52 protein-coding genes, 2 tRNA genes and 3 pseudogenes (1 of these 57 running past the window's edge) are annotated in these 56,627 nt (G+C 63.0%); 29 read left to right on the top strand and 28 right to left on the bottom strand.

Going from position 1 to position 56,627, the window contains the following annotated elements; genetic code table 11:
* Positions 1-174, bottom strand: the beginning of a protein-coding gene (locus VGC77_RS21775; protein WP_331173663.1) for a hypothetical protein. The gene continues 258 nt to the left of window position 1, outside the view; only the first 174 of its 432 coding nucleotides appear in the window; it begins with the start codon at positions 172-174; its stop codon lies beyond the left edge, outside the window.
* A 375-nt stretch (positions 175-549) separates the two neighbouring features.
* Here VGC77_RS21775 and VGC77_RS21770 point away from each other — a divergent pair, with 375 nt between their 5' ends.
* Both VGC77_RS21770 and VGC77_RS21765 read left to right on the top strand, forming a co-directional pair.
* Positions 550-1,290: a metallophosphoesterase family protein gene (locus tag VGC77_RS21770; protein ID WP_331173636.1), complete on the top strand. Its 741-nt coding sequence runs from the start codon at positions 550-552 to the stop codon at positions 1,288-1,290.
* Positions 1,291-1,292: 2 nt separating this feature from the next.
* On the top strand, positions 1,293-2,732 hold the full coding sequence (locus tag VGC77_RS21765; RefSeq protein ID WP_331173635.1) for a bifunctional serine/threonine-protein kinase/universal stress protein: 1,440 nt from the start codon (positions 1,293-1,295) through the stop codon (positions 2,730-2,732).
* 79 nt (positions 2,733-2,811) lie between these two features.
* Here VGC77_RS21765 and VGC77_RS21760 read toward each other — a convergent pair whose 3' ends face one another.
* Complete coding sequence (locus VGC77_RS21760) at positions 2,812-3,462, bottom strand: BON domain-containing protein (RefSeq protein ID WP_331173662.1); 651 nt, start codon at positions 3,460-3,462, stop codon at positions 2,812-2,814.
* Positions 3,463-3,905: 443 nt separating this feature from the next.
* Between VGC77_RS21760 and VGC77_RS21755 the strand changes: the two genes are divergently transcribed.
* The 6 genes from VGC77_RS21755 to VGC77_RS21730 all read left to right on the top strand — a co-directional run bounded on the left by VGC77_RS21755 (position 3,906) and on the right by VGC77_RS21730 (position 14,199).
* On the top strand, positions 3,906-6,260 hold the full coding sequence (locus tag VGC77_RS21755) for a phosphoketolase family protein (protein WP_331173634.1): 2,355 nt from the start codon (positions 3,906-3,908) through the stop codon (positions 6,258-6,260).
* A gap of 25 nt (positions 6,261-6,285) precedes the next feature.
* The gene (locus tag VGC77_RS21750) at positions 6,286-7,470 is read left to right on the top strand and encodes an acetate/propionate family kinase (RefSeq protein WP_331173633.1); all 1,185 of its coding nucleotides are present in this window, start codon (positions 6,286-6,288) and stop codon (positions 7,468-7,470) included.
* 173 nt (positions 7,471-7,643) lie between these two features.
* Positions 7,644-8,147, top strand: coding sequence for a response regulator (locus tag VGC77_RS21745; protein ID WP_331173632.1), 504 nt, complete (start codon positions 7,644-7,646; stop codon positions 8,145-8,147).
* A 250-nt stretch (positions 8,148-8,397) separates the two neighbouring features.
* A complete protein-coding gene (locus VGC77_RS21740; RefSeq protein ID WP_331173631.1) occupies positions 8,398-10,365 on the top strand; it encodes a methyl-accepting chemotaxis protein in 1,968 nt (655 codons plus the stop codon).
* Between the two features lie 187 nt (positions 10,366-10,552).
* Complete coding sequence (locus VGC77_RS21735) at positions 10,553-12,244, top strand: methyl-accepting chemotaxis protein (protein WP_331173630.1); 1,692 nt, start codon at positions 10,553-10,555, stop codon at positions 12,242-12,244.
* A gap of 263 nt (positions 12,245-12,507) precedes the next feature.
* Entirely contained in the window at positions 12,508-14,199 is a 1,692-nt protein-coding gene (locus VGC77_RS21730; protein ID WP_331173629.1) for a methyl-accepting chemotaxis protein, read from the top strand.
* A gap of 122 nt (positions 14,200-14,321) precedes the next feature.
* On the opposite strand, the gene VGC77_RS21725 is transcribed toward VGC77_RS21730, so the two are convergent.
* The 3 genes from VGC77_RS21725 to VGC77_RS21715 form a co-directional block, all read right to left on the bottom strand.
* Complete coding sequence (locus VGC77_RS21725; protein ID WP_331173628.1) at positions 14,322-14,672, bottom strand: GrlR family regulatory protein; 351 nt, start codon at positions 14,670-14,672, stop codon at positions 14,322-14,324.
* Between the two features lie 150 nt (positions 14,673-14,822).
* Positions 14,823-15,524, bottom strand: coding sequence for a Crp/Fnr family transcriptional regulator (locus VGC77_RS21720; protein WP_331173627.1), 702 nt, complete (start codon positions 15,522-15,524; stop codon positions 14,823-14,825).
* Between the two features lie 225 nt (positions 15,525-15,749).
* Positions 15,750-15,826 (bottom strand) — tRNA-Arg (locus VGC77_RS21715).
* Positions 15,827-16,040: 214 nt separating this feature from the next.
* On the opposite strand from VGC77_RS21715, the gene VGC77_RS21710 reads away from it, so the two are divergent.
* Entirely contained in the window at positions 16,041-16,484 is a 444-nt protein-coding gene (locus VGC77_RS21710; RefSeq protein ID WP_331173626.1) for a hypothetical protein, read from the top strand.
* Between the two features lie 4 nt (positions 16,485-16,488).
* Here VGC77_RS21710 and VGC77_RS21705 read toward each other — a convergent pair whose 3' ends face one another.
* Both VGC77_RS21705 and VGC77_RS21700 read right to left on the bottom strand, forming a co-directional pair.
* Entirely contained in the window at positions 16,489-17,667 is a 1,179-nt protein-coding gene (locus VGC77_RS21705) for a diguanylate cyclase (protein WP_331173625.1), read from the bottom strand.
* 119 nt (positions 17,668-17,786) lie between these two features.
* Positions 17,787-18,695, bottom strand: a complete 909-nt coding sequence (locus tag VGC77_RS21700; RefSeq protein WP_331173624.1) for a PhzF family phenazine biosynthesis protein — start codon at positions 18,693-18,695, stop codon at positions 17,787-17,789.
* Positions 18,696-18,793: 98 nt separating this feature from the next.
* On the opposite strand from VGC77_RS21700, the gene VGC77_RS21695 reads away from it, so the two are divergent.
* On the top strand, positions 18,794-19,669 hold the full coding sequence (locus tag VGC77_RS21695) for a DMT family transporter (RefSeq protein WP_331173623.1): 876 nt from the start codon (positions 18,794-18,796) through the stop codon (positions 19,667-19,669).
* A gap of 116 nt (positions 19,670-19,785) precedes the next feature.
* On the opposite strand, the gene VGC77_RS21690 is transcribed toward VGC77_RS21695, so the two are convergent.
* The 3 genes from VGC77_RS21690 to VGC77_RS21680 all read right to left on the bottom strand — a co-directional run bounded on the left by VGC77_RS21690 (position 19,786) and on the right by VGC77_RS21680 (position 22,128).
* A complete protein-coding gene (locus VGC77_RS21690; RefSeq protein WP_331173622.1) occupies positions 19,786-19,944 on the bottom strand; it encodes a hypothetical protein in 159 nt (52 codons plus the stop codon).
* A 246-nt stretch (positions 19,945-20,190) separates the two neighbouring features.
* Positions 20,191-20,619: a hypothetical protein gene (locus VGC77_RS21685; protein ID WP_331173621.1), complete on the bottom strand. Its 429-nt coding sequence runs from the start codon at positions 20,617-20,619 to the stop codon at positions 20,191-20,193.
* 75 nt (positions 20,620-20,694) lie between these two features.
* Positions 20,695-22,128 (bottom strand): deoxyribodipyrimidine photo-lyase, encoded by a 1,434-nt coding sequence (locus VGC77_RS21680; RefSeq protein ID WP_331173620.1) that lies wholly within the window; start codon positions 22,126-22,128, stop codon positions 20,695-20,697.
* A gap of 116 nt (positions 22,129-22,244) precedes the next feature.
* Here VGC77_RS21680 and VGC77_RS21675 point away from each other — a divergent pair, with 116 nt between their 5' ends.
* From VGC77_RS21675 to VGC77_RS21665, 3 genes and pseudogenes are all read left to right on the top strand, one after another.
* Positions 22,245-22,646, top strand: coding sequence for a DUF2177 family protein (locus VGC77_RS21675; protein WP_331173619.1), 402 nt, complete (start codon positions 22,245-22,247; stop codon positions 22,644-22,646).
* A gap of 381 nt (positions 22,647-23,027) precedes the next feature.
* Positions 23,028-23,603: a hypothetical protein gene (locus VGC77_RS21670; RefSeq protein ID WP_331173618.1), complete on the top strand. Its 576-nt coding sequence runs from the start codon at positions 23,028-23,030 to the stop codon at positions 23,601-23,603.
* Between the two features lie 1,203 nt (positions 23,604-24,806).
* A pseudogene (locus tag VGC77_RS21665) lies at positions 24,807-25,063 on the top strand (IS66 family transposase); the annotation flags it as partial.
* Positions 25,064-25,120: 57 nt separating this feature from the next.
* On the opposite strand, the gene VGC77_RS21660 reads toward VGC77_RS21665, so the two are convergent.
* Positions 25,121-26,974, bottom strand: a complete 1,854-nt coding sequence (locus tag VGC77_RS21660; RefSeq protein WP_331173617.1) for an alkaline phosphatase family protein — start codon at positions 26,972-26,974, stop codon at positions 25,121-25,123.
* 158 nt (positions 26,975-27,132) lie between these two features.
* On the opposite strand from VGC77_RS21660, the gene VGC77_RS21655 reads away from it, so the two are divergent.
* The 3 genes from VGC77_RS21655 to VGC77_RS21645 are packed head-to-tail and all read left to right on the top strand — an operon-like array spanning position 27,133 to position 30,318.
* On the top strand, positions 27,133-29,148 hold the full coding sequence (locus VGC77_RS21655; protein WP_331173616.1) for an acetyl/propionyl/methylcrotonyl-CoA carboxylase subunit alpha: 2,016 nt from the start codon (positions 27,133-27,135) through the stop codon (positions 29,146-29,148).
* A 4-nt stretch (positions 29,149-29,152) separates the two neighbouring features.
* On the top strand, positions 29,153-30,019 hold the full coding sequence (locus VGC77_RS21650; RefSeq protein WP_331173615.1) for an isocitrate lyase/PEP mutase family protein: 867 nt from the start codon (positions 29,153-29,155) through the stop codon (positions 30,017-30,019).
* On the top strand, positions 30,019-30,318 hold the full coding sequence (locus tag VGC77_RS21645) for an acylphosphatase (protein ID WP_331173614.1): 300 nt from the start codon (positions 30,019-30,021) through the stop codon (positions 30,316-30,318). The genes VGC77_RS21650 and VGC77_RS21645 overlap by 1 nt, the downstream gene beginning before the upstream one ends.
* Positions 30,319-30,352: 34 nt before the next feature.
* Here the strand turns inward: VGC77_RS21645 and lipB are convergent, their stop codons facing one another.
* A complete protein-coding gene (gene lipB / locus VGC77_RS21640; RefSeq protein WP_331173613.1) occupies positions 30,353-31,054 on the bottom strand; it encodes a lipoyl(octanoyl) transferase LipB in 702 nt (233 codons plus the stop codon).
* 59 nt (positions 31,055-31,113) lie between these two features.
* On the opposite strand from lipB, the gene VGC77_RS21635 reads away from it, so the two are divergent.
* A complete protein-coding gene (locus VGC77_RS21635; RefSeq protein ID WP_011473777.1) occupies positions 31,114-31,356 on the top strand; it encodes a FliM/FliN family flagellar motor switch protein in 243 nt (80 codons plus the stop codon).
* Between the two features lie 87 nt (positions 31,357-31,443).
* Positions 31,444-31,528, top strand: a tRNA-Leu gene (locus VGC77_RS21630).
* A 26-nt stretch (positions 31,529-31,554) separates the two neighbouring features.
* Here the strand turns inward: VGC77_RS21630 and VGC77_RS21625 are convergent.
* The 4 genes from VGC77_RS21625 to VGC77_RS21610 form a co-directional block, all read right to left on the bottom strand.
* Positions 31,555-32,241 carry a hypothetical protein gene (locus VGC77_RS21625; RefSeq protein ID WP_331173612.1) on the bottom strand — a complete coding sequence of 229 codons (687 nt, stop codon included), beginning with the start codon at positions 32,239-32,241 and terminating at the stop codon, positions 31,555-31,557.
* Positions 32,242-32,407: 166 nt separating this feature from the next.
* The gene (locus VGC77_RS21620) at positions 32,408-32,650 is read right to left on the bottom strand and encodes a rhodanese-like domain-containing protein (protein WP_331173661.1); all 243 of its coding nucleotides are present in this window, start codon (positions 32,648-32,650) and stop codon (positions 32,408-32,410) included.
* Positions 32,651-32,805: 155 nt separating this feature from the next.
* The gene (locus VGC77_RS21615) at positions 32,806-33,183 is read right to left on the bottom strand and encodes a rhodanese-like domain-containing protein (RefSeq protein WP_331173611.1); all 378 of its coding nucleotides are present in this window, start codon (positions 33,181-33,183) and stop codon (positions 32,806-32,808) included.
* 40 nt (positions 33,184-33,223) lie between these two features.
* Positions 33,224-33,427, bottom strand: a complete 204-nt coding sequence (locus VGC77_RS21610) for a DUF2892 domain-containing protein (protein WP_331173610.1) — start codon at positions 33,425-33,427, stop codon at positions 33,224-33,226.
* Between the two features lie 111 nt (positions 33,428-33,538).
* On the opposite strand from VGC77_RS21610, the gene VGC77_RS21605 reads away from it, so the two are divergent.
* From VGC77_RS21605 to VGC77_RS21585, 5 genes and pseudogenes are all read left to right on the top strand, one after another.
* On the top strand, positions 33,539-33,859 hold the full coding sequence (locus VGC77_RS21605; RefSeq protein ID WP_331173660.1) for a metalloregulator ArsR/SmtB family transcription factor: 321 nt from the start codon (positions 33,539-33,541) through the stop codon (positions 33,857-33,859).
* A 74-nt stretch (positions 33,860-33,933) separates the two neighbouring features.
* Complete coding sequence (locus tag VGC77_RS21600; RefSeq protein ID WP_331173609.1) at positions 33,934-34,923, top strand: efflux RND transporter periplasmic adaptor subunit; 990 nt, start codon at positions 33,934-33,936, stop codon at positions 34,921-34,923.
* A complete protein-coding gene (locus tag VGC77_RS21595) occupies positions 34,920-38,162 on the top strand; it encodes an efflux RND transporter permease subunit (protein WP_331173608.1) in 3,243 nt (1,080 codons plus the stop codon). The genes VGC77_RS21600 and VGC77_RS21595 overlap by 4 nt, the downstream gene beginning before the upstream one ends.
* A 134-nt stretch (positions 38,163-38,296) precedes the next feature.
* A pseudogene (locus tag VGC77_RS21590) lies at positions 38,297-38,667 on the top strand (rhodanese-like domain-containing protein).
* A 402-nt stretch (positions 38,668-39,069) separates the two neighbouring features.
* A complete protein-coding gene (locus tag VGC77_RS21585) occupies positions 39,070-39,417 on the top strand; it encodes a hypothetical protein (protein ID WP_331173607.1) in 348 nt (115 codons plus the stop codon).
* A 42-nt stretch (positions 39,418-39,459) separates the two neighbouring features.
* On the opposite strand, the gene VGC77_RS21580 is transcribed toward VGC77_RS21585, so the two are convergent.
* Positions 39,460-39,819 (bottom strand): aldo/keto reductase, encoded by a 360-nt coding sequence (locus VGC77_RS21580; RefSeq protein ID WP_331173659.1) that lies wholly within the window; start codon positions 39,817-39,819, stop codon positions 39,460-39,462.
* Positions 39,820-39,851: 32 nt separating this feature from the next.
* On the opposite strand from VGC77_RS21580, the gene VGC77_RS21575 reads away from it, so the two are divergent.
* A complete protein-coding gene (locus VGC77_RS21575; protein WP_331173606.1) occupies positions 39,852-40,367 on the top strand; it encodes a hypothetical protein in 516 nt (171 codons plus the stop codon).
* A gap of 171 nt (positions 40,368-40,538) precedes the next feature.
* A complete protein-coding gene (locus tag VGC77_RS21570; RefSeq protein WP_331173605.1) occupies positions 40,539-40,721 on the top strand; it encodes a hypothetical protein in 183 nt (60 codons plus the stop codon).
* Positions 40,722-40,989: 268 nt separating this feature from the next.
* Here the strand turns inward: VGC77_RS21570 and VGC77_RS21565 are convergent, their stop codons facing one another.
* Both VGC77_RS21565 and VGC77_RS21560 read right to left on the bottom strand, forming a co-directional pair.
* On the bottom strand, positions 40,990-41,280 hold the full coding sequence (locus VGC77_RS21565) for a hypothetical protein (protein WP_331173604.1): 291 nt from the start codon (positions 41,278-41,280) through the stop codon (positions 40,990-40,992).
* Positions 41,281-41,690: 410 nt separating this feature from the next.
* The gene (locus tag VGC77_RS21560) at positions 41,691-41,921 is read right to left on the bottom strand and encodes a DUF2442 domain-containing protein (protein WP_331173603.1); all 231 of its coding nucleotides are present in this window, start codon (positions 41,919-41,921) and stop codon (positions 41,691-41,693) included.
* A 374-nt stretch (positions 41,922-42,295) separates the two neighbouring features.
* Between VGC77_RS21560 and VGC77_RS21555 the strand changes: the two genes are divergently transcribed.
* The gene (locus VGC77_RS21555; protein WP_331173602.1) at positions 42,296-44,206 is read left to right on the top strand and encodes an NACHT domain-containing protein; all 1,911 of its coding nucleotides are present in this window, start codon (positions 42,296-42,298) and stop codon (positions 44,204-44,206) included.
* Between the two features lie 362 nt (positions 44,207-44,568).
* Here VGC77_RS21555 and VGC77_RS21550 read toward each other — a convergent pair whose 3' ends face one another.
* The 5 genes from VGC77_RS21550 to VGC77_RS21535 form a co-directional block, all read right to left on the bottom strand.
* On the bottom strand, positions 44,569-45,876 hold the full coding sequence (locus VGC77_RS21550; RefSeq protein ID WP_331173601.1) for a hypothetical protein: 1,308 nt from the start codon (positions 45,874-45,876) through the stop codon (positions 44,569-44,571).
* Between the two features lie 114 nt (positions 45,877-45,990).
* Positions 45,991-46,401 (bottom strand): TniQ family protein, encoded by a 411-nt coding sequence (locus VGC77_RS23710; protein WP_414709707.1) that lies wholly within the window; start codon positions 46,399-46,401, stop codon positions 45,991-45,993.
* A gap of 33 nt (positions 46,402-46,434) precedes the next feature.
* Complete coding sequence (locus tag VGC77_RS21545) at positions 46,435-47,529, bottom strand: ATP-binding protein (protein WP_331173600.1); 1,095 nt, start codon at positions 47,527-47,529, stop codon at positions 46,435-46,437.
* 2 nt (positions 47,530-47,531) lie between these two features.
* Complete coding sequence (locus tag VGC77_RS21540; protein ID WP_331173599.1) at positions 47,532-49,700, bottom strand: Mu transposase C-terminal domain-containing protein; 2,169 nt, start codon at positions 49,698-49,700, stop codon at positions 47,532-47,534.
* An 11-nt stretch (positions 49,701-49,711) separates the two neighbouring features.
* Positions 49,712-50,278, bottom strand: coding sequence for a hypothetical protein (locus VGC77_RS21535; protein ID WP_331173598.1), 567 nt, complete (start codon positions 50,276-50,278; stop codon positions 49,712-49,714).
* 1,363 nt (positions 50,279-51,641) lie between these two features.
* Between VGC77_RS21535 and VGC77_RS21530 the strand changes: the two genes are divergently transcribed.
* Positions 51,642-52,178 carry a transposase gene (locus VGC77_RS21530; protein ID WP_331173597.1) on the top strand — a complete coding sequence of 179 codons (537 nt, stop codon included), beginning with the start codon at positions 51,642-51,644 and terminating at the stop codon, positions 52,176-52,178.
* A 365-nt stretch (positions 52,179-52,543) separates the two neighbouring features.
* Here the strand turns inward: VGC77_RS21530 and VGC77_RS21525 are convergent, their stop codons facing one another.
* The 4 genes from VGC77_RS21525 to VGC77_RS21510 form a co-directional block, all read right to left on the bottom strand.
* Positions 52,544-53,176 carry a class I SAM-dependent methyltransferase gene (locus VGC77_RS21525; RefSeq protein ID WP_331173596.1) on the bottom strand — a complete coding sequence of 211 codons (633 nt, stop codon included), beginning with the start codon at positions 53,174-53,176 and terminating at the stop codon, positions 52,544-52,546.
* Positions 53,177-53,294: 118 nt separating this feature from the next.
* On the bottom strand, positions 53,295-53,633 hold the full coding sequence (locus VGC77_RS21520; protein WP_331173595.1) for a hypothetical protein: 339 nt from the start codon (positions 53,631-53,633) through the stop codon (positions 53,295-53,297).
* Positions 53,634-53,800: 167 nt separating this feature from the next.
* Positions 53,801-54,211, bottom strand: coding sequence for a nuclear transport factor 2 family protein (locus VGC77_RS21515; protein ID WP_331173594.1), 411 nt, complete (start codon positions 54,209-54,211; stop codon positions 53,801-53,803).
* 30 nt (positions 54,212-54,241) lie between these two features.
* Positions 54,242-54,976 carry an SDR family NAD(P)-dependent oxidoreductase gene (locus VGC77_RS21510; protein WP_331173593.1) on the bottom strand — a complete coding sequence of 245 codons (735 nt, stop codon included), beginning with the start codon at positions 54,974-54,976 and terminating at the stop codon, positions 54,242-54,244.
* Positions 54,977-55,253: 277 nt separating this feature from the next.
* Here VGC77_RS21510 and VGC77_RS21505 point away from each other — a divergent pair, with 277 nt between their 5' ends.
* Positions 55,254-56,150 carry a LysR family transcriptional regulator gene (locus VGC77_RS21505; protein WP_331173592.1) on the top strand — a complete coding sequence of 299 codons (897 nt, stop codon included), beginning with the start codon at positions 55,254-55,256 and terminating at the stop codon, positions 56,148-56,150.
* A 360-nt stretch (positions 56,151-56,510) separates the two neighbouring features.
* Positions 56,511-56,627 (top strand): annotated as a pseudogene (locus VGC77_RS21500) (P-type conjugative transfer ATPase TrbB); the annotation flags it as partial.

Here is a 56,627-nt window from a genome sequence, read left to right as displayed (position 1 = left end):
CGCGCGTAGCTCCTTCGGGGAGAGGCCGAGATCCTTAACCATGTTGGCCATGGCGCGGCCGAACGCTTCCAGCTCTTTCGGGCTCGCTGCGATTTCTTCCCATTCCCGGACTACATCGGCAACGTCGCTGGGAACGGGTGTGGCCCTCAGTCTTCTGTTGCTTGACGAAGTCATGGACGCCTCCAACTCAACTTTTCTTGATGCTGTCATATCTCCAACCCTGGCCGCTTGCGCCAGATCAAGAATCCTATTGCGTTGCACTGTCGAAGCTCCGAGCGGAGGTGGCCTGCGCGTGCCGGCGGGCGGCCCGCCGACCGCGGCCCCGGGGTGCGGGCGGGCTTCGATCGCCGGCCTTGCCACGCGCAAAACTTGGCCTGGCGCGCGGGCGCCATGGTAAGGAGCGGGTGGGGTCGGTCGCGGGCGAATGACGCGCTTGGGGACGGCGCGCGCTTCATCGCGGCTTGACCGTCGGGCGCGGGCCTTGCTCTTTGACAAGAATCAACGCCAGCTTTTCGCGGCCAATCACTCTGACCCGGGGGGAGATGTTCTGTGCTGATCGCGCTGTTCGCTGACATTCACGCCAATCGGCAGGCCTTCGAGGTGTGTCTTGCGCAAGCGCGCGAGGCCGGCGCCGAGCAGATCGTGCTGCTGGGCGATTTTGTCGGCTATGGCGCCGATCCGGATTGGGTGGTGCGCACCGTGACCGATCTGGTCGGCGAGGGCGCCGTGGCGGTGATGGGCAATCACGATTGCGCGGTGGGAAATCCGAAGGTGCAACTCAACGCCCAGGCCCAGGCGGCGATGGAATGGACCCGCGGCGAGCTCGGGCTGCCGCAGCGGCAGTTTCTCGCAGCACTGCCGATGAAGCAGGAGCAGCATAGCCGGCTCTATGTGCATGCCGATGCCAGCCGGCCGGAAAACTGGATCTACGTCACCGATTCCAGCGGCGCCTCGCGCAGCATGCAGTCGACTTTCGCCCACGTCACCTTTTGCGGCCATGTCCACAGGCCGGCGCTGTATTCGCTGTCGGTCACCGGCAAGATGACCTCGTTCGTGCCGACCAGCGGCGCGCCGATCCAGCTGTTGCCGGGCCGGCAATGGCTGGTGGTGCTGGGCTCGGTCGGCCAGCCGCGCGACGGCAACCCCGCCGCCGCCTATGCGATGTTCAACACCGAGACCCGCGAGATCACCTATTGCCGCGCGCCCTATGACGTCGAGCAGGCCGCGGCAAGGATCCGCCACAACGGGTTGCCGCCCTCGCTCGCCGAACGGCTGTTGGTGGGGAAATAACCATGACCGGCGTCCCGCTCGAACCCGGCTCGACGATCGACGGATTTCGGATTGAGGAGCGCATCCATCAGGGCGGCATGGCGACGCTGCTCACCGTCAGCCGTCCCGGCGCGACCATGCCGATGGTGATGAAACTGCCGAAGATCGGCGAGGGCGAGGACCCGGCCGCGATCGTCAGCTTCGAGATGGAGCAGATGATCATGCCGCGGCTGTCCGGGGTCCACGTCCCGGCCTTCGTCGCCGCAGGCGACTTTTCGGTGCAGCCCTACATCGTGATGGAGCGGATCGCCGGCAAGGCGCTGCTGTCGCGGCTGCCCGATTTGCCGCTGCCCTATGCCGACGCCGCCGAAATCGCCGCGCGGATCGCAGCCGCGCTGGCCGATCTGCATCGCCAGCACGTCATCCACCACGACATCAAGCCCAGCAACATCATGTTCCGGCCGTCCGGCGAGGCGGTGGTGCTGGACTATGGTCTGGCCTGCAGCGATCTCTTGCCCGACCTGATGCAGGAGGAATTCCGGCTGCCGTTCGGCACCGCGCCCTATATGGCGCCGGAGCGGCTGCTCGGGGTGCGCGACGATCCGCGCAGCGACCTGTTCGCGCTCGGCGTGCTGTTGTATTTCTTCACCACGGGGGTGCGGCCGTTCGGCGAAACCGAGACCATGTACGGCATGCGCCGCCGGCTGTGGCGCGATCCGGTGCCGCCGCGCCAGCTGAAGCCGGACTATCCGTTGTGGCTGCAGGAGATCGTGTTGCGCTGCCTGGAGATCGAGCCGGCGTGGCGGCATCCGACCGCGGCGCAGCTGGTGTTCGATCTGACCCATCCTGCCGAGGTCAAGCTCACCGCGCGCTCGGAAAAGCTGAAGCGCGACCCCTGGAGCACGGCGTTGCGCCGCCGCTTCAACCCGGACCTCAAGCAGCCGCGGCCCAAGGCCTCGCTGGCCGACGAACTGGCCGCGGCGCCGATCGTCGCGGTGGCGATCGATCTCGCCGAAGGCTCCACCGCGCTCAACGACGAACTGCGCAGCACCGCCGAACGCATCCTGGCGACGCTGCCGTCGGCTCGGCTGGCCTGTCTCAACGTGCTGAAGCTCGGCCGCATCACCATCGACAAGACGCTCGACGAGCACGGCCACAACAAGCACGTCGACCGTCTGGTGGCGTTGCGAAACTGGGCGGAGCCGCTGAAACTCGCCGACAACCGCTTGACCGCGCATGTGCTCGAAGCCATCGATCCGGCCGCGGCGATTCTCGACTTCGTGCAGGCCAGCCACGTCAACCACGTGCTGATCGGCGCAAGGCGCAATTCGGCGTTGCGCAAATTGCTCGGCAGCGTCTCGGCCAAGGTTGCGGCGGAAGCGCCGTGTACGGTCACGGTGGTGCGGCGGGCGTCCGGCGAGAAGCCGGTCCGCGCAGCGGTCGAGAACGAGGAGGTGTCGTGAGCGTTGCGGGTGAGGTGGCGTTGCGGATGAGGTGAGGCGTTGCGCTGACGTGAAACGTTGCGGGCAGCGCGGTGGGATCTCAGCAGATCATCAAACGGTCATCGACCGATGCTACGCCGGGTGTCGACCACGCGGCGTTCTGCACCGCGCGCCGTTCGTCCCAGGTGTCGACGCTGCCCTCCAACACTACCGTGTTGCCGTCCTGCACGGTCACGCGAATCGCCTTCGCCCCGATCTCCGCATGACGTTTGAGCGCCGACTCGATCTTGTCTCTGATGCTGGAGGTATCGACGTTGGGATTGTTGATGGCGATCAGATTGGTGACGCCCTGCACGCCGGACAATTTGCGCACGTCGTCTTCCGCGGCAGTGCGCTCGTAATGCCAGTCGACATTGCCGGTCAGCGTGATCCATCCGTCCTTGACCTGGACCTCGACCGCATTGGCGGGAACCAGAACGTCCCAGTCGAGAATGTCGGAGGCGCGTTGCGCGATCTGATCGTCGGCGGTGCGATCGAACGGATAGCGCACCTCGATGCTCTCGCTGAGCGAGCGCACGCCCTTGACCCGGCGGGTTGCCGCAATAGCGGCCAATTTCTCTGCGTAGCTGTTGACGTAGCCGCTGAGGGTGACCACGTTGTTGTCCACCACAATGCCAATATGTCCGCTGTTGAAGCTCGGGTCGAAATCAAACTCGTCAAGAATATGCTGACGCAGCTCGGAATCGGTCATGATTGGCCTCTGGAGTGGGCAGGTCTCAACCGGCCGCATCTTCTGCGCCCGCCTAACAAACACATTGATCCGAATCAAGAAGGACGAGGGTCTAGAGTTGATCCAGATCAACCATGGTGTCCGCCAGCACGACGGCAGAATAGTTAACAACATGCGGCGTCGGATCGCACTTGTTCTGTTGTGGCGCGTGATCCCGTGAAGATGAGCGATCACGACAATACTCATTGCACGCTGGCCCAGCAGGATTACCTTTGCCGGCGTTATCCGCGTCGCTGTGATCCCCGCACGGCGCGACGCGCGAGGCCAAGATCAACCCCACTACCGGAATGCCGCAACGTTGAGCACCATCCGCTATCGGCTTCAGTTGCAAGTTTCGCGCAACATCGCCGCGCCGGCTCCCCGGACCCATCACGCTGAATCTGTCCGCACAGTTGGAGCCCAAAATGCCTGACCCGTTATCGCCGGATCTGCTGGAGAAAATGCACGCTTATTGGCGCGCAGCGAACTACCTCTCGGTCGGCCAGATCTATCTCCAGGACAATCCGCTGCTGGAGACGCCGCTCAAGCTGGAGCACATCAAGCCGCGGCTGCTCGGCCATTGGGGCACCACGCCGGGGCTCAACCTGCTCTATGTCCACCTCAATCGGCTGATCAAGCAGCACGATCTAAACATGATGTATATCATCGGCCCCGGCCATGGCGGACCGGGGCTGGTGGCGCAGAGCTATCTGGAGGGCTCCTATACCGAGCGCTACCCGGCGATCGAGCGCAGCCGTAACGGCATGCAGCGCTTGTTCCGGCAATTCTCCTGGCCGCACGGCATTCCCAGCCACGTCTCTCCCGAAACCCCGGGCTCGATCCATGAGGGCGGCGAACTCGGCTATTCGCTGGCGCATGCCTATGGCGCGGCGTTCGACAATCCCGACCTGATCGTCGCCTGCATCGTCGGCGACGGCGAGGCGGAGACCGGCGCGCTGGCCACCAGCTGGCACTCCAACAAGTTTCTCAACCCGCTGCGCGACGGTGCGGTGCTGCCGATCCTGCATCTCAACGGCTTCAAGATCGCCAATCCGACGGTGCTGGCCCGCATCGGCCGGCCCGAACTCACCGAATTGTTACGCGGCTACGGCTACGAGCCGTATTTCGTCGAAGGCGACGATCCCGCCATCGTGCACCAGCATTTGGCCGGGACGTTGGACCGCATCCTGGCGCAGATTCGCCACATCCAGGACGAGGCGCGCCACCACGGCGCCACCGAGCGGCCGCGCTGGCCGATGATCGTGCTGCGCACCCCGAAGGGATGGACCGGGCCGAAATTCGTCGACAACCTGCCGGTCGAGGGCACCTGGCGCGCGCATCAGGTGCCGATCGCCGACTTCAAGGCGCCCGAGCATCTCAAGCTGCTCGAAGACTGGATGCGCAGCTACCAGCCGCAGGAATTGTTCGACGGCAACGGCAAGCTGCGCGACGATCTGGTGGCGCTGGCGCCGACCGGGCATCGCCGGATGAGCGCCAATCCGCACGCCAATGGCGGCGAATTGCTGCAACCTTTGTCGCTGCCGGATTTCCACGACTACGCGGTGACGCAGAGCGGCCCGGGCACGGTGAAAGCGGAATCGACCCGGGTGCTCGGCAAATATCTGCGCGACGTGATGAAGGCCAATCTGGAGACGCAAAATTTCCGGCTGTTCGGCCCCGACGAGACCGCGTCGAACCGCCTGGAAGCGGTGTTCGAGGTGTCAGGCAAGGAATGGATGGCCGAGCTCGAGGACGTCGACGTCAATCTGTCGGCCGAAGGCCGGGTGATGGAGGTTTTGAGCGAACATCTGTGCCAGGGCTGGCTCGAGGGCTATCTGTTGACCGGCCGCCACGGGCTGTTCTCCTGCTACGAAGCCTTCATCCACATCATCGATTCGATGTTCAACCAGCACGCCAAATGGCTGAAAGTGTGCGCGACGATTCCGTGGCGCCGGCCGATCGGCTCGCTGAACTATTTGTTGACCTCGCACGTCTGGCGGCAGGATCACAACGGCTTCTCGCACCAGGATCCCGGCTTCATCGATCACGTCGCCAACAAGAAATCCGACATCGCGCGGATCTATCTGCCGCCGGATGCCAACTGCCTGCTGTCGGTGACCGATCACTGCCTGCGCAGCCGCAACTACGTCAATGTGATCGTCGCCGGCAAACAGCCGGAATGGCAGTGGCTGGATATCGACGCCGCGGTGCGCCATTGCACCGCGGGCGCCGGGATCTGGCACTGGGCCAGCAATGACGCAGGCGATCCCGACGTGGTGATGGCCTGCGCCGGCGACGTGCCGACCGTCGAGGCGTTGGCCGCGGTGACCTTGCTGCGGCAATACGTGCCGGACATCCGCATCCGCGTCGTCAATGTGGTCGACCTGATGGTGCTGCAGCCGCGCAGCGAGCATCCGCACGGCCTCGACGACCGCGGCTTCGACGAATTGTTCACCACCGACAAGCCGGTGATCTTCGCGTTCCACGGCTATCCGTCGATGATCCACAAATTGACCTATCGGCGGCACAATCACCACAACATCCATGTCCGCGGCTACAAGGAGGAGGGCACCACCACCACGCCGTTCGACATGGTGGTGTTGAACGACCTCGATCGCTATCGGCTGGCGCTGGATGCGATTTCGCGGATTCCGCGGCTCGCCGGCAAGCTCGAGGCCGCCACTGCGCGCTACTGGGACAGCATCCAGCGCCACAAGCTGTATATCGGCGAGCACGGCGACGACCTGCCGGAGATCGTCGACTGGCGCTGGACGGCGTGATCGCATGGCCGGCGGGAGCGCGGCGATGACCGGCGCCATCCTGGTGGTCAATGCCGGCTCCTCCAGCCTGAAGTTCTCGCTGTATCCGGCCGGCGAGCGGCCGAGCCGCCAGGATCTGTTGTGTAACGGCGAGGTCGCCGCCATCGGTGAGGGCGCGCAATTGCGCGCCACCGCCGCCGACGGCGCGGTGTTGACCGATCATCCGATCGACGCCGCGCACCACGAGGATGCGCTGGCCAATATCCTGCGCTGGCTTGATCGTCACTTCACCGATTACGCAGTGACCGCCGCTGGGCATCGCATCGTGCACGGCGGCGCGCATTATACGGCGCCGGTGCTGATCGACGACGCGGTGATCGCGACGATGCGCGCGCTGGTGCCGTTGGCGCCGCTGCATGAGCCGAACCACCTCGCCGCGATCGAGGCGTTGGCCAGGCTGCATCCGACGTTGCCGCAGGTGGCCTGCTTCGACACCGCGTTCCACCACACCGAACCCGAGGTGGCGACCAGCTACGCGCTGCCGCGCGAACTCGCCGCGGAGGGCGTGCGGCGTTACGGCTTTCACGGCCTGTCCTACGAATATATCGCCGGCACGTTGCCGGAGGTTCTGGGCGAGGCCGCCGACGGCCGGGTGGTGGTCGCCCATCTCGGCGCCGGCGTCAGCATGTGCGGATTGCAGCGCCGGCGCAGCGTCGCGACCACGATGGGCTTCACGCCGCTCGACGGCCTGCCGATGGCGACGCGCTGCGGCAATATCGATCCCGCGGTGGTGCTGTATCTGATCGAGGAAAAGCGCATGACCTCGGCGGCCGCGCGGGATCTAATGTATCGGCAGTCCGGGCTGCTCGGTGTCTCCGGGATCAGCGGCGATATGCGCACGCTGCTCGGCAGCGCCGATCCGCACGCCGCCGCCGCCGTCGACCTGTTCGTCTACCGGATCGGCCGCGAACTGGGTTCGCTCGCCGCGGCGCTCGGCGGGCTCGATGCGATCGTGTTCACCGCCGGGATCGGCGAGCATGCGCCGGAGATCCGGCGCCGCGTGCTGCGGAACGCTGCTTGGCTCGGCGTCGAGATCGACGAGGCGACGCCGAACGGGCCGCGGCTCACCACGCCTGCCAGCCGGGTGTCGGCCTGGATCATCCCGACCGACGAGGACCTGATGGTGGCGCGGCACAGCTTCGCGCTGATCGGCGGCAAGGCCGAGCCGTGACGGCGGCCGGCCGTTAAGATTGACGAGAATTGCCGCTCGCCGCGTAAGCAGACGTCAACTAATCGCGTAGCGCGGCGCCGACTCGGTTGGTGTCCAGGACCGGATTAACGAACCAGTTTGCCGGGTCCGCTAAGCTCACCCTCATGATCGGGGATCACCGAGAGGAGGACGCCATGAGCCGACGCCGACACGCCGTGGTGGCGAACCAGCCGGCACCGGCCGAGACGGTGCTTGGCCTGCTCGGTCTTCTCGTGGTCGATGACGACCGGACCCAGCGCATGCTGATCGCCGCCGCCGCGGAGAAGGCCGGCTACGAAGTGACCCAGGCCGATAGCTGTGCCGAAGGCATCGAATTGCTGCGCAACCACCGCTACGACTGCGTGACGCTCGACCTGATGCTCGAGGACGGCGACGGCAACGCGGTGCTGCAGGCGATGGCGGAGGCCGATTACCACGGTCCGGTGATCTTGATCAGCGGCATGGGTCCGGAGCGGCGCAGCGCCTCGCGGCTGTTCGCGCGCTCGCTCGGCATGGAATTGCTGCACAGCTTCCCGAAGCCGGTCGATCTTGCCGCGCTGCGCATCTCGCTCGCCAATCTGCGTAGCACGCTGGCCGGGCTGCCGATCGTGCATTCGTGGGGCGAAGTACGCGGTCCGCTTTTCGATCGCGACGGCTGAATGCCGAGGCCGCGACGGCGCAGCAGGCGGACAAACCTGGTAGCATTACCAGTGCCAATTGTTCGTAGCGGCGATTTTGCATGACGAAACGTTAAGCGATGGCGTGCAACGATCGGCTGTTGCGCAGTGCGCGGCGCTGATCGGAGATGCTGCGGTGGCCGTCCATCGACACATTCGCGAGGGCTGCCGCGTCGCGGGCAGCAGACGTCCCGACCCCGCGCGCCAGCGTCGTCACCCACGGAAAGCATAGATGTTCAGTTTGCGCCTCACTCACAAGATCAATTCCATTGCCGCGCTCGGCATCGCCGGGTTGTTGCTGTTGGGGGGGCTCTATCTGGTCGGAGACGCCAAGCAGGAGATGTTTCGTAACGCCGACGACAGCGCCAGGTCGCTCGACGCCCTGCAAAACAAAGTGCTGGTGACGATCCTGCGGATGCGGCGCGCGGAAAAGGACTTTCTGCTTCGGAAGGACGAAAAATACGTTCAGGAGCATCAGGAGATGAGCGGATTGGTTGCCACCGATCTCGACGAGATGCGGCGGCAGGCGAGCGCACGCGGCCAGGACGAATTGGTGCAGAAGCTCGCCGCGATCCAGGCCGGGGCCACCGATTACAGCGCTCACTTCGCGGCGCTGACGGCCGCGCGGCTCAAGCTCGGTCTCAAGGAGGACGTCGGCCTTGAAGGCAGCCTGCGGTCGTCGGTCCACGACATCGAAACCGCGCTGAAGGCGTTCGACAGGCCGAACCTCGCCGTCACCATGCTGATGATGCGGCGGCACGAGAAGGATTTCATGCTGCGCCGTGAAGCCAAATCCGGCGACGACATGAAGAATCGCGCGGCGGAGTTCTCGGCCCAGTTGGCGCAATCCGACATTCCCGCGGAGGCGCAGGCCGACCTCGCCCGCAAGCTCGAGGTCTATCAGCGCGACTTCTTTGCCTGGATCGAGACCGCCCAGACCGTCGCCAAGGAACAGAGCGCGATCTCCGCCGGCTTTGCGGCGATCGAACCTGTGATCGTGGCGGTCGAACAGGCGGTCAAGCAGAGCAGCGAGCGCGCGCAAAGCGCGGAATTGAAGGCCCGTCAGGAGACCAAGGGATTGATGCAGGCCGGCATCGCCGGGATTGTGGTGGTGGTTGGTTTGATGGGATTTCTGATCGGCCGTTCGGTGTCGCGGCCGCTGTCGGCGATGACGAGGGCGATGCTCGAACTGGCCAACGGCAATTTCGCCGTGGTGCTGCCCGGGCTCGGCCGCAAGGACGAGATCGGCGAGATCGCCCAGGCGGTCGAGACCTTCAAGGTCAAGGCCGAGCAGAAGGCGCGTGACGAGGCCGAGGCCAAGGCGCATCAGGATCGGCTGATGGCCGAGTTGCGCAAGCAGGACATGTACAAGCTCGCCGATGATTTCGAGGCCGCGGTCGGTGAAATCGTTCACACCGTCTCCTCGGCGTCGACCGAACTCGAGGCATCGGCGAGCACGCTGACCGCGACCGCGGTGCGGTCGCAGGAATTGGCCACGCTGGTCGCCGCGGCGTCGGAAGAGGCCTCGACCAACGTGCAATCGGTGGCCTCGGCGACCGAGCAGATGTCGTCCTCGGTCAACGAGATCAGCCGGCAGGTGCAGAATTCGTCGCGGATCGCCGCCGAAGCGGTGAACCAGGCCCGCAGTACCAACGAGCAGGTCGGCGATTTGTCGCAGGCCGCGAGCCGGATCGGCGACGTGGTCGAACTGATCAACACCATCGCCGGGCAGACCAACCTGCTGGCGTTGAATGCGACCATTGAAGCTGCGCGCGCCGGCGAAGCCGGCCGCGGCTTCGCCGTGGTGGCTTCCGAAGTCAAAGCGCTGGCCGAGCAGACCGCGAAGGCCACCGGCGAGATCGGCCAGCAGATCACCGGGATTCAGGCGGCGACGCAGGAATCCGTCGGCGCGATCAAGGAGATCGGCGACACCATCGGCAAGATGTCGGAGATCGCCTCGACCATCGCCGCGGCGGTGGAACAGCAGGGCGCGGCGACCCAGGAAATCTCCCGCAACGTGCAGCAGGCGGCGCAAGGCACCCACGAGGTCAGTTCGAACATCACCGACGTGCAGCGCGGCGCCTCCGAGACCGGATCGGCGTCGTCGCAGGTGCTGGCGGCGGCGCAATCGCTGTCGCGCGACAGCAACCGGCTCAAGCATGAGGTCAGCAGGTTCCTGCAGACGGTGAGGTCAGCCTGAGGCAAGCCTCGCGGGGTCCGACTGGTATTTTCGCTAAGGCCGGCAGGAGAAACTTAACCACTTGCGGAACAAATGAATCTGCGAACGCCGGTTCCAGATTGTCCGAATGGGGAAGGCGGACGCGTCAGCAGCGCGCCCGCGTTCCCGCGTCGAGCGCAGAGTCCCTTCGAAGTCAGAGGATTTCTCGATGCTCGCTCGTATGTCCATCCGCGCCAAGATCACCATCGTTCTGGCCTTCCTCCTGATCACCATGTCCGGCCTCGGGGTGATTGCCGTGCGCAGCATGCAATCGATCAATGCCGGTGTGATCGCGCTGCGCACGGACTGGCTGCCGAGCGTGCGGCTGCTCGGCGAAATGAAGAACAACATTCTGACCTATCGCAGCATCGTGCGCTCGCACATGCTGGAGCTCGGCGCCGAGGGCAAGGCGGCCGCGGAAAAGCGCATCGCCGCCAATGTCGAGAGCACCAAGAAGATTCGCCTGGCCTATGAAAAGGCCATCAACTCGCCGGAGGAGCGCGCACTCTACAATGAGTGGGTGCAGCAATGGGGACAGTACGAAACTGCGATCCAGCAGGTGCTGGAGCTGTCGCGCCGCAGCCTCGGCAAATATCCGCTCGAGGCCCAGGAGCTGAACGAGAGCAAGGTGCTGGCGGTCGGCCAGAAGGCCGACGCCATTCTGGCCAAGGATATCGAACTCAACAACCAGGGCGCCGAGGTCGCCGGGGCGGCGGCCGACGCCGAATACAATGCGTCGTTCGTGCTGCTGGTGGTGATCATCGCCGCCGCGGGCGTGCTCGGCATCGGCATCGGATTGTATCTGATCCGCGACGTGTCCGCCGGCATCGACTCGATCGTGACGCCGATGCAGGCGTTGGGCCGCGGCGAGCTTGACGCGGTGGTGCCGCATCAGGGCGAAGCCACCGAGATCGGCAAAATGGCCACCGTGCTGCAGCTGTTCAAGGAAGCGCTGATCGCCAAGCGCGCGGCCGATCAGCTGGCCGCGCAGGAGGCCGACGCCAAGATCCAGCGCGGTCAACGTGTCGATGGCATCACCCGCGACTTTGAATCGATGATCGGCGAGATCGTGCAAACCGTGTCGTCGGCTTCCAACCAGCTCGAGGCCTCCGCCGCGACGCTGACCGCGACCGCCGAGCGGTCGCAGCAACTGACCACCTTGGTGGCCGGGGCCTCCGAGGAAGCCTCCACCAATGTGCAGTCGGTGGCCTCCGCGACCGAGGAAATGTCCTCCTCGATCACCGAGATCAGCCGGCAGGTGCAGGAATCGGCGCGGATCGCCGGCGACGCGGTGCAGCAGGCGCGCAACACCAACGACCGCGTCGGAGAACTGGCCAAGGCCGCGAGCCGGATCGGCGACGTCGTCGAACTGATCAACACCATCGCCGGCCAGACCAACCTCTTGGCGCTCAATGCCACCATTGAAGCGGCCCGCGCCGGCGAGGCCGGCCGCGGCTTCGCGGTGGTGGCCTCCGAGGTCAAGGCGCTGGCCGAACAGACCGCGAAAGCCACCGGCGAGATCGGCCAGCAGATCGCCGGCATCCAAACCGCCACCCAGGAATCGGTCGGCGCCATCAAGGAGATCGGCGACACTATCGGCAAGATGTCGGAAATCTCCTCGACCATCGCCTCGGCGGTGGAAGAGCAGGGCGCCGCCACCCAGGAAATCTCCCGCAACGTGCATCTGGCGGCGGAGGGCACCCAGCAGGTCAGCTCCAACATCACCGACGTGCAGCGCGACGCCTCGGAGACCGGGGCGGCGTCCTCCCAGGTGCTGGCGGCGGCGCGTTCGCTGTCGCGCGATAGCAACCGGCTGAAGCTCGAGGTCGACAAATTCCTCAGCACCGTGCGCTCCGCCTGAGCTGCGGCGAGCGGCCCTCCGGTCGTAGTCTCGGTGGTAGTAATCGCCGCGCGCAACGTCCTGTTGCGCGCGGCTGATCATTTGCAGCATCGCTGCGCTGCTGTGACAAATCATACCTGGTACTTTTACGAAGCCTTCATGCCGGCTGGGCGAAGGTAAAATCGAAGGGCGGGTCGGCGATCAGCTTGGCCGCCATTCCTGACCCCCGCGCGCCGACGCGCCGGGGCGGCGCTGCTGTTCACGTACCAGATGAGGAAGTCACGATGCTCGCGAGACTGTCGATCCGCGCCAAAATCACCACCGTCGTCGCCTTCCTGCTGCTGGCGATGACCGGCATCGGCCTGCTGGCGGTCAGCAACATGCGGGCGATCAACGCCACCGCGGTCGAGATCCAGACCAAGTGGATGCCGAGCGTGCGCATTCTCGGCGACCTTCGCGGCGGCCTGTTCACCTACCGCAACATGGTCCGCGAACACATGCTGTCGGAAACCGCGCAGAGCAAGGCCGCCACCGAACAGCGGCTGAGCAAGCTGATGGAGCAGATCGCCGAGATCCGCCGCGACTACGAGAAGCTGCTGACGACGCCCGCGGAGCGCGCGATCTATCAGGAATGGGCGACGATGTGGGCGAATTTCGAGAAGGGCAATGAGGAGGTGATGGCGTTGTCGCGCAAGGCGGTGGGCCAGGTGCCGCACGACGCCCATGAGCTGAGCTACAACGTCGTCAATCCGATCGGGCTCGCCTCCGACGCCGTGCTGAAGAAGAGCATCGACTACAACAACAGCGGCGCCGCTGCCGCGAGCCTCGCCGCCGCCGCGACCTATGACACCGTGTTCCGGCTGCTGGCGATCCTCCTCGGCCTGGCGATGCTGACCGGGGTCGGCATCTCGATCTATCTGGTGCGCGATGTCGACCGCGGCATCGGCTCGATCCTCCGCCCGATGCAGGCGCTCGGCGACGGCGACCTCTCCGCCGAAGTGCCGCATCAAGGCGAACACAACGAGATCGGCGCGATGGCCGACCGGCTGCAGATGTTCAAGCAGGCGCTGATCGCCAAGAAGGAAGCCGACGCCGCGGCCGCGGTGGAAGCCGACGTCAAGATTCAGCGCGGCCAACGGGTCGACGCCATCACCCGCGAATTCGAGACCATCATCGGCGAGATCATCGACACCGTGTCGTCGGCCTCCACCGAGCTGGAAGCCTCGGCCGGCACGCTGACCGCGACGGCGGAGCGCGCCCAGCGGCTGACCAGCAACGTCGCCACGGCGTCGGACGAGGCCGCCACCAACGTGCAGTCGGTGTCGTCGGCGACCGAACAGATGAGTTCGTCGGTCAACGAGATCAACCGCCAGGTGCAGGAATCCGCGCGGATCGCCGGCGACGCGGTGGAGCAGGCCAGGAAGACCAACGACAGCGTCAGTCAATTGTCGCATGCGGCGAGCCGGATCGGCGACGTCGTCGAATTGATCAACACCATCGCCGGGCAGACCAACCTATTGGCGCTGAATGCGACCATCGAAGCGGCCCGCGCGGGCGACGCCGGCCGCGGCTTTGCGGTGGTCGCCGCCGAGGTCAAGGCGCTGGCCGAACAGACCGGCAAGGCCACCGGCGAGATCAGCCTGCAGATCAACGGCATTCAGACCGCGACCCAGCAATCGGTCGGCGCGATCCAGGAGATCGGCCTGACCATCGGGCGGATGTCGCAGATTGCCGCGACCATCGCCTCGGCGGTCGAGCAGCAGGGCGCCGCGACGCAGGAGATCTCCCGCAACGTGCACCGCGCGGCGGAAGGCACCCAGCAGGTCAGCTCGAACATCACCGACGTGCAGCGCGGCGCCAGCGAGACCGGCTCGGCGTCGTCACAGGTGCTGTCGGCGGCGCGGTCGCTGTCGCAGGACAGCAACCGGCTCAAGGTCGAGGTCGACAAATTCCTCAGCACGGTGCGCGCCGCCTAGCGCTGTTCCGGTTCTGATAGATAGGGGTTATGGATTCCGGGCTCACCCGCGGCTTACGCTGCGCGCGCCCCAGAATAACAGCCAGGGACTCGTGACGCGCGTCAACTCAACTCGAAAAGTCTCTAGTCGGTGTCGGCCAGCTTGCGTAGCGTGGCCTTGAAGATCAGGCTGGCCTTGCCGACCAGCGCGGTGCCGTTGACCACCGCTGAGTTTCCCGTCGCGGTGCCGGAGACGCCGATCCCGACCGGGTGTTGCTGGCCACCGAACAGCGGATTGGCGTCAGCGCTGGGCGTATGCTGGCTGACCAGCACCTCGCCCTTGAAACTGTCGCCGGCCACGGTGTAGCTGCCGGTGTAGTACAGGTAGGCGTCACCGCCCAGAATGCTGCCGTTGCGGAAGATCACCACGCCGCTGCCCTTGCCGGATCGCCCATCGAGCAGATCGACATGGATCGAGTACAGGCCGTTCTGCATGTCGTCCCGGCTTTGTCTGAGGTCCCACAACGCACCCGTTATGCCAAAGCCGGCCGGGCGTCGTCAACGCGCCAACTGATCAGTCGGGTTTGGGCGGGGCCGTCCATGGCGGCGCGCCGCGGCCGGCCGACGATCGGCCGCTTGCCGTGCTCAAGCCTGGCGGTTGAAGGCCTCGGCATGCGACTTGTTGGCGGCGTAGCATTCGCAGGCCAGCTCGGTCAGCCCGTCGACCTTGGTGATCTCGACCTGGCCGCGGCTGTAGCGAATGATGCCGGCGTGCTGCAGCGCGCCGGCGACCAGCGAGACGCTGTTGCGCCGCACGCCAAGCATGCGGGCCAGCAGATCCTGGGTCACCGGCAGGGTGTTGCTGAGCGCCAGATCGCGCAGCCGCAACAGCCGCCGGCACACCCGCGCGGTGATGTCGTGCGAGGCGTTGCAGGCCGCCAATTGCTCGGCCTGGACGAAATCGATCCATTGCAGCTTCATCACCGCCTGGCGCAACGCTTCGCTGCGGCCGGCCGCGGCGATGAAGCGGCGGGCGTCGATCAGGCTCGCGGCGCCGGGGAACTGGACGGTGGCGGTGGTCGACGACACCCCGCCATTGAGCACCGCCGCGGCGCCGGAGACGCCGTCGCGGCCGATTAGCGCCACCTCGACCGTGGTGCCGTCGGCGAGGTGCACGACCTTGGAAATGATGCCGCTGTGCGGAAAGTAGACCGCTCGCAGGGTGTCGCCGGCCTCGAACAGCACCTCGTCCTGCACCAGCCGGAACGGTCGCAGATCGGGTTGCAGCAGCGCGAAGTCTTCGGCGGGGAGCGCCGCCAGGAATTGATTGGGGGAACGTAGAGGCATGGGTCCCCTTGCAGCACGCCGCGTCGTCTGCGCGACTGTCCATGCATGCCGGAGGCGGCAAAGATTGGCAATCGCCAACGGACTCGTACGATTCCGAGGCTGTGCGTAAAGCGTGCTGCGCTGAACGTCAGCGACCGGCCAACAGCGGATTGCCGGCGGGTTCGTCGCGTCCGCGGCACGCGGCACCGCGATGGCCAACGCGCGATTTGCGAAGTCTTTGATGTCTGGCGCGCTCGGAGAGATTCGAACTCCCGACCCTCGGAATCGAAATCCGATGCTCTATCCAGCTGAGCTACGAGCGCACGCCGGCACCTTAGCGGGCCTGGCCGCGAAAGGAACCCCCCGCGGGCCGCGGCGGCGGTTTTTTTCACGTCTTTTCAACGGGCTGAGCATTTTTTCGGGGAACGGCCATGCTTAACGAAATGCTAACACAGTAACGCCAGACTCTTGCCGTCTGGTGGGGTGCCGCCAGACCTCGTAACGTCGCGCCGTTCAACCTGGGTTTGCAATCGTTCCATGCGTTTATTCCCGCTTCTGCTGCTGCCCGCGCTGCTGGTCACCGGGTCAGCGCGCGCCGACCTCCGCATCACCCGCGACCACGGCGGCTATGTCACGGAGTACAAGGAAAAATACGAGCGGATCCGCGACCGCCGCGAGCGCGTCATCATCGACGGCATCTGCAATTCGGCCTGCACCATGGTGTTCGGCATCGTGCCGAGCAACAAGATCTGCGTCACGCCGCGCGCCAGCCTCGGCTTTCACCAGGCCTATTACGACAAGGCGTTCACCTTCGGCATCAAGGTCACCAGCTACGAGGGCACCTCGGACCTGATGTCGTATTATCCGCAGCCGGTGAAGGAGTGGATCAGCCGCAATGGCGGGCTGACCACCGAGATGAAGAAGATCAAGAACGGCACCGAGCTGTGGAAGATCGCCGATCCCTGTCCGGAAGACTTCTGATCGCTCAGGTGAACACCCGGTTGCGGCCGTCCTGCTTGGCGACATAGAGCCGCTTGTCGGCGCATTCGATCGCTTCAAGAAAACTCTCGCCTGCCGCCGCGGCATAGCCGCCGATGCTGACGGTGACGATGCGGCCGTCGCACAGGTCGGGGTGCGGGATCGCCAGATCAGCGACCGCGCGGCGCAGCCGTTCGGCGACCGCCATGGTTTCCGCGTCGTCGGCGTCGGGCAGGATCACGGCGAATTCCTCGCCGCCGTAACGCGCCACGATATCCTCGGAGGAGCGCAGCGCGGCCTGCAGCGCGCCGGCGATCAGCCGCAGGCAGCGGTCGCCGCCGGCATGGCCGGCGCGGTCGTTGAAGCGCTTGAAATGGTCGACGTCGATCATCAGCACGCCGCTGCCGCGCGACGGCGCGATCGGAAATGTGCCGCGCCCGATCGCCTCGTCGAGATAGCGCCGGTTGAAGATGCCGGTGAGCGGATCGATGGTGGACAGCGCCGCCAGTCTGGCGTTGGCCTGGTGCAGTTCGATGGTTCGCGCGGCGTCGGTGGCGCGCATCCGCCGCAGCTCGGCAATCCGCTTGTCGCGCTCGCGGCGGATGTTGAGCGACACCAGCGCCAGCACGATGCCGAGCCCGATCAGATCGGTGTTGCCATAGCCCGGCGGCAGCCGCAGCCCGGTGGCGACGATGCCGCCATAGGCCAGCATCGATAGCGCCAGCAGCAGGCGGGTGTGCCACAGCGGCAGCACCGCGAAGATGGTCGCCGAAAAGATGATGAACAGCGCCGCCATCATGTAGCGGCTGGCGGAGGGCTCCGGCGCCCATTGCCCGATCGCGGTCGCCGCGACCACGAAGGCGAAGCTGGCGATCGCATTGCTGAGATTGATCAGTGCCGCGTTGCGCGAGCGCCGATTGAGCGCGATCGCCAGCAGCAACAGCGGCGTCACCACGCCGACCCGCAGCAGCACCGCGACCAGCAAGCCGTCCGGCCCGAGCAGCATCTGATCGGCGGCGAGCGACAACAGATCGATGGTCATGATCGTCACCAGCCAGTGCTGGCGCGGGTGCTGCAGCCGATCGAGCGCCGCCGGCTTGCCGTCGCGGCATCCGGTGGCGGGCGCGGCCTGCAGCGGCCGCCGCGCCTCGCCAGCGATACGCGATCCGATCTCATCGATGTTCATCTGACGCCCCCAATGCGGCATCTGATAGCGCATCTTTGCTAAGCCGCGGTAACCAGCGTTGCTGAACAAAGTGATAAGCCGGTGGTAGTTATCGCGTTCGCGATTGCGCTGACGCCGCGCTAATCGACCACGATCGAGCCGCTCATCACCGCGACACAGTCGCCGCCGATCGTGGTCTTGCTGACGACGCCGCCGCGCTTCTCGGCGGCGGCCCGCAACAGGCTCGGCCGTCCCATCTCGACGCCCTGCGCGATGCGTTTCGATAGCGACAGATCCGGCTCGGCGCGCAACGTCGCCAACAGCCCGATCAGCGCCACGTTGGCGCTGCCGGTCGCCGGGTCCTCATAGATGCCGCGATGCGGCGCGAACATCCGCGCCCTGATGTCGACCTCGTCGTCGTCGACCTGGGTGTAGAGCAGGATGCTGGTCGCCGGCTGGTGCGACACCTGATCGCGAAACACATCGACCCGCGGATTGACGGCGGCCAGCGCGTCGCGATTGGTCAGTTCGGCGAAAATGAATGGCGTGCCGCAGGAGGCGATGCAGGGCTGGTGATTGCCGGTCTCGATGTCGTCGAACGACAACGAACAGGCCGAACCGATCAGTTCGGCGGCGACCTTGGCGCCGATCGCCAGCGGCTGCGGCGAGGCCAGCCGGGCGCCGGCGATGCCGGCGTCGTCGCGCAATAGATCGACCGGCACCAGCCCGGCCTGCTCCTCGAAAATCAGCGTGTCGCCCTGGATCGGGCGGCCGAAGCAGGCGCCGGCGCGCCCCAGCACGAAGGCGGTGCCGACATTGGGATGGCCGGCGAACGGCAGCTCATGCCGCGGCGTGAAAATTCGGACTTCGGCGGTATGCGCCGGATCCTTCGGCGGCAGCACGAAGGTGGTCTCGGAGAGATTGAATTCAGCGGCGATCGCCTGCATCTGATCGCTCGACAGGCCCTCGGCCCCGAGCACCACCGCCAGCGGATTACCGCTGAACTGCGTGGAGGTAAAAACATCCACGGTCTCAAATACCAGACGCATCCATTCCTCCTGGCGGTCGAGCAACGGGATCGATTGCGCGCCGACCGATTATCGTATTTCGTGGCCGGACAACGTACGAGCGGCCGCCCAGGGGGACAATGCAGCGAACTGTTGACGTCTTTGCCGCGCGCGCCGCGCCGGCGATCTTCGTGGTGCTGTGGAGCACGGGTTTCGTCGGCACCAAATACGCGCTGAACGGCGCCGAGCCGCTGACCTATCTGGTGATCCGGATGCTGCTGGTGGTGGCCCTGATGGCGGTCATCGCCGCGATCGGCCGGCCGTGGTGGCCCGACCTCAAGGGGGTCGGCCACAGTATCGTCGCCGGCCTTCTGGTGCACGGCTTCTATCTCGCCGGCACTTCGATCGCGATCGCGCATTCGATTCCCGCGGGGTTGTCGGCGTTGATCCCGGGGCTGCAGCCGATCCTGATTTCGACGCTGGCGAGCCGGTTTCTCGGCGAGCGGGTGACGCCGCTGCAATGGGGAGGGCTGCTGCTCGGGCTCGGCGGCGTGCTGATGATTTTGCACAATCGCACGATGAGCGGCGACGCCGGCTGGGGCTGGTTCGCCTCCGGCGTCTCGCTGGTCAGCATCACCATCGGCACGCTGTACCAGAAGCGGTTCTGCAGCAAGATCGACTGGCGCGCCGGCAATGTGATCCAGTATCTGGCGGCGCTGACGCTGTTCGCGCTCGGCGCCTGGCTGTTCGAGAGCCGCGAGGTGCATTGGACCGCGGAGTTCATCGCCGCGGTGGTGTGGCTCGCGGTGGTGCTGTCGATCGGTTCGATCGGTCTATTGTACTGGCTGATCCGGCGCCACGCCTCGACCTCGGTGGCGAGCCTGTTCTACCTGGTGCCGGCAGTGACCGCGCTGATGGCCTATGTGCTGTTCGGCGAGCGGCTCGACGCGCTGGCGATCGCCGGCATGGTGGCCTGTGCCGCGGCGGTGTTCCTGGTCAACCGGCCGCGGGCTTGAATCCGAGCCTCGGCGTCATAGCGTTTTCGAGCGAAACGGCTCCCGGTTCACGTGAAGAAAACGCGTCAAATAAGAATCCAGAGCTCCGGTTCTGATCTATCAGGACCGGGATAGTTCTAGTGCAGGGGCGGCTGAGATTCCGGCGCCGCGGACGGATTTTGCACCGCGAGACAGCGGATCAGCGCCAGCAGCAGCCGGCGCTGCTCGGCGTCCGGACATGTCGCGAGAAGTTTCTGATAGAGCTTGAAGGTTTGGTCGTGGGCGGATGTGTCCATGGCAGATCTCCCCGATCGATGGGCCAGAGTCCACAGCCCTCAGTCACCGGCCGATGCCCAGTGATCCCGGTGATAAACGGATCTTATCATCCGTCGCCGATGGTGTCGGTCCGGTTTCCGACGCAGGCGGGCGCTTCGGCCCTCTCAGTAGCGGGCCACGCGGCTTGGTGCGCAGGCGCGGCGACGGCCGGTCGGCGGAAGCCTCCAGAGCAGGCCTGGAGGCTTCCGCCGACCGAAGCGCATCGATCAGCGCTTCGACTTCTTGGCCTTCTTCTTCGGCGCGGCCTTCTTGGCGGCTTTCTTCGTGGCCTTCTTGCCGACGGTCTTGGCGGCCTTCTTCACCGCTTTCTTCGCCGACTTGCCGGCCTTCTTCGCTGCCTTGGCGGCCTTCTTGACGGTCTTCTTCGCGGACTTGGCGACCGACTTCGCGGCTTTCTTCACCGCCTTCTTGGCCTTCTTGCCGACCGCAGCGGCCTTCGCCTTGGTGGCTTTCTTGGCCGCAGCCTTCTTGGATTTCTTGGCGGGGGCCTTGGTCGCCTTGGTCACTTTCTTGGCGACGGCCTTGGCCGCCTTGCGCGCACGCTTCACCACTTTCTTGGCGGTCTTTTCGGCGGCCGTTGCGGCCTCGCCGATCGCGTCGGTTACTTGATCGATTATCGGCTTGTCGTCGTTCATCTTCATCCCCCAAGGGTTATCGAAACCGCGACGATAACCGATTCGCGGCAACGGTGTTGATGTGGCGCGCGTCAATCAGTTGTTTCGCACAGTCGCGTATGCTGCAAGCGCACGCTGCCGCGCGACGCGGTGATCGACGATCGGCTGCGGGTAGCTGTCGCCGAGCGTGACGCCGGCGAGTTCGAGCGGCGTCGCGGTCCATGGCTGATGGATCAACTTGGTCGAAAGGCCTGCGATTTCCGGGATAAAACGACGAACATAGTCGCCCTCGGGATCGAACTTTTCGCCCTGCAGGACCGGGTTGAACACCCGGAAATACGGCGCAGCATCGGCGCCGCAGCCCGCCACCCATTGCCAATTCGCCGGGTTGCTGGCGGGATCGGCATCGACCAGCGTGTCCCAGAACCAGGCTTCGCCGCAACGCCAGTCGAGCAACAGATGCTTGACCAGGAACGACGCCGCCACCATGCGCACGCGATTGTGCATCGCCCCGGTCTGCCACAGTTCACGCATCCCGGCGTCGACCAAGGGATAGCCGGTGCGGCCCTGCTGCCAGGCGCGCAGCGCGCCCGGGTCGGTGGTCCATGGAAAGCGATCGAACGCCGGCTGCAGATTGCGCGTGGCAAGATCCGGGTTGTCGAACAGCAGGTGCCGGCAGAATTCCCGCCATCCCAGCTCGCTCAAGAACTTGTCGACGTCGGCGGCGATCGCCGGCCGCTCAGCGGCGGCAAAGCGCGCGGCGTGCCAGAGCTGCCGCGAACTGATCTCGCCGAACCGCAGATGCGGCGACAGCCGCGAGGTGCCCGCGCGGTCCGGGCGGTCGCGGTCGCCGGCGTAGCCCGCGACGGCGCCGTCGAGGAATTGCTGCAGGCTGCGTTGCGCCGCGGCTTCGCCGGCCTGCCAATGCGCGCGCAGGCCGCCGGCCCAATCCGGCCGCGTCGGCTCGAGCCTCCAGTCCGCGAGCGTATCGCTGGCGATGCGCGGGGCCGCGCCAAAAGCCTTCGGCGCCGGCAAGGGGAGCGGCGGGTCGCCGCGCGCCAGCACCCGATTCCAGAACGGCGTGAACACCTTCAGCCCGCGGCCCTCTTTGCCGCGTACCGTCGACGGCGCCGCCAACAGATCGCCTTGGCAGCACTGCGCGGCGATGCCGAGATCGGCAAGCCGCGCGGCAAGCTCGTCGGCGACAGCGCGCCCCGGCGCGGTCGCGACGTCGTTCCAGCTGACGCTGGCCGCGCCGGTGTCGCGCGCGATTTCCGCCACGATGCCGGCGGCGGGGCCGCGGCGCAGCACCAGCGTGGCGCCGCGGCTGGCGAGGTCGGCGGCAAGGCTGCGCAGCGATTGCGCCAGCCACCAGCGGCTGGCGCCGCCGAGCGGACGCGCGCTCTCGTCTTGCACGTAGAGGCACAGCAGCGCCGCGCCGCTTTGCGCCGCCTGGCTGAGCGCGGGGTGATCGGACAGCCGCAGGTCGTCGCGAAACCAGACGATGGCAATCGGGGCAGGGCTGCTCATCGGCGGATGTTAGCCGGATCACGGCCGGGATGGCGATCAATGTCGGACCGCGTTGCAACCTTCGCGGATTTCGGGCGTAGCATTGGAACCGGCATGGCAGCCGCGTGGAGGGCGACGTGAAGCGATATGCAATTCTCTATCTGGCGACGTTCCTGATCCTGATCCCGGTGGATTTCCTGTTTCTCGGCACCATCGCCAAGAGCTTTTTCTTCGAACAGGTCGGCGACATGCTGGGCGAGGTCCGGCTTTCGGCGGCGATCCTGTTCTATCTGCTGTACGTCGTCGGCGTGCTGGTGTTCGTCAGTGGCGGGCGCGACGCCACCTGGTCGTCGACGCTGGTCTACGGCGCGCTGTTCGGATTGTTCTGCTACGCGACCTTCGAGCTGACCGCGATGTCCTTGCTCAAGCACTGGACCTGGCCGGTGGTGATGCTCGACATCTCCTGGGGCGCGGTCATGACCGCGGTGTCGGCGACGCTTGGGCTGCTCGTCACCGACTGGCTGGCGCCGAAGCTGTAGCGCCGCGCTCAACGCTTTGTGACCGCGCATGAAGCAAGGCGCGGCGCCCGGCCCGGGGTTGTCCGATTAGTTAATTTTTGTTAACATAGCACTGGAAACGCTGCGAAATTTTGATTCTCATTTGGCCAATTTGGGAATCGCCCGCAGTTGTCGCGGGGGTCTCGCCCCGCTACCAAAATCCAACGTCGAAACTGCCCCGATAAAGCCGCCGCTGCGCCGCAACGGCGCCGGACCGGCCTGCGACTCGATCGGTCGTGACTGCGGTCACAAAGACAAAATGGCAACGCATCGAATCCCGGATGCGACCAAAGTCGAGGTCTTAACGGAACGTTTACACCGGCATGGAAATGCTGGGCGATAGCAAAAAGAGAAGAGCATCCAATGACTGCCACCGCCACAGCCGAATTGATCGGCGCCATTGAACCCTCCCGGATTGCCAACCGCTTCACCGCGGCGCAAGCGCTCACCATGGTGCGCGACGGAGTGATCACGGGTGAGGGCCCCACGGCCACGGGCCGTATCCATTTTTCGCGCGCGCTGGATGCCGATGACGCGGCGCTGTGCGCACGAATCCTGACCGCCGCCGCGGTCGAGAACCAGCCGGTCAGCCGCGCCGAAGCCGAGGCGCTGTTCGAGATCAACAACGCCGCCGCCGAGCGCAGCGACGACGGGCTGTTCGACGATCTGTTCGCCAAGGCGGTGGTGCATCATGCCGCCTCGGCCTCCGGTCTGCCGGTGCCGTCGCGCAGCGTCGCCTTGGCGCCGGACACCGCGATCGAAAGCTGGGCGCCGACCCAGGCGGTCGGCGTCAATACCGAAGTGCTGGAGTGGATCGCGCAGCAGATGCGCGGCACCCGCCGCAGCAATCTGACGCTGACGCGGCTGGTCGCCACCGTGATCGGCGCCGCCACGCTGCCGCTCTTGCAGTGGCCGGGCGTGTTCGACCTCGGCGCCTGAGCCGCTGGGCGGCGCATTGCGACCCGAGGTCGACGCGCAGCGTCGGCAGATTGCGCGGCGGGCTATTGGCCCCCAGCCAGTAGCTTAAATGTGGAATTTTAGCTCCACCTTGATTCGGCACCCCTTATTCCAGAATGGATGTGGGGTGCCGAATGCCGGAGATTTCTTCGGGAGGGGCCAAGAGGCTTCGTCTCCCTCCCCCTTCGAGGGGGCGACGTCAACTTCTGCAAGAACCCGCTCTGTCCGAACTTCGGCGTTCATCCCGAACTCGAGGACGGTAGAGGTCGCAGTAAGCGTAACACGAACGAACGATCATCCTACGTTCTGACAGGCTCTGCCCACGACGCTCGATCTACTGCTCCGTCTGCAATGCCCACACCGTCATCAAGACCAACAGGGGCAATCTGGGAAGAGTTTGACCAGCACCTAAAGGCGCTTTAGCTTCCCCTTGGACATCACATGGCGGACTTTGACGGAGCAATCGGTCACATTGATTTGCCATGGAAGTCGCGAACGTAAAAATCGCACAGTAATCAATGCATTAGAGCACTTTAGTGGTGCCTGCTACCTAGTCCGAAAATAACCAGATGCTTTCATCTCTCTACTGCATGTTAGTCGTTGTTCTTTTAGGGACTCTCGCAAATCGATTTCATAAAGTAGGCAAACCAACTAACGGGTTAAAGTTTGATTCAGATTATTGTTTCAAGCTTGCCAAGCTTGCAGCATCAATTTGCGTTGGGCTGGTGATTGTTGAAACGCTAATACTTGCGCTTGTTGATCCGAGTGGCAGTCGCTGTCCTGGCTGGACGTTCACTCTCAGGAGCGGTGCCACGGTTTCACCGGGACCTCTCACCATATTCATTTGTGTGCCCGCGGCTATTGGTCTGTGCGTGCAAGTGTTTCGATGGCAGCATCTCGCTCAACGGGTGTACGACAGCATTGAAAGTTCTTCTGATCCTTTAAAGCGCGCTGGCGGTTCATTTTATGGTCGGTTTAACGGGGACCAAAACCGTCTCGTTTTGGCAGTGCTTATCGGCTGGTGTCTTTTCTGTTCAATTCCGCTTTGGATGATGTTTTTTGGGTGCACCAGCCTACTGGGCTAGCGGATAAACGATAGGATCGCGGGCACGGCCTCATCAGGCTCGCTTTCTCACGGGGCAATGGCATGCTCCGTTAACTCATCATTGGTTCGGCCGTGCCCCGAGCCAGGCGCCGGCGCCTTTCCACGTGCTCGACCGCGGCTGGGCCGGTTCCAGCTTCCTGGCGATGGTGCTGTTCGAGAATTTCGGCCACTGCCATCGCTGATCCAGCAGGCCGAACGCTACGCCCGGGAACGCGTGCCGATCAGCCTGTCGACTTTGGCCGGCCAGGTCGGCGGTCGCGCTGATGCCGTTGTTCCAGTGCCTCGAAGCCTTGTGTTCTCCGCCGAGCGACTGCACGGCGACGACACGGTGCCGGTACCATAAAAGCGAATGGAATCGCCATTTTGGCGATTCCACATTTAAGCTACTGGCGGGCTATTGGCCCGCCGTTTTTTGTTTGTCGGGGTCGAGCCCGAGCGTGCGGCCGGGAAAACCGGCGACGTCGAAATAGCGCTGGCTGCCGACCCGCTGGAATTTCAGCACGGTGCGCAACCCGCTGAGATCGCGCTGCGAGCGCAGGCTCTCGCTGGTGGCCTGCGGGGTGGCGCCGTTCGGCATCGCCTCGGTGATCACCCGGCCGATCAGATGGCCGTTGGATTTCGGCGCGAGGTTGAGAAGCTTCGCCGCGGTGATGCCGACATCGGCGTTGCTGACCGGCAGCCGATCGACGTAACCGGCTTTGAAATCCGGGCCGATCGCCGCCATGAAGTTCATGGTGTCGCCGCGGCTGAAGCTGCCATGCATGCCCTGGCCCTGCCGCAGCACGGTGTCGGCGATCTCCACCGAGCACGCCGTCGGCTCGTCGCAGCCGCTGGCATAGGAGCGGAAATTCACCACGATCGCCGGGTGCGGCGTCACCGCCTGGCCCTGCAGGTTGAGCGCCGACATCGGCAGTGCGCCGGGGAAGCGGCCGAGCGCATCGTCGACGAAGATGCCGCTGACGTAGTCCTGCGCCAGCAGCGCCTTGACGGTGCGCGCCGCCAGCTTGCGGTCGGCGTTCGGCAGATAGATCAGGTCGGAGCCGCCATTGGTGGCGACCACCAAGTCGGGCTTGGTGGGGTCGGCGCCGAGCACGCCGTTGCCGGCCTTCGGGCTGACATTGTCGCCGACCGGGGCGTTCTTATTGTTGGGGTCGAACAGCGGCAGCTTGAGCTCTTTGGCAAGGTCGATGGCGAGGAAGCCGAGCGGCAGCAAGCCGGCCGGGGTGTCGGGATAATTGCCCTTCACCGTGGGGCTGGTCTTGCTTTCCTTGGAGATCGTCGAGAAGCCGTGGTCGGCCGAGACGATGATGTTGGTGGACGCACTGAGCCCGAGTTCGTCCAGCGCCTTGCGCAATTGCGCCAGGTTGTTGTCGGCGTTCCGGATCGCGGCGAGCGAGGTCGGGCCGTTGATGCCCGGGGTCACGCTGTTCAGGCTGTCGCCGTTGTTATGCTGGGTGCCGTCGGGATCGCGCGACCAGTACACCAGCACGAACGGCTTGTTGCGGGCCTTGAACAGCGGCAGCACCACCTTGGCGGCGACGTCGGCCATATAGGCCTGCTGCGCGATGTTGGCGGTGACGGTGCCGGGCGTCTTGGCGTCGCCGGCCTTGCCGTTGTCGCCGCGCGAGGGGGCAGCCAGCGGCAGCCCGGCGGCGCCGAGCGCAGCCTTGATCTCGTCCGACAACGGAATGCCGATCAATTGCCCGTCCTTGTCGAGCGCGCCGGTCTGGTCGTCGAGGATGATGGTCTTGGTGCCGCTGCGTTCGGTGTGGTCGAACAGTAAGGTCGGGCCGAGCTTGCCGATCGCCGCGGTGCTGTATCCGGCGTCGCGCGCCGCCTTCAGAATCGTCTCTTCATTGAGGAAGTCGCCGTTGAAGGCCTCGTCGACGTCGCGCAGCACCTGATCGTGTTCGATGAACGGCACCACGCTGCCGTTCTGAGCTGCGGTCGGGTGGCCGGTGTAGATCGAATTGCTGAACGCGCCGGTATCGCCGAGATAGTGCCCGGTGGACATGCCCGAGGCATTGGCCATGGTGAAGGTCGGGAACAGCGAGTGCGGGTTACTGAAATTGACCCCCTTGTCGCGGATCTCGGCCATCGCTGGCGCGGTGTCCGGCTTCACCGTCAATGCCCGCAGCCCGTCGGGCACGAACAGAATCAGGTTCCGAGGCGGGCTGTTCTGCGCGACAGCGGTGAGGGTTGACGCGCCGATCAGCGCGGCGGACAGCATCGCGACGGCGGTGCGCATGCGAATTCTCTCCAAAAGTAGGGTCCCGGAAGCCCGGGCTCGGGCAATATTTAGTTTTTTCGCGCGACAAAATTGTTACAACGTGTCCCGCACGCCCAGATAGGCCTCCCGCTCGGGGAGCGCCGTCCACCTTTCCAAGGTTGCAAGCAAACAAGCACATGTTCAAACGTATTCTGATCGCCAACCGCGGCGAAATCGCCTGCCGGGTCATCAAGACCGCCTGTCGCATGGGTATCGAGACCGTCGCCGTTTATTCGGAGGCCGACCGCGATGCGCTGCACGTCGAGATGGCCGATCATGCCGTCCTGATCGGACCGCCGGCCGCCTCAGAGAGCTATCTGGTGATGGAGAAGATCATCGAGGCCTGCAAAAAGACCGGCGCCGAAGCGGTGCACCCGGGTTACGGCTTCCTGTCCGAGCGCGAGGCGTTTGCAGTGGCGCTGGCGGAAGCCGGCATCGTCTTCATCGGTCCCAATCCCGGCGCGATCGCCGCGATGGGCGACAAGATCGAATCCAAGAAGGCCGCGGCCGCGGCCAACGTCTCGACCGTGCCGGGCTTTCTCGGCGTCATCGAGGACGAAAAGCACGCCGTGAAGATCGCCGATCAGATCGGCTATCCGGTGATGATCAAGGCCTCCGCCGGCGGCGGCGGCAAGGGCATGCGGATCGCGCATTCCACCTCCGAGGTCGCCGAAGGCTTCGGGCTCGCCAAGGCCGAGGCCAAGGCCTCGTTCGGCGACGACCGGGTGTTCATCGAGAAATTCATCGTCGACCCGCGCCACATCGAAATCCAGGTGCTCGGCGACAAGCACGGTAACGTCATCTATCTCGGCGAGCGCGAATGCTCGATCCAGCGCCGCAATCAGAAGGTGATCGAAGAGGCGCCATCGCCGCTGCTCGACGAAACCACGCGGCGCAAGATGGGCGAACAGGCGGTGGCGCTCGCCAAGGCGGTGAACTACGATTCCGCCGGCACCGTTGAGTTCGTCGCCGGCCAGGACAAGAGCTTCTACTTCCTGGAGATGAACACCCGGCTACAGGTCGAACATCCGGTCACCGAAATGGTCACCGGCATCGATCTGGTCGAGCAGATGATCCGGGTCGCGGCCGGCGAAAAGCTGCAACTGGCGCAGAAGGACGTCACGCTGACCGGCTGGGCGGTGGAGTCGCGGGTCTATGCCGAGGACCCGTTCCGCAACTTCCTGCCCTCGATCGGCCGGCTGGTGAAGTATCGCCCGCCGAAGGAGAGCTCGCACAACGGCATCACCGTGCGCAACGACACCGGCGTGCAGGAAGGCGGCGAGATCGCCATCTTCTACGATCCGATGATCGCCAAGCTCGTCACCCACGCGCCGTCGCGCGCCGCCGCGATCGAGGCGCAGGCCCATGCGCTCGACGCCTTCTACATCGACGGCATCCGCCACAACATTCCGTTCCTGTCGGCGCTGATGACGCATCCGCGCTGGCGCGAAAGCAATCTGTCCACCGGCTTCATCGCCGAGGAATTCCCCAAGGGCTTCACCGCGCGGGTGCCGGAGGGCGAAATCGCCCGCCGCATCGCCGCGGTGGGGGCTGCGATCGACCGCGTGATCGGCGAGCGCAAGCGCAAGATCTCCGGCCAGATGATCGGCCGCGCGGTGATCCGCGAACGCCGCCGCTGCGTCTGGCTGGAGCGCAGCGAAGTGCCGCTCGACGTCACCCGCGAAGGCGAGGGCTTCGTGGTGCGCTTCGTCGGTGCCGACGGCACCATGGGGCAGCCGCATCTGTTGCTGTCGCCGTGGATTCCCGGCGATCCGGTGTGGCACGGCACCATCGACGGGCGGCCGGTCGCGGTGCAGGTGCGGCCGATCCCCAACGGGGTGCGGCTGGCGCATCACGGCTTCGAGGTCGCGGTCAACGTGTTCACCGAACGCGAGGCGTCGGCGGCGCGCTGGATGCTGGTCGGCAACAAGGCCGACACCGGCAAGAAGGTGCTGTGCCCGATGCCGGGCCTGGTGGTGTCGATCGCGGTGGCCGAGGGCCAGGAGATCAAGGCCGGCGAAACGCTGGCAATCGTCGAGGCGATGAAGATGCAGAACGTGCTGCGCGCCGAACGCGACGGCGTGGTGAAGAAGATCCACGCTGCTCCCGGCGCGACGCTGGCGGTCGACGCCGTGATCCTCGAATTCGCGTGATGCCATGACCTGGCGCAGCCGCCGCGAAGCGTTACGCGCGATCCTGTCGGGATCGCGTTGCGCGCGGCCGGCGTCGGTGTATGACGCGCTGTCGATGCGGATCGCCGAGGATCTCGGCTTCGAGGTCGGGATGTTCGGCGGCTCGGTGGCCTCATTGGCGATCCTCGGCGATCCGGACATCGCGTTGATCACGCTGTCCGAACTCGCCGAGCAGATGCGGCGGATGGCGCGGGCGGCGGCGCTGCCCGTATTGGTCGATGCCGATCACGGCTACGGCAACGCGCTGAACGTGCGCCGCACCGTGCAGGAGCTGGAGGGCGCCGGCGCCGCCGGCCTCACCATCGAGGATACGCTGTTGCCGCAGCCGTTCGGCGAGGACAGGCCGCAACTGATTTCGCGCGAGGAGGGGCTCGGCAAGATCAAGGCGTCGCTCGACGCCCGCGGCGATCCGACGCTGGTGATCGTCGGCCGCACCGCGGCGCTGTCGATCTCTTCTCTTGGCGACGCGATCGATCGGGCGCGGGCCTATGAGGCCGCCGGCGTCGACGCGCTGTTCTTCACCGGGGTGAAAACCAGGGCGCAGCTCGAGGCCATCAGTGCGGCGACGACGCTGCCGCTGCTGCTCGGCGGGCCGTCCGACGAAGTCTGCGATGCCGACTATCTCACCGCGCGGCGGGTGCGCATCGCGGTGCAAGGTCACGCCCCGATCGCAGCGGCCACCCAGGCGGTGTTCGAGACCTTGAAGGCGGTGGCCGAAGGCACGCCGCCCGCCCAGTTGAAGGGGCTGGCGTCGTCCGATCTGATGGACTGGCTGACCCGTGCGGCGCTGGTGAAGCAGCGCGGCGCGAGCTTTCTCGGGCTGAAGCGCTGATGAGCGTGGTGATCCGCCTGGTTGCGGTGCAGGGCCGGGTGCAGGGCGTCGGCTACCGCGCCTTTGTCGAATGGGAGGCGAGCGGCCGCGATCTCGAAGGCTGGGTGCGCAACCGCCGCGACGGCAGCGTCGAGGCGCTGTTCGCCGGACCCGCGGAGGCCGTGGCCGAGGTGATCGCACGCTGCCGGCGCGGACCTTCATCCGCCCATGTCACCAGGCTCGACGAGCAACCGGCCGCCGCCGCCGCGCTCGATCTGCGGCGGCCGGGCGAACGCTTCTCCACGCTGCCGACGCTGTGAGCCTGCGAGTCGCTTTCTCGGTCAGACTCTCAGGCTATCGCGGGCCGAAAATGTCTTCGAACGCCTGGCGCAGCGCGACGTCGACATCCTGCATCGTCACCGGCAGGCCGAGATCGACCAGGCTGGTGACGCCGTAGTGTGGATCGCTGACGCCGCAGGGCACGATCGCGGAGAAATGCGCGAGCTCCGGCTCGACATTGATGGCGATGCCGTGAAACGACACCCAGCGCCTGAGCCGCACCCCGATCGCCGCGATCTTGTCCTCGCAGCCTGTGCCCTTGTCGGGACGCGCCACCCAGACCCCGACGCGGTCCTCGCGGCGCTCGCCTTTGACGTTGAAATGGGCCAGCGTGCCGATGATCCATTGCTCCAGCCCGGCGACATAGGCGCGCACATCCGGCCGCCGCCGCTTCAGGTCGAGCATCACATAGGCCACGCGCTGGCCGGGGCCGTGATAGGTGATCTGGCCGCCGCGGCCGCTGGCAAAGATCGGGAAGCGCGGATCGAGCAGGTCTTTGGCGTTGCCGCTGGTGCCCGAGGTGTAGAGCGGCGGATGCTCCAACAGCCACACCAGCTCCGGCGCCTTGCCTTCGGCGATCGCCGCCGCCCGGGCCTCCATCGCGGCGACCGCGTCGGGATAGGGCACCCGCGCATCGGACACTTGCCAGGCCACCGCAGGCTGCCCCGGCGGCAGCGCAAGCGGCCGCAGATCAAGGGTTTCGCGCTCGTTAAGCATTGCTTCACCATAACGTGGTGTTGTCGGCCGGCAATCTCGCATGGTGAGTTTGATCCGCAGTGCCGACACTCGATAAAGTTTCCGTCGATCTGATGGTGGTCCTCGGAACCACCTCCATGCCGATTCATCAGGTGCTGCGGCTGAGCCGCGGCGCCATCATCGAGTTGGACGCCACCGAAGCCGACGAGGTCAAGATCCTCGCCAACAACATGCCGATCGCCAGCGGCATGGTGCTGGTGGATCGCAACCGCATTGCGGTCGAAGTCAAGCGAATGTTGCCGCGATCCCCGGATCGAAGGTAAGCCAACGCGGGGCCTTGTCGCCTCATCATTGATTTGTTACATGGGCGCCGTTGCTCCGGTCGGGCGCGAGCCCTGGACCGCGATCACGCGCTCGTGGCGGAATTGGTAGACGCGCTGCCTTGAGGTGGCAGTGAGTAAAATCGTGGGGGTTCGAGTCCCTCCGAGCGCACCACAAACCCACGATCAGCCTTGAAAACCCTACATTTTTTTGCGGAAATTACCCGGGAATGTTACCATTCCGTTCCGGCTTGACGTTCCCGCCCTGTTCGCCTCCGGCGGCGCCAAGAAATCCTCCGGCGAGCCGTCCTCATCGAACGCCACGATCTTGTCCATCCCGGCCATCCCGAGCTTCTCCCGATTCGCCTGAGCGATGTGGTGCGCCGGCATCTTCGGATCGGTCCAGCCGAACATCGCCATCATCTGGCTCTCGGTGCAGTCGGCGTAGGCCGCGACCTCGGCGCGGGCCTTGTGCACGCCATGGCAGCTTTTCTTGCGCTCATTCACCCCCGCCAGCACTGCGTACTTCTTGAATTTTGCCGCCCACGCTTTCTTCTTCATCGGCTGCACGCGGCCGCACACTAACCTGCCGGTGAAGACCTCCGCGCCGATGATCCCCGCGGCACGCGCCGCCTGCAAGCTTTCGGCAAATTCGGGGTGCACCGGCACCGTGACGGTGGTGTTACGCCGGCTTTTCTCGGTCGCAATCTGCACCGCCATCTTGCGCACGATCTGACGCAGATGCGGCGGGCCGAAGCGATAGGCGTCGCCAAGCCGCAAGAAAGTATAGTGCAGAATGTCGAACATCAGCCGCGCCGTGATCGCAGGCAGCGCCGGCGCCGGCTTCGTCAGCCGCGTGGCCACGCGCGGCGTGCGGACGGTTGCCACTGCCGAAACCGATCCGGCGGTCGCCGTCGAGCGCTTTCTCGCCGGTACGCTTGTTCCGCCGGCACCCCATGATCATGGCGGAGCAGGCGGTTGCGACTGCAATTGCTCCGGACCCCTGAGCCAGACGCTGCCGGACGGCGTCTTGGCTGACTGCGCAGATTGCGCCTTACGCGACGCTTCCGTTGCGCGACCGCCATCCAGACATGCCGCCCGGATAGTGTCGAACATCCAGTCGCCCGGCGGCGCGTGCGCGTCGCAATGCGGTCGCTGATCGTCCGCCAGCCTGACAGATCGGGACAATCGGCTTGCTTGTTGGAATCCGCGCGGCATCAAAACATGACAAGGGAAGATTGACCGCACCAGAGATATGCCCACTGGCATATTCGCGAGCCTCGCGCACGTCGACGATGGTGCATGCGCCGTCCTAATGGGACCGTTGCAATTCCGCGAAGTCGACAGAGGGGACACTGACCATCGAACTCAGCTTCTTCAGCAATTTCGAATAGATGACTCTGCCCTTTTTGGCGATGAAAGAAATCGAGCAAACACCGGGACCGAGCTGTCTCAGCCCCTTTCGATTTCACCACCGGCGTCGAGCCAGGCCTTGAAGCCGCCGAGGTTGCGGACGTTGCCGTAACCCATCTCGAGAAGGGTCTTGCCGGCGAGCGCTGCGCGTCCTCCGGAGGCGCAGTAGGTGACCATCGTCTTGGCGCGATCGAACGCCGCATCGTGCAGAGGGGAGGTCGGGTCTGCGCGAAATTCGATCAGACCTCGCGGGACGGCCAGCGCTCCTGGCACCTTGCCTGACGCGGCGATCTCAGCCGGTTCGCGCACGTCGAGAAACAAGACGTCGGCCCAACCGAGCATTCCCCTGGCTTCCTCGGCGGTGATACGCGGCACCGCGGCTTCGGCGTCCGCCAGCATCGTTTGGACGGTCTTCATTGGAATGTCTCCGTTGTTTGGGCACGCGGCACCAGGGGCATCACGAAAAGGCGCAGCCGCTGCGCGCTCTGAGCTTCTTGAATACGATTGCGGCGGGACAGAAGCCGGTGAACGACGCCTGAATCATGTTCACCCCGGCAAAGGCCGGCAGCAGCAGCCAATACGGGCTGACGAACCAGCCGAGACCAAGTCCGATAAGGACGACAGTGCCAGCGAAGCCGAGCACAGCCTGATCGATGTTCATCTGGCATCTCCCTCTCTCAATGATCCGGGGCCGCAGCGCCGGGTTGGAATTAGTCTTGACGTATATTCGTATATCTGTATATATTCAACAATGAATTTTGAAATCGAAGCCATGGAAGCTGCGGCGGATCGGGCCTGCGACCTGCTGAAGGCGCTATCCAACCGCCACCGGCTGATGATCATCTGCCAGTTGGTTGACGGCGAACGCTCCGTAGGAGATCTCGCTGAAGCCCTTGGGTTGCGGGATTCGACGGTGTCTCAGCATCTCGCCTTGCTGCGCAAGGACGGCCTGGTGGCCGCGCGGCGCGACGCCCAGACGATTTATTATTCGATCGTCAGCGCACCGGCGCGCGAGGTGCTGACCACGCTTTATCGGGTGTATTGCCCGCCGGCGACAGGCGCCAAACCCGGCAAGAGATCCTCGAAGAGGTAGCGCGGATTGCGTGCCTGACGGAGCGGTCCGCTCGGCCAATGAACGGTCGGGCTGTGATTTCGATTGAGGTGCATATGCGTAGTGTGACGACAGCCGGTCTTCTGGCCGCAGCGATCCTCGGCGCGTCGGCGGCCCATTGCGAGAACTTCTCGGTCGCCCCGCGGCAGATCGCCGACGAGAAGGCGGTGTTTGCCACCGTGGAAAGCGTCAGCGTGGTGCCGGCCCGCAGCCGGATCGGCGGAACGGTGGTGACGCTCAGCGTTCGCGAAGGCGACAGCGTGAAGCGCGGCCAGTCCATCGCCGCCGTTGGAGACGACAAGCTGGCGCTTCAGATCAAGGCGCTGGACGCGCAGATCGATGCGCTGCAGGCACAATCCAACCAGGCGCAGATCGATTTTACGCGGGTCGAGGGGCTCGTCGAGCGCGGCACGCTGCCGCGCACCAAACTCGACGAGGCCCGCACCGCGCTCAATGTCGCGGAGAACGGCTTGCGGGCGCGGACCGCGGAGCGGGCGGTGGTGCAGCAGCAAACCAGCGAGGGCCAGGTTCTGGCGCCGGCCGATGGTCGCGTGCTGAAGAAATCGGTCGCGGTCGGATCGGTCGTGCTGCCCGGCGATGCCGTGGCGATGATCGCTCAGCAGGATTTCAAGCTGCGGCTGCGGGTGCCGGAACGTCATGCCCGCTTGCTGAAGGCGGGTGACCCGATCCGGGTCGATGGCGCCGAATTCGGCGACCAGGCCTCGAAGGCCGGCGTGATCGATCTGGTCTATCCGCAGATCGAGGACGGCCGCGTGATCGCGGACGCCACCGTGCCAAATCTCGGCGAGTATTTTGTCGGCGACCGGCTCCGGGTGTGGATCTCCGGTGGCGAGCGCAAGGCCTTCGTCATCCCAGCGCGCTATCTGACTACGCGGTTCGGCATCGACTATGTGCAGATCAAGGAAGCAGCCCGCGCCGTCAGCGTGCCAGTGCAGCGCGGCCGTGATGTGCCGAGTCCGGAACTACCCGACGGCATCGAAATCTTATCCGGCATTCGCGCAGGCGACCAATTGGTGCAGCCGTGAATCTTGGATTCTCCGGCCGGCTGACCCGCGCCACCATCGTTTCGCCGCTCACGCCGCTGTTTCTGATCGCCTCGCTGGTCGTCGGCCTGATCGCGCTGGCCGCGATCCCGCGCGAGGAGGAGCCGCAGATCAGCGTGCCGATGGTCGATATCCGTGTCAACGCCGACGGGCTGCGCGCGCCTGACGCGGTCGAACTGGTCTCCAAGCCGCTCGAGACCATCGTCAAGAGCATCGACGGCGTCGAGCACGTCTACAGCCAGACCGAGGACGACCGCGTGCTGGTCACCGCGCGGTTCCTGGTCGGCACCAAGGCCGAGGACGCCATCCTGCGCGTTCACGAAAAGATCCGCGCCAATTTCGACCGGATTCCGGTCGGCATCGCCGAGCCGTTGATCGTCGGCCGCGGCATCAACGACGTTGCCGTGACCGTGCTGACCTTGTCGCCGAAGCCGGAAGTCGCGGATCGCTGGACTGACAAGGACCTCTATGAGTTGGCCGACAAGCTGCGCGCCGAACTGATGAAGGTCGACAGCATCGGCCTGACCTACATTTCCGGCGGCAGCGCCCAGCAGATCCGGGTGGAGCCGGATCCGGAAAAGCTCTCGCTGTTCGGCGTCACGCTGCAGCAGCTGGTCGGCAAGGTGAAAGACGCCAATCGCTCGTTCCTGGCCGGCTCGGTTCGCGATGCGGGGCTGGTGAGCAGCGTCTCGGTCGGCCAGACGTTGAGCGGGATCCCGGACATCGGTCTGTTGCTGATCTCGACCCGCGACGGGCGGCCCGTCTATGTCAAGGATGTTGCCTCAGTGGTGATCGGCCCCAACGCCGCCGAGCACCGGGTCTGGAACGATGCGCGCGATGGCAAAGGCAATTGGACGCGCACCCCCGCGGTCAGTCTGGCGCTGGCCAAGCGGGCCGGCGCGAATGCGGTGGTGGTTTCAGAACAGATCGCGCACCGCTTGGAGGGGCTGAAATCCAGGCTGATCCCCGACGACGTCGTGGTCACCGTCACCCGCGACTATGGCGAGACCGCCAACGATAAAGCCAACGAGTTGCTGCTGCATCTCGGCATCGCCACGTTCTCGATCGTGGTGCTGATCGCGGTCGTGATCGGCTGGCGCGAGGCGGTGGTCACCGCGGTGGTGATTCCAACCACGATCCTGTTGACGCTGTTGGCCGCCAATCTGATGGGCTACACCATCAACCGCGTCAGCCTGTTCGCGCTGATCTTTTCCATCGGCATCCTGGTCGATGATGCCATCGTGGTGGTCGAGAACATCGCGCGGCACTGGGCGATGAAAGACGGCCGGCCGCGCTTGCAGGCGACCATCGAAGCCGTTGCTGAAGTCGGCAACCCCACCGTGGTGGCGACGCTCACCGTTGTCGCTGCACTGCTGCCGATGCTGTTCGTGTCTGGGCTGATGGGGCCCTATATGGCGCCGATCCCGGCCAATGCTTCGGCGGCAATGCTGTTCTCGTTTGTCGTTGCGATGGTGGTGGCGCCGTGGTTGATGCTGAAGCTTGCCCCGAAGGAGGGGGCGCGCGACAGCTACGCTGCGCACGATGAGGGAGCGCTCGGCCGGCTGTATCGACAGATCGCCACGCCGATCGTCAGCAGCAAACGATCGGCCTGGATCTTTCTGATCGGCGTCGGCGTCGCCACGCTGCTGTCGATGACGTTATTCTACACCAAATCCGTCACCGTGAAGTTGCTGCCGTTCGACAACAAATCCGAAATCGCGGTCATGGTCGACCTGCCGGAAGGCGCCAGCCTCGAGGCCACGGAGCGGACGTTGTTCGCCGCAGCCGATGTCGCCCGCGGCCTGCCGGAAATCACCTCGGTGCAATCCTTCGCCGGCACGCCTGCGCCGTTCAACTTCAACGGTCTGGTGCGCCACTATTACCTGCGCGAGCGGCCTGAACTCGGCGAATTGCAGTTGAATCTCGCGGCTCGCGCCGACCGCAAGCGGGCCAGCCACGCCATCGCGCTCGACCTGCGCCGGCGGCTGACGGCGGTCAATGTGCCGGCCGGCACCAGCATCAAGGTGGTGGAAGTGCCGCCCGGACCGCCGGTGCTGGCAACATTGCTCGCGGAAATCTATGGCCCCGACGCTGCGACGCGCCGTGCCGTCACTGCGGAGATGAAAAAGCTGTTCGCCGAGGTGCCGTTCATCGTCGATATCGACGACTCGATTGGCGAGAAGCGGCCGCGGCTGCGGCTGTCGATCGATCAGGACCGGCTGGAATTCTTCGGTGTCGAGCAGCGCGACGTCTACGACACCATTCAGACGCTGTTCGGTGGCGTCTCCATTGGATATTCGCATCGCGGCGAAGACCGCAACCCGATCGAGATCGCGGTGCGGCTCCCCAAGCGTGATCTGGCCTGGACCGAGGCCTTGGCCTCGACGCCGGTGCCGGCCAATACGCTCCCAGGCAGCAAGACCGTCGTCGAACTCGGGCAGGTGATGAACGCCAGCATGGACCAAGGCGCGCCGACGATTTTCCGCCGCGACGGCCGGTCCGCCGACATGGTGATGGCCGAACTGGCGGGGCGCTATGAGGCGCCGCTCTACGGCATGCTCGAGGTTGCCAAGCGGATCGACGCGCATGACTGGGGCGCGCTGCCGAAGCCCCAGATCAGCATGCATGGTCAACCGGCCGACGAATCGCAACCGACGCTGCTGTGGGACGGCGAATGGGAAATCACCTACGTTACCTTCCGCGACATGGGCGCGGCGTTCGGCGCCGCGATCCTCGGCATCTACGTGCTGGTGGTGGCCCAGTTCCGTAGCTTCCGGCTGCCGCTGGTGGTGCTGACACCGATCCCGCTGACGCTGATAGGCATTCTGATTGGGCACTGGCTGCTCGGCGCGGCGTTCACCGCGACCTCGATGATCGGCTTCATTGCGCTGGCCGGCATCATCGTGCGCAACTCGATCCTGCTGGTCGACTTCATTCACCACAGCGGCGGGGAGGGGAAGTCGCTTCGCGACGTGGTGCTGCAGGCCGGAGCGGTGCGCTTCAAGCCGATCCTGCTGACTGCTCTGGCCGCGATGATCGGCGCCGCCACCATCCTGCTTGACCCGATCTTCCAGGGATTGGCGATTTCGCTGCTGTTCGGGCTGGCGTCATCGACGCTGTTGACCGTTCTCGTCATTCCGGCGATCTACATCGCGCTGCGGGACAAACCCGCCGAACCAACTTCCGCCGTATCGGCGCGCGTGCCGGAAGCTGACCGCTGAGAAAGACATGCCAATGATCTTGAATGAAACCGTGCGTTAATGTGTGGTCTTCCTGCTGGCGAAGGTTGCAGATCTCACTCGTCCGCCGCGTCGCGCTCGGATTCTCTGCCCTCATCTGCACCCCAGCGGTGCTAATTCCTCTCGCCGCTGTAGCCCAGCAAGTCAACGCTCCGCTCCAACGCCCGTCGCCGGTCCAGGATTTATCGCCGGCCGAGGTGGCCAAGGGGATTGCCGATGGACGCTACCTGCTGGTGGATGTCCGCGCACCTGAAGAAGTGGCGGCGGAAGCCCATCCCGATGCTATCAATCTCCCACTGTCGCGGTTCGATCCCAGGCTGATTCCGCATGCTCAGGGCATCAAGTGGTATTTGCATGCCGCTTCGGCAGGCGATCCACGGCTGCGTCACTGGCCGCCCAGGCCGCGGGCTTCGGTTACAGCAAGCAACTCGAAGAAGGTATTGAAGCTTGGAAGGCGGCGGGATTGCCGACGACGCGGGGCCATTGAGGTTGGTGGCCCCTTCGCAGCGTTCGAAGGGCGGCTCCATGGGTCAAGAGTTCAATAGGGTTGCCAGTATCAGATCGCCAGCACCGGGCGGGGCCGAAGCCGTGTTGCTTAAGGCCATGCGCACGACGTTGGCAGCAGTCGCGGACGCGCAGCCGGGGCAGTCTTCTGCATTGAGGTGAGCTAGAGCTATTCCGATTCTGATAGAATTAGAACCGGAGCTCTAGATTGTTATTTTGACGCGTTTTCTTCACGCGAACCGGGATCCACTTCGCTCGAGAACGCTTGAGCGGCGGTGGCGCGCCACCGCCCGGCTGATCTGCTCGCCGTCTCATAAGATTTTTTCGCTTCGCGGCGGCGGGCCGAGTTTGCTAAAATTGCCCGCATTCTGGTCGAGGACATGCCATGAAGCGTCTGCTGTTGCCCCTTGCCTTGTTGTATTCCGCCGCGGCGTCGGCACAGACCGCGCCGCCTACGGTCGGCGATCGACCGCTGCTGCAGGTCAAGCCGAAGGTCGTCGCCGCTGCCAAGCCCGGCAAGCCGCCGCTGCCGTCGCAGTTGCAGGCCTGCCTGGAGATCGAGGACGGCTCCCGCGAGCGGCTCGACTGCTACGACGCGGTGATCGCGCCGCAGCCGAAGCCGAAGCCGCCGAAGGTCAAGGCGGTGACCGACTGCCGCTTCACCAAGGAGCAGGACGAGCGGCTGAGCTGCTTCAACGGCTTCGTCGAAAAGCTGCAAAAGCCGCAGGGCTGAGCCGGCCGCAGCGGCGCCGGTGCCGAGCGAACGGCGCCCGCTTCAAGCGTTCAGGCCGACCTGGGCGGCTTGTGCATAGCGCTCGCCGGCCGCGGCGCCGGGCGGCAGCGCCGCGGCGATCGCCGCAAGTTCGGCAGACGACAGCGCGATCTCGGCCGCGCCGAGATTCTCTTCCAGCGCGACGATCCGCCGGGTGCCCGGGATCGGGATGATTTCGGGGCCCTGGTGCAGCAGCCAGGCGATCGCCAACTGGCCGGGCGTGCAGCCGTTGGCGGCGGCGAGATGCTTGGCTTGGCAACGACCCGTCACGGTGCGCGCATGCACTATCAGGGCACCGCTTGCTAAGCGATTTCTTCGCCTGCTGCGCGGCGAGGCTTGCAATCGCGGCCCGGCGCTACACATCCCCATGAACGAGATCAGGAGAGGGATCGGCCATGAAGTCGGGATGGATCGTGGGACTTGGCCTGGCGCTCAGCACGCCGGCATTCGCGGGCGGCGCGTCGTTCATCGACGGCGTCTGGGTCGGCAAGGGCACCTTCCAAATGGGCGATAAGGTGCATAGCTGCGGCGAGATCAAGATGAAATTCGTCGGCAGCGAGACCAGCTACCAAGTCCATGAAGCGCATATGGTGTGCGACGAACTCGGCAAGCAGACCTTCACCGAGATCGACAAATTCACCGTCGACAAGGACGGCACCATCACTTTCATAGAAGGCACCGCCACCAATCTGAAGCCCAATACCAAGGTCGGCGCGGTGAAGGGCAATTCGCTGGTGACGCTGAATCCGATCGACGACGTCAAGATCGACGACATCAAGATCCGGCTCGACGGCGAGGTGCTGATCTACGACCAGATCGCCAGCGCGCCGGGACAAACCCCGGACTATAGCCTGGTCGCGATCATGACCAAGGAGCCGCCGGCGAAGCAGGCGACCGGCGACAAGAAATAGTGGAACCCGGTTGGCACGATCGGGTTGCCTTCGGGACAGTACGGAGGTGTCAGCGGCATAGCATAGGAGTACCTTAATATCGCTGTGACCGGCGACACGGCGGGCAGCGGCGCAAACGGGGGCAGAGGCTATGAGCCAGATCGGATCGAACAACCGCGAAGGGTAGTCAGTATGATCTGCAGCGAACGCTCGACCCGGGTATTGCCGGGACTGTCCCAGGCGCTGTCATGGCTGCGCAGCGGATTGCCGCGGACCGAAGGCGCGCCGCAGCCGGTGCGGCCCCAGACCTCCACACTGACCCGGCCGCTGCGGCATCGTCCGACCGGCTCGGCCGGCAAACCGGCGGCGCGGTAAGGGACTTTATGACAGCGCGCCGTGTAGGTGATTTGCAGCATGGCGTGAAGCTGATCGGTTCACGCGAACCTCATCACTATGAGCGGCAGGAACCGAAGTGAGCCCGCCGCCGTTGGCCCCCGCGAAACTACGGCAGCGCAAGCCGATCCGGCCCCAACGGACGCCCAACCTTCTTGAACTTGTCACAAGGCATGCCGCTTTAACAGCGCGTATTGAGCGGGCGATGCCAGCTCATCCGCCCCATCGGCAAGGCGTCTTCAGGCGACGATCACTCGGCCGCGCCAAGCGCCACCCGGTTGGCGCGCCGCGCCCGACGGGGCCTGGCCACCGGCTCGGCCGCTGCGGCGGTGCGCGTGACGAACGCATCGGAGCCGATCAGATAGACCAGGAAGGCCAGCGCGGCCGCGGTCTCGCACAGCGCCAGCGAGATCACGAAGGCATAGCCGAACAGGCAGATCAGCCCGACCAGCGCCGCCGCCACCCCGGCCAGCCCTGCAATCTGCGCGCGACCCAGCCGATCGAAACGCGCGGGGGTGGACGGGCTCTCAGAGGTCTGCATGGGGCGCCTTGCTTTGCCAGGAGGGAACCCGCGCCGCCGTGCTGACGGCCGGATCAGATGAGAATGAGTTTGGTTATCATCTGGAGCTTTCCGACGCGTCAAGAAATTTCCTTGGATTTCGCGGGGGAGAGGGTTTTCCACGGGGTGGGGGCGGGGCGGCGGGGCGGCGGGGCGGCGGGGCGGCGGGGCGGCGTGGCGGCGTGGCGTGGCGGCTGTTGGCCTGGGGCGCGGCCGACGTGGCAGTTCGTGGCCCGGCCGCGGAGACCCAGGAATCAGGGCAGGCGCTGCGCCAACCCCGAAGGCTGGGCAAGCATAGTCCGTAGGGTGGGCAAAGCGCAGCGTGCCCACCAGACGGAACCCTCGCTCGCGCGGCATCTGGTGGGCACGGCGCAAGTGCGCCTTTGCCCACCCTACGGACCAATCGTGCCGTGACCGGCGAGCAAGCCGGCGACCGAAATGTCCTCGTCGAGCGCTTCCCAATGCAGACCGAGGCGGCTCAACCCGACCGTCGCGCGTTGCTCCGGCGTTGCGTGCGCCAGCTTCGGAAACCACGCCAGCGGCACGCCGAGCGTCCGTCCGTCGGAGAGCTCGACCCAGAGCGTGTGATCGTCAAACCGGACGCGGATTGGGGAAACGGGCATGCGGGAATTGTAGCATCTAGCCCGGATAAGCGTAGCGCGATCCGGGAGCGGCATTTCCGCGGCGGCGATGCCCCGGGTATCGCTGCGCTCGCCCGGGCTACGCTGCTACTGTGGCAACGTGGGCAAATCTATAAGGTGGTTGAACGAAGTAAAACCACCGAGACGCTTGCGAATGCGGCGATGGGTTTCGCAAAGGCTCGACCCGGACTACGGGCTGCGGCCGTTGAACGACAGGGAATCCGCCAACGCAAGCACTCACGAGTGCCGCGGGGTAGAGAACTTAGGGACTAGGGAGTGGAATAAGGATTTCGGTTGTGAAGGCTGCAACTCCTCTTAAGATTGTACAACTTAGCTGAAGCCACGCGAGAATCATAATGATTGAATCGACAGGCCTCGCCGCCACCGTGACCGCGAAGGTGTTTTCGGATCTATTCAGCAAGCTAACATTGAGTGTGCTTTCCCAAGTAGGATCGAAACTACAGGCTGCGCTCACGCGTAATGGCTCATCGTTTGAGGCGCACTTGCGTGCTACGTTTGATCGTTGCACCAAGATCAAAACACTATTGAATAGAGACGAACCAGTTGAGCTTCTGGATCAATACGTAAATTTGCAGTTCAAGTGCGACGAGAAAACCGTCGATGATTACGACGTCATAGATGCCGTCTGGAAAAAACGGCGAGTCGTAGTTTCCGGTACGGGTGGCGGTGGAAAAACGATATTTATGAAGTACTTATGGATATCCCTCTTCGAGAATTCTCGAGGGCGAATTCCTGTGTTCGTCGAATTGAGGCGGCTGAACGATGTCTCGATCGATAAGCTGGACGTCTTCATCTACCACTCAATTATTGGCGCGCATTCGTCGTTGTCTGAGAGCGCCTTTGCGGAATCTCTCCGCGATGGCGCCTTCATCCTTATTCTCGATGGTTTCGACGAGATAGTTGCAGCAAAGCGAATTTCCTTGGAGCGTCAGATACTTGATCTGGCACAAAACAACCCTGCGCTGACCATAGTTGTCTCTGGTAGGTGGGATGAGAGGTTTAATGCCTGGCAGTCATTTACCACGTACCACGTTCAGCCCTTAGACCGGACACGGGTCGTGGAACTTATAAAGAAGCTTAAATATGAAGCTGTTATCAAAAGAAAATTCATAGAGCGCATCAAGAGAGATTTGTACGTTCGTCACAAGAGCTTTTTGTCGAGCCCCCTGCTAGCAACAATGATGTTGCTTACCTTCGATCAATTTGCCGACATTCCCGAAAAGATTCATCTGTTCTACGAGCAGGCGTTTGACACGTTGTTCGCCAAGCACGACGCAACAAAAGAAGCCTTTAAGAGAACAATGTACACCGAACTTTCGATCGACGTATTCAAGCGACATTTGGCATATTTCTGTTTGGCGACGTATTACGACGAGAAGTTCGAATTCAACGAAACGGAATTGCTGGTATATATTAGCAAGTGCCTGAAAATCGAAAGTTCGGCTGTTTCCGCGTCGAGTTTTTTGCAAGATCTTGTTGAATCTGTTTGTATCCTTCAGAAAGAGGGGCTGAATTATTCCTTTACTCATCGCTCTTTCCAGGAATTCTTTGCTGCATATTGCATGGCGAGGGTAACTTCGAATCACTTGGATGAAGTGCTTCATAAGATACTTCGACGACCTACAGATAATGTCGTCAAAATGCTCTATGACATCAATCAGGAAATGTTGGTTGGGTTTATCAGGCGCAATCTATCAGCTTTGGCAACATCCTTATCGATGTCCCTCAAGAGTGATCAGTTCTTGTATGATTATCTTTCGTGTTTGGGGGTCGACTTAAAAGTTGGCCGATTTGGTAGAGAAATCAGATTGGTGGAGGATCGATCTAGCTCAGAAGCGAATTTTATCAATTTTCTGCGAAAGATCTATCCCGAGCGGCTATCCTTTTCAGACGCGAAAATGCGTCGTTTTCATAAGAAGGACGGAGAAGTAATCAGGAGATTTTTGCGCCCCCCATCCAAAGGTGGAGTCCAAGGCTTTGTTAAAATATCTTTTGCGTCAGATGCATCGTTTCTTGGCGTTGGGGAAGGAGCGAAGGGGGATGAAAAGATTCTAACGACGCCATGGATTACTGAGCTTGGATATGCAGAGTATTGTCGCGAGGAGGCTGAAGGGGTTGTGGCTTTGCTGAGCTACATTGACAAGCAGCAAATACACAAGACGAAAGCGATCGACGATCTCCTAGGAATTGGTTGGAATCAATCTGTTTTGCCCGGCGCTGGGCCGGGCAAAAGGTCGGTCGTGTGATTTGCGGTTCAGGCGGGCTGGTAGTTGTGCTGTTACGGCAGCCAAAGGATGCCGCAGCGCGTCATGTAGGCCATTGAATTTATGAGAGAAAAAATCTGAAAACGCCGCGAGGCGATGCGAATGCTCGCGTTAGAGCGCCGCAGTTTTGCTACTCATCAGACGCCGCAGTTACGGCAAACTATGAAGCGTGTCGGTATGCACACGGATGGCGCGCGACATTTCATCATCGCAGTCGCAAATATTCTGAAGAACGAGAACGTATCGGCCGGAATCAAAAAAGCCCCTCGCTCCCGGATGCCGGAGAGCGAGAGGCTTTGAAGATGGAATCGAGAAGCGGTGCGTCGTTTAGGGGTGGGAGGTGCTCATCTAGTGTTCAGGACTTCTGAGAGCTCTCGACGATCATAGAACGCCAGATCGACCTCGGACAAAACGAACGCCGGATGGATCTTCATGGCATCAAGTCGCGGCCGGAGGAGGTGCCCTCTGGTTCCACTTTCTCTAGCGAGGACGTCGATCGATGCAAACCTCTCCATGAAGATCTTGAGGTCCGCTTCCCGTACGTAGGTTTGAGGACAACGATTTACCGGGTTTAGCATTTCGCCAGAGGGTAAATGCTTGCCCTTGATCAGGGCCTTCACCGTTGCTGTGGACACACGTAGAAGTTTCTCCACACTGCGCAGATTCAAGCCTTGCAGCTCGGGACCACGGACGTGGCTCCGTACCTCTTCCGGGTCCATTAGGACCGAGAGATAGCCGGATACGTCGAGACGTCGCCCGATATGCCCGAGCGTTCTGTCCAAAATCAGCCTGACGATCTCCATCGCCGCACAGTTCGCGCGCCTGGCCGCGTCCGGAATGGGAAGGAAGCGACCATCTTGATCGATTTCTACGGCACCGGCGAGCAATCGATTGAGGAATGCGTCCAAATCCTGCTTCGCGAACGCGTGGTCTTTGAGTTGCTCGGTTCCACCCCTGATGAACGGCTGGATAAAGCCTGCGTCGAAGAGCAAGCGTTCGTGCGGTCGAGGGGCGTTGATGTACTTTCCAGCCTCCTTCAGCGGCATCGCGTGTCCGATGCGTTCAAGGACATGCTGGGTTCCGGCAGCATCGAACAGGACTCGATCGTCCGACAGAGACAGGCTTTCCGGCCCGATAATGCCGGCTGCGTGCAGTAGCTTGCGAAGCCGCTTCGGATGAGCTCCGAACTCCAGCGATGCGGAGCGAAGAGAATGCAGTCGGCGCGTCGCGACGTCTTTTCCGAAAATCTCGTCCCCAGGGCCGACTGGCATGGTCTGGATCACATGCCTCGTGATCAGGTCACGAAGGGGATCATAGGCTTCGTCATCGTTTTCGTGGGCGAGCCACTCGTAAAGGCGGCCAAAGGTCGATCGTGGACCCCAATCGTGCTTGGTGTTCTGGAAGGAGTCCTGAAGACGAGAGAGTAGCATTCGGATTCCGTCCTCTCCTTTCTCCGCAATTGCATAGCCTGCACCGCCGCAGACATACCAATCATCCTCGGTCAGCGACTTGGCGTAGAAGCGGATACCACGTGTTGCAACCGCGCCGAGCATTTCGCACATCCTGGCAGCCGCATAGAAAGGCAGCATGTCGAGCCATTGAGGCGGCAAATCGGCCTCATGGCGCAGGCGCTCAATCAGATAGGTCTCCAACCCTGAAGGGTGGCGCGATCTCGATTGCTGAACCAACTCGGTCAGCCGTCGCAGTGACGGCTTGATGAGCTGCGAGAAGTCATGAACGCGATGCGGGTTATTGTCGTCAGCAACTTAGACCAACGCCACATTGTGCCGCGGACAGGTCCTGATCGGTCCCACTTGCCATAGCGTCCGCCCATATGGACGCACATCTTCCGGCACATCGCCAACATTCAAGTCCTCGACGAGGCAATGAGGGCAGACGCGCATCGTGGACCTAGCGAGACTGTCCCGGACAAAGTCCTGCCCGCAAAAGTGATATCGACGTTCTCCCACCTTTACGATCGACGCCTTCGTGAGGCATTGAAGGTCAACCCGACAACGAGCCGCAATCTTTTGCAGAGCCCCTTGGTCACCATCAACGACTGCTTGAAACGGCAAGCCCATGTCGAGGCAAAAGTCTCGCGCCGTGCGGCCAAAGATCTGACCGGCTCGCGAGCAGAAGCTCATCGCCGACTCCCCGTCACGAATAGCGACGGTCATATTGGAATGAAGAGAGTACACGTGCGACTCCATCTAAGCCTTTTTGTTCTTCTTGCTCTTCGCCTTGGACCTGCCGATCGGAGCGTCTTCAGGCGGAGGTTCTTCAATGCCATTAAGCCCGGACGTATCGATCAGATCCCAATCACTGGCGACGACGAAGACATTGTTGTCCCGAATGCATCCCGTCCGTGCCGCATATGCAGCCGCAAAGTGTTCGGAAGAGAGGTCGGTCTCCGACGAACGGAGGGCGTGCCCGACAGCATCTTGAATCAGCTCAATAACCACGCCAAAGCTGCCGTTTGCCGCGTGGAGAAGGCGCCCGATGAGATCATTGTCTTGCGCGATTGTGGCCCCGCATCCGCCTTTGTCCTTTGCGTAGAACGTGACGAGACGACGGACCAGCGGGATGTCATCCGGGAATTTGAGATCATGGAAGACGACATGTCTCGTGCGGCGACGGACCTGGATGTCCTTGGCCAAGAAAGTCTTCGCGCTAGGAAGCCCAGACAGGATAAGCCATACAGGCCAGTACTTGTCCTGCAACAAACCTTTCAAGGTGTCCTGCACCTTCCCGATCTCGACGGGGTTACGGGATTGGAGGGCGTGTTGAAGCTCATCAATATGAAGGAATTTGACCCGCCTCAATGCGAGGGTCTTATGGACGAGATCCCAAGCGACGTTCTCCTCAAGCTTCCGTTCTACGGGATAACCCAACGCTTTGAGGATGCTTTCGCCGAGAAGGCGCGGCGTACACGGTGAAGGAGCCATTACCGACACGAGCGGGCAATCGGACTCTTTGTCGCCATAGCCAAGTAAATCCTCACGTTTCATGAAAATGCGATCGAGCGCACGCGTTTTCCCGGCTCCAGAAGCGCCCGTCACGGTGAGCGCCCGGCCTTCCCGGAGACGCCCGACCCGGCGGTTTCCCTCTGCTGCCTCGGCTTCCATGTGTGAGTCGAAGAGAATGTCGATCTCAGCTTCAAGCAAGTTGTCGCGTTCGGTCCCGAAATACGCGGATTGAAGTTGCGCAATCTTCGCACTCACCTGCGCCCGTTCCGGCGAACGAAGGCGGCGCATGCGCAAGAATGGGTCTTCGTTTTCCGCGTTAGTTGGCATGTTGTCGACCATGCTCAGTCCTCCACAAACCAGGCGTCATCGCCGTCTTCGTCAGGCAGCTCTGCGGTCGGAGCCGCCCCACCAATCTCCACTTCCACGACGTCGCCGGCGCCTTCATCGGACGGTTCGAGCACTCCCGGTGCATTTTCAGGCCCGCGAACGAATTCAAGATTGCGAAAGACGTCGCGGTCAAACTTCTTGAAGTCTTCGGAAGTGAGGAAACGCGACGCGATCCCGGCGCGCTTAGCAGCCATCCGGGAGAATTCATCGATGTCACGGAGCGCCTGGTGCACAACGGCTTCGCTAACCTTCGCCATTTCCGCATTATTCTTGCGGATAATGCGCGCCGTGCGCATCCAATGGTCGACAGACACGCCTTCGAAACCGGACGTCAGACAATCGACTGTGATCCACCCCTGATCAGATGCGATGTTGAGACCGGGCTTGGGACGCACCGAGATGCGGCTGAGATCGGTTCGGTCGACGCGGACCAAGACCGGCTTCATGCCCGTCTTCCGTCGGAGGCGCTGCAACTCCTGGGATCGATAATACAATCCAAGGAAACGCACTCCGCGGTTCCCGATCCTGGCCTCGTGAGTCAGGCCGAAGATGTGACGGTTGACCTCTTTGTCGGGCGGAGGGATGACCGGAAAGATCTTGGTGAGACGAAGCCAGGCGTTGCGCGGAGTCTCACCAGCCAGTCCGGAATGAGGGGTGTTGTGGTAGACGTCCACGAGATAGCGGACCGTAATTTGTCCGATTTCGGATGCGTCCAAATCAGAATTCGCTTCGGAGTCGTAGTTTCCCTTGGCAACAACGTTCTCAAACGTGCGGCCATCCAGCCTAGAAAAAAATCCTGTATGGATAGTCCGATAAAAGCGTTCTTGCTTGCCGCGCATCTGCGGCGTGCCCGTCGTAGGGAACATCAGATCAGCGCCAAGATCGCAAGCAGCGGCCCGGTATCCATAAGACTTGTATCCAGCGCCGGCATCATTTGCGATGCACTCAGGGGTCCCGCACTGATCCCAAGGCGTAACGCAGCCCGCAGCCGAAGCGTAGGCAGATTTGTCGTTGACTGCCATCTCAAGCGTTGCAATCGCACTTGCTTCAGAAGGGTTCTCGACGATCAGCGCTGCTAAACAGCACCGAGTTGCCGTGTCGATGGCGGTCGACACCCATAGGCGTCGGCGTTCAACTTCTGCCTGCTGCTTCGGCGTCAGCCGATGCCACAGTTTCGCATCAGTCAACAACGTCTGGAGCGGAATCATATTTTCGTCGAGTTCGATTCGTTCCAACGGTCGCGTGACACAGAGACCATTCTGCACAAGAAAGAACTTCTTGCGGGCAGCCTCAGGCGAGTTACGTCCGGCGTAGACGTGGAACGGATCGAGACTTTCGATGACGCGCTCGAAGGCAGCGCGGCTGGGCAGTCTCAGCAGCCGTTCACCCGCGATTTGACGCTGCTTGTTCAGCTTTTTGATCTCTCCATGGAGGTCGGTCAGAAGCGACTTCTTGCTCGGCTGCAGGCGGCTCGCATACATATCCGCGTATTCTTGCATCAAATCGCGTTCTTCCTTTCCGAAACGCGGCAAGCGGTTGCCGGAGCGACCGTAGTTGTGAGACAACGCGATGGGTTCCCATGCGCAGGCTGCGTACGCGTCGATCCAACGCCGAAGGCTGCGAGGGCTGGGCGGGCGCTTCAGATTCACGTCTTCGCTCCCACAACGGCCATCGCTCAGTTCGGACGTGACCATATTGGCCACGATGGACCGAATGGCCTCCTTCATCGATGCGTCGGAACGCGAGGCGAGGCCATCGGCTTCCATCCGCAAGAACTCATCGCAAAAGGTCTTCCGAAACAACACCCTCTGCAGTTGTTTGGACGGGAGATCGCTCAGGAGAGTCTCGGGACGCGCCGATCGCAGCTGTGCCTTGCTGGAAGTAAAGAAGCCGCGGCAGTGAGCCCATCCGTCTTCCTTACGCAATTCATCAATTTGTGCGTGAGTGAAGGACTCGCACATGTCGGGATTGTCGAGACGACGAAGCACATGTCCGAAGTCGTCAGCGGACTTCGGCACATAATCGACGCCGTTGATGGTGACCTTATCGGTCGGTTCCAGACGGAAGCGCGGTACGACGTCGGTCGAGAGAGAAGCGGTCTCTTGGGCAGATGCGGTAATCATCATTTCTCCTTTCAATTCTGACGAGGCCTTACGAGGCTGCTGTAGGTGATCCGGCCGTGGCCAACGAGATCCAGAACACAGTCGTCGATCAGGCAGACAACCGCGTAGAAGCCGTGGCCGTTGTTCATTGAGGCGGCCAGCAACGACTCAATAGTCACTGCGCCGCGCAAGGTTGCTGCGACCATTGCGATCGTGGCGATGTCGCTCTCGTATCGCGTCCGGCGGGCGCGATGGATCAATCGTGCGTTGTCAGCGCGAACGCGAGTGATCTGCTCTCCGGTGCGAATTTCGAAGCGATCAGCGAAATCCGGGGACGCTTGGTCCCTGATCAACTCGATCGTTTTCTCAATCCCACTCGATTTGACACGGTTCGCCGCCTTGACGGCAAAGGCGGTCTTGGTTCGCCTCTTGAGGCTGGCTACCAAGTCAAAGGTGTGTTTCCGTCGGGTGCCATCGTCGTATTCAATCGGAACTTGATCTTGAATGTCGTCCACGTCCGGATGGGCGAGGAGGATGTATGCAAGATCACGCTCAAGGGAGCTTTCGTAGGTTACTTCGCGATTCCGTTTCGGATTCACGAAAGCACCGCTCGTCGATCGCGATGATGGGGACGGTCGCCGACTGGCGAGAGACGGAGACGGTGGGCACCATGCGGTGCCGGGATCCGCTCGTAGCGTTAGTGCCGTCCTATCCGTAAGCTCGCTTCCACATCATTCACCTCAGTGTCAACGGATGACGGATGGGCACGGTCGCTCGCGGCGTTGAGCGGCAGTGGCGCGAGGGGATAATAGAGACGGGATTTCTTCTGCGTGGTCATGGATAACTACATTGCTTGGCATGAAGGCGCTCGCCAGGGTGAACGTTTCGCAAAAGAGAGCCTGGAAGGATGAATGGCGAAGTCGTGAAAGTTCGACGAGCGTAAGGCGGTGATAACTTAAAATACTGGGCGGGGAGGACGAAGCCGTTCATAGTGATCTACAGATGTATCTCGAGCGTCACGGGAATCGATTCCCGACCTTCTCGATTGCTAACTGCGCTTTGATTGGTTGATCGAGGGACCGTGAGGTCGCTAATTTGAACGCGACGTCAGCGGGCTAGCCCCCGTTTTGATGGATGGGATCATTGAACACGGCAGTTCTCCTCGACCGAACACATGATGCGTCGGACGGTTTATTCCAGGAGACAAATTCCCGGATCGGACGATTGAAAGAGGAGCGCCGTAGCGCGGCGCAATCAATCGGCTATCTTGGAGAATGCCGTAAAGGTGAGGAGGGCGCGGGTGGAGGAGGTGTGAACGGTGGTCATCGCACTTTGCCTCCTCTGTTTTGGATCAACCTAATGATCGCGATGCACTCTATGTTCGCGGCAGCGGACGCGGCAAAACAAGGCGTCGTTTGGTGTGCTCTTACGTACACGAGCGATTTTGCCTTGAGAAGATCCTTCAAAAGGCGGTGATCTGAGAGGGTTAACGTTTACTAACAGGTTGATTTGCAATTTTGTTCAACTCTGTCCGCCAATTGAAACCGGGCATTTCTCAAGATCGCGTCTCGGAGTGAACACCAGATCATTCACCTTCGATGGCGATGTGAAGCTCCTCCAGTTCGCGCTGATCGACTGAAGACAAGGCCGTCCGCGATGGGGACATATAGGTCCATCTGTCAGCATGCTTTTTGAGTCTTAGGACCTTATAGCCAAACGAACATATCAACTCGATCATCTCGTATCGAGCGTATGTATCAATCAAGGCACATGGGCCAATATGATTGAACCGATCACCAAAGACGCTCGTGATCTGTCGCTTCAGAAGGTCATGCGAATGACCGAACCTGGAGCTTATCGCTTGTTCAAGCGCGCACGCTGACCCGAGACGAACGGCGAGTCGTATTGCCCGGACTGCGGCAATCTGCGGTGCTACGAGCTCTCTCGCGAGCAGCGGTCCAAGTGTTCGGCGAAGGTATGCCGGAACGAATTCACTGTCACCAGGGGGCGATCTTCGCCAGCCGGAAGCTCAAGTTCCGTGAAATCCTGATCGTAATCGCCATGTCCACCAACGGCGCCAAGGGCGAGGCCGCCCTGCAGGTTGCCCGCGAACTCGGCGTGCAGACGAAGGCATGGCTCAATCTCATGAAGCTCCGCGAAGCCCTGGCGGCGCGTCGGGGGCAGATGCTGCTCGACGGCCAAGTCGAGATCGACGGGATGTATCTCGCCGGCCATATCCGTCCTGGGAACCGCAAGGAGGACCGTGAGGACCGCCGTAAGATTCAGTCACCGCAGCGGGTGGTCGTAATGGCCGTCCGAGAGCGCCGCTCTTCCGGACAGACGCTCACCCGCGTCACCCCGACCGAGAATTCCGATCAGCCTTCAGATGATCCCGCTTGCGGCGCAGTTCGCAAACCACATCCATCGAAAACCCCAAATATCGTTAGGGCTATTATGAAGGTCGGACGGGATGTTGGTCTGGTGGTGTTTGCTACCTAATGTTGCATGGTTTGGTAAACTTGAGCAGAGACTTTCTCGGCATTAGGTAGTAAGCGCAACTAAAGCTCCAATAACGTATTGAAATATTCCGCGATCTTACGTTCGCGACTTCCAGCGCGGATCAACGGGACCGATTGCTCGTCAAAATCCGCCATGCCCCCATAGCGACCGAATTCCGTAGCGCAGCGAGACGACGCGAAGTACCACTACCAGAAATCAACCGATGTCGGCGTCGCCCCGTCATCTTGCGTTCATTTCTTTCAGCATCAAGGCCACATCCGGGTCGGAAGGGGTGAGTTGAAAATCGGTCGAAGTCACCCTTATCGCCATTGGGGAGGTCAACATCAAGTCGCCACTGGGACCTGTCAGGGCTTCACGAAGCGATAAACAAAGCGATCGGTCTCGCCTTTGATCGAGGGATCGAACACCTTGATCGAGTGCGAATCGTCCTTGTTCGCGAGCAGGGCGCTTTCCGCGTCCAGTACGAAGCCGGCCGCCTCCACCTCCTCGCGAACGGTTTCAGGCTCAATCCGATGCAGCGACTGAGCGTCGCTCGTGCCCGCGCCTGCGGCGGCGGCGTGGTCTACGATGACGTAGGACCCACCGGGCTTCAGCCGCTCGTAGACGGCTCGATTGAATTGGGCCGCCGTCGCGCCCCTGGCTTGAATCAGCGTGGTGTGGAGATCGTGATAGAACAGGTGCAGCCATAGGACATCCGCTGGCTGCGTGGCCTCCGCCATCGCCACGAGGGCCGCCGATACGGCTCCGACGTTCTCTCGGCCCGGCTCATTCGCAAGCGTCTGCATGCGGCCGACCGGATCGTTCTTGAAGTGGGCGACTTCTGCCGGCACGAAGCTATAGACCCTTCCTTCGGGTCCCACGATGCCGGAGAAGACACGGGTCCAGTCGCCGTCGCCTGGGTAAACGTCGATGACGGTGGAGCCCGCAGTTATGCGTGCGAACCGGATCAATTCGGATAGTTTGGATTGGTCGTACATCGGATCTCCATTACGGTTTGGCATTCGACGAGCGCGTGGCCTGCGAGGCGGCGATCCTAGGCTCATTCATGGTGGCCGCGATGGCCAGCGCTTTCACTGTTCGCTCCGAAGCCCGGACTTAGGCCCAGCGGCCGGCCTCCTCGAAACTAAGGCGAGGATTGCGCGGAAACACGGAAGCGGGATCGCCGTAGCCAATGCTGCAAATGAAGTTCGACCGAACCCGTGTGCCTGAGAAAAATGCCTTATCGACGCCGGCGTTGTCGAAGTCCGACATGGGGCCGCAGTCCAGCCCCAATGCTCGCGCAGCGACGATGAGACAAGCGCCCTGCAGCGTTCCGTTTCGCATTGCCGTCACCTCGCCGACGCCTGGTGCCGAAAAATACTTCTGCACGACCTCGGCATTACGAGGCAAGAACTTTTGGTAATTCGCCGACGAAATCCAAATCGTAGTCGACAATGACCGTGACAGGAGCCTTCAGAATTGTCGGTCTATTCGGTTCCGCAACAAGCCCGGCGAGCGTTGCCTTTCCAGCGGCGCCACGCACCCAGACAAACCGCTTCAGAAAGTGATGTCGGTCGGCACAACATCGTGTCATGCCAACACAATTTGCACGTCGAAGTTGACTACGTCCTTGTGTTCATCTGCGAGGCCCGCGCCAGGGCTTGCGTGTCGATGTACTCCTGGATGTGTGCAACTTTTCCGTCTCGAACGGTAATGTCGAAGACCCATTCGTCCTTGAACTGCTTATTTGTAGCTTTGATTTTTCCCGTTGCGACGCCGACGACCATAACCCGGTCGCCCTGCGCCACGAATTCGGGGGGCTTCGGGTATTGCGTTTCCACCTCTTCGGACGCCTTCTTGAGCACGGCCGCCAACTCTGCGTGCCCGCGGTGCGTGCCTGCCAACGGCCAGCCGTCGCCCGGAATGATCCACTCGATATCTCCGGCGGCCAGCACCAGCAGATCTTGCTGGTTGTGGCTCCCCATTGCTGCAAAGAAATTCTTCACAAGCTGGACATTCTCTTCGGTACTCATCGTATCTCTCCGTTTTCGCTCGGCACGAATTCAGATGGCCGAGAAGCCGCCGTCGACAGACAACTCCACCCCATTCACGAAGCTGGAATCGTCTGAAGCAAGAAACAGCGCGGCTGCTGCAATTTCCTCGGGACGACCCATCGTACCCCGCGGAATCAGGGATTCGAACATCTGCTTCGCTTCCTCGGTGAGAACCTGATCCTGCATCGGCGTGGCGATCGGCCCTGGGTGCAGCACGTTTACCCGGATATTCCTGCCCTTGAGTTCGTTGAGCCATCCGCGTGCGAATGCGTGCAGCGCCGCCTTGCTCGCCGCATATACGCTGTAACCAGGAAAACCTTTGATCGAAGCAACTGATCCGGTCATGAAGATCGATCCGCCGTCGTTGAACAGCGGCAACGCCTTCTGGACCGTAAACAGCGTGCCGCGCGTATTCAGGCCGAAGGTCGCGTCGAAATGCTGCTCGGTAATCTCGCCCAGTGGGACCGCTTCGCCCGTGCCGGCGCTCGCGTAAAGGATGTCGATCCTGCCCTTTTCTCGCTTGACCTTGTCGAACAGACGGTCGAGGTCGTCGAGATTGGCCGCGTCGCCGCGCACACCGGTCACGTTCCGGCCGATCAGCTCGACGGCCTCGTCCAGCGCCTCCTGTCTCCGGCCCGTAATGAAAACATATGCGCCTTCTTCAACGAACCGCCGGGCGCTCGCCAACGCCATGCCGCTCGATCCACCCGTGATGACTGCAACCTTACCTTCAAGCTTTCCCACGATTGCTTCCTTCCAGGCTTCCGCCTCTGATCGTTTGGGGACGTCCCCGAGAACCTCGACATAAGTCCGCCGGGGTCAGGCGTTGAGTGCGGAAAAGCGCACATCGGTGGTGCGAATACGATCCGGGTGGAGATTGAAGCCGGCCGCGATTATTGGTGGTTGCCGGTCGGAATTGCGCCGGGCCGGTCCCCACAAGCTGTGACTTTCGCCAATACTGCTATACGATCCGTTAGATACGAGCTTTTGGAAGGTGCACCGTATGGTGCTGGATTGCACCATGATCGACTGGGATGACATTCGCTACTTTCTTGCCGTCTCGCGCGGTGGCTCGGTGCGTGCTGCCGCCAAGAGCCTTGGTGTGAACCACGCGACCGTACTGCGACGCATCGCCCAACTTGAGGAACGCCTCGGGGCGCTCATGTTCGAAAAGCTGCCCGCGGGCTACCGGCTGACGGCTGCGGGCGAGGAAGTCCTCGACCTCGCCATCCAGATGGAAGCCTCGTCGCGCCAGCTGGAGACGCGCGTATTCGGGCGCGATCAGAGCGTGCGCGGGCTTCTACGGGTGACGTTGACACCGATCCTCGCGACTCACCTGCTCATCCCGGACTTCGCCGAGTTCGCGCGTCTGCATCCGGACATCGAGATGGAAATCTTGTCGTCCGGCGAACTGGCAAATCTGACCAACCGCGAAGCCGACGTCGCGATCCGCGTGGTCTACGACCGCAAAACCCTGCCGCTCAATCTCCACGGCCTGAAGGGACCGGAAGTGTTCGGCGGGGTCTACATATCCCGGGATCGCCTGGCCGCATGGCGTGCCGGCGCAGCTGATCCTCTCCGGTGGATCGTGATAAGCATGCATGGCATTCCGGAGTGGGCCAGCGAGGGTGAGGTTCGCACCACGGGGGCACCGTTCAGGACCACGGACGCCGCGGCGGAGATCGTTGCTGTCCGGCAAGGGCTCGGGATCACGACGCTGCCGTGCTTTGTCGGAGATGCCGACCCCCTGCTGGTGAGAGTGCCGGGTACCGATCTCCACATGTACGGAACGCTCTGGCTACTCACACAGCGGGAGACACGCAAGACGAAGCGCGTGCGCCTGTTCACGGAGTACCTATCCCGCAGGCTCGCCGCATACGCTCCGCTTCTCGCGGGGCTGTCCAAATCGCGCGACTGAGGCGCGGCGGGTGGCCGGCAACGCTTGCACGGACAATCGCCTGCAAGAGGACGGCGCCAACGTCCGACCTGGGTCATGAACGGCCCTTCAGATGGCGGCGGCGCTATGCAGCGGTCAGCCCGCACGTAGTAGGTGACGGTCGTCGCCCGATAAGCATGGTTCGAAGCCTCCCGCGATTCCGCCGATCACCGCCATTTCTTCGCCAGACTACGATGACCCTATCAGCGTTGTTGCAAAGCCGGCATTACTGCCTCTTCTAATTATTCCCGAACCACGGAGCTGCTGTTAGCGGCCTGACGTGGGAGGGGCAACATGACGGTTCTCACTCAGCAATCAGCAGCGATCAAGCGCGGTACACGCATGTTGCGTACGGGGCTCGGGCCAGCGATCGCCAGGCTTCCTGGAAGACCCGGCGGTCGTCGAGGTGCTGCTCAACCCCGACGGGCGGCTTTGGATCGACCGGCTTTCCGAAGGGCT

This window comes from Rhodopseudomonas sp. (assembly GCF_036404135.1).
Classification (GTDB): Bacteria; Pseudomonadota; Alphaproteobacteria; order Rhizobiales; family Xanthobacteraceae; genus Rhodopseudomonas_A.
This window is presented reverse-complemented; position numbering and strand designations above follow the sequence as displayed.

What these genes read in the sequence shown, in the direction of transcription:
- VGC77_RS21705 (WP_331173625.1), bottom strand. Translation starts at nt 17,667, where the DNA reads ATGAACATCGATGAGATCGGATCGCGTATCGCTGGCGAGGCGCGGCGG.
- VGC77_RS21760 (WP_331173662.1), bottom strand. Translation starts at nt 3,462, where the DNA reads ATGACCGATTCCGAGCTGCGTCAGCATATTCTTGACGAGTTTGATTTC.
- VGC77_RS21720 (WP_331173627.1), bottom strand. Translation starts at nt 15,524, where the DNA reads ATGCCTCTACGTTCCCCCAATCAATTCCTGGCGGCGCTCCCCGCCGAA.
- VGC77_RS21700 (WP_331173624.1), bottom strand. Translation starts at nt 18,695, where the DNA reads ATGCGTCTGGTATTTGAGACCGTGGATGTTTTTACCTCCACGCAGTTC.
- lipB (WP_331173613.1), bottom strand. Translation starts at nt 31,054, where the DNA reads ATGCTTAACGAGCGCGAAACCCTTGATCTGCGGCCGCTTGCGCTGCCG.
- VGC77_RS21650 (WP_331173615.1), top strand. Translation starts at nt 29,153, where the DNA reads ATGACCTGGCGCAGCCGCCGCGAAGCGTTACGCGCGATCCTGTCGGGA.
- VGC77_RS21655 (WP_331173616.1), top strand. Translation starts at nt 27,133, where the DNA reads ATGTTCAAACGTATTCTGATCGCCAACCGCGGCGAAATCGCCTGCCGG.
- VGC77_RS21765 (WP_331173635.1), top strand. Translation starts at nt 1,293, where the DNA reads ATGACCGGCGTCCCGCTCGAACCCGGCTCGACGATCGACGGATTTCGG.
- VGC77_RS21645 (WP_331173614.1), top strand. Translation starts at nt 30,019, where the DNA reads ATGAGCGTGGTGATCCGCCTGGTTGCGGTGCAGGGCCGGGTGCAGGGC.
- VGC77_RS23710 (WP_414709707.1), bottom strand. Translation starts at nt 46,401, where the DNA reads ATGACCGTCGCTATTCGTGACGGGGAGTCGGCGATGAGCTTCTGCTCG.
- VGC77_RS21575 (WP_331173606.1), top strand. Translation starts at nt 39,852, where the DNA reads ATGAAGTCGGGATGGATCGTGGGACTTGGCCTGGCGCTCAGCACGCCG.
- VGC77_RS21735 (WP_331173630.1), top strand. Translation starts at nt 10,553, where the DNA reads ATGCTCGCTCGTATGTCCATCCGCGCCAAGATCACCATCGTTCTGGCC.
- VGC77_RS21685 (WP_331173621.1), bottom strand. Translation starts at nt 20,619, where the DNA reads ATGAACGACGACAAGCCGATAATCGATCAAGTAACCGACGCGATCGGC.
- VGC77_RS21680 (WP_331173620.1), bottom strand. Translation starts at nt 22,128, where the DNA reads ATGAGCAGCCCTGCCCCGATTGCCATCGTCTGGTTTCGCGACGACCTG.
- VGC77_RS21570 (WP_331173605.1), top strand. Translation starts at nt 40,539, where the DNA reads ATGATCTGCAGCGAACGCTCGACCCGGGTATTGCCGGGACTGTCCCAG.
- VGC77_RS21710 (WP_331173626.1), top strand. Translation starts at nt 16,041, where the DNA reads ATGCGTTTATTCCCGCTTCTGCTGCTGCCCGCGCTGCTGGTCACCGGG.
- VGC77_RS21755 (WP_331173634.1), top strand. Translation starts at nt 3,906, where the DNA reads ATGCCTGACCCGTTATCGCCGGATCTGCTGGAGAAAATGCACGCTTAT.
- VGC77_RS21525 (WP_331173596.1), bottom strand. Translation starts at nt 53,176, where the DNA reads ATGTACGACCAATCCAAACTATCCGAATTGATCCGGTTCGCACGCATA.
- VGC77_RS21565 (WP_331173604.1), bottom strand. Translation starts at nt 41,280, where the DNA reads ATGCAGACCTCTGAGAGCCCGTCCACCCCCGCGCGTTTCGATCGGCTG.
- VGC77_RS21605 (WP_331173660.1), top strand. Translation starts at nt 33,539, where the DNA reads ATGGAAGCTGCGGCGGATCGGGCCTGCGACCTGCTGAAGGCGCTATCC.
- VGC77_RS21505 (WP_331173592.1), top strand. Translation starts at nt 55,254, where the DNA reads ATGATCGACTGGGATGACATTCGCTACTTTCTTGCCGTCTCGCGCGGT.
- VGC77_RS21695 (WP_331173623.1), top strand. Translation starts at nt 18,794, where the DNA reads ATGCAGCGAACTGTTGACGTCTTTGCCGCGCGCGCCGCGCCGGCGATC.
- VGC77_RS21545 (WP_331173600.1), bottom strand. Translation starts at nt 47,529, where the DNA reads ATGGTCGACAACATGCCAACTAACGCGGAAAACGAAGACCCATTCTTG.
- VGC77_RS21670 (WP_331173618.1), top strand. Translation starts at nt 23,028, where the DNA reads ATGACTGCCACCGCCACAGCCGAATTGATCGGCGCCATTGAACCCTCC.
- VGC77_RS21745 (WP_331173632.1), top strand. Translation starts at nt 7,644, where the DNA reads ATGAGCCGACGCCGACACGCCGTGGTGGCGAACCAGCCGGCACCGGCC.
- VGC77_RS21515 (WP_331173594.1), bottom strand. Translation starts at nt 54,211, where the DNA reads ATGAGTACCGAAGAGAATGTCCAGCTTGTGAAGAATTTCTTTGCAGCA.
- VGC77_RS21540 (WP_331173599.1), bottom strand. Translation starts at nt 49,700, where the DNA reads ATGATTACCGCATCTGCCCAAGAGACCGCTTCTCTCTCGACCGACGTC.
- VGC77_RS21610 (WP_331173610.1), bottom strand. Translation starts at nt 33,427, where the DNA reads ATGAACATCGATCAGGCTGTGCTCGGCTTCGCTGGCACTGTCGTCCTT.
- VGC77_RS21585 (WP_331173607.1), top strand. Translation starts at nt 39,070, where the DNA reads ATGAAGCGTCTGCTGTTGCCCCTTGCCTTGTTGTATTCCGCCGCGGCG.
- VGC77_RS21615 (WP_331173611.1), bottom strand. Translation starts at nt 33,183, where the DNA reads ATGAAGACCGTCCAAACGATGCTGGCGGACGCCGAAGCCGCGGTGCCG.
- VGC77_RS21740 (WP_331173631.1), top strand. Translation starts at nt 8,398, where the DNA reads ATGTTCAGTTTGCGCCTCACTCACAAGATCAATTCCATTGCCGCGCTC.
- VGC77_RS21730 (WP_331173629.1), top strand. Translation starts at nt 12,508, where the DNA reads ATGCTCGCGAGACTGTCGATCCGCGCCAAAATCACCACCGTCGTCGCC.
- VGC77_RS21750 (WP_331173633.1), top strand. Translation starts at nt 6,286, where the DNA reads ATGACCGGCGCCATCCTGGTGGTCAATGCCGGCTCCTCCAGCCTGAAG.
- VGC77_RS21580 (WP_331173659.1), bottom strand. Translation starts at nt 39,819, where the DNA reads ATGTGTAGCGCCGGGCCGCGATTGCAAGCCTCGCCGCGCAGCAGGCGA.
- VGC77_RS21560 (WP_331173603.1), bottom strand. Translation starts at nt 41,921, where the DNA reads ATGCCCGTTTCCCCAATCCGCGTCCGGTTTGACGATCACACGCTCTGG.
- VGC77_RS21725 (WP_331173628.1), bottom strand. Translation starts at nt 14,672, where the DNA reads ATGCAGAACGGCCTGTACTCGATCCATGTCGATCTGCTCGATGGGCGA.
- VGC77_RS21555 (WP_331173602.1), top strand. Translation starts at nt 42,296, where the DNA reads ATGATTGAATCGACAGGCCTCGCCGCCACCGTGACCGCGAAGGTGTTT.
- VGC77_RS21600 (WP_331173609.1), top strand. Translation starts at nt 33,934, where the DNA reads ATGCGTAGTGTGACGACAGCCGGTCTTCTGGCCGCAGCGATCCTCGGC.
- VGC77_RS21660 (WP_331173617.1), bottom strand. Translation starts at nt 26,974, where the DNA reads ATGCGCACCGCCGTCGCGATGCTGTCCGCCGCGCTGATCGGCGCGTCA.
- VGC77_RS21690 (WP_331173622.1), bottom strand. Translation starts at nt 19,944, where the DNA reads ATGGACACATCCGCCCACGACCAAACCTTCAAGCTCTATCAGAAACTT.